This window comes from Micromonospora sp. NPDC051141, from assembly GCF_044455765.1.
Lineage (GTDB): Bacteria > Actinomycetota > Actinomycetes > Mycobacteriales > Micromonosporaceae > Micromonospora.
Genome location: NZ_JBITFD010000017.1, coordinates 115,343 through 173,013 on the forward strand (window position 1 = coordinate 115,343; position 57,671 = coordinate 173,013).

Sequence of the window (57,671 nt, forward strand, 5' to 3'; positions counted from 1 at the left end):
GGGCACAGTTCGTGCAGGAGCACTTCCACACCACCGGCCTACCGGTCGGACACGGCTTCACGCAGGGCAGCGACCTGACGTACTACGAGATTCCAGCCCTCGCCGACGACCGACTGCGGTTCCTGTGCCTGGACACCAGCCGGACGCAGTGGCCCGGCCCGGACGGCGCCATCGACGGCGACCAGTGGCAGTGGCTCGTCTCGAAGCTGGAGTCCTACAGCTCGCGCAATCTGAAGTTGTGGCTCCCCTTCCAGCCCATCGACGGTCCCGGGCAGCGGATCACGGTGCAGACGCGCCCGAACGTGGACGACAAGCTGATCGTCGTCTACTGCCACCACACGCTGGACACCATCTCCAACGACTTCGACTATCCGACCGGCACGCCGTTCATGAACGGCGACCAGCTGCGAAGTCTGCTCCTGTGTTACCCGAACGTCATCCTGATGGTGGACGGGCACACGCACACGAACCGCATCCTCGCCCACCCCCGGCCGCCGGCGGCTCGCCCGGACAGCAGTTGGCGAGGTGGCTTCTGGGAGGTGACCACCGCCTCCCACATCGACTGGCCCATCCAGAGCCGCCTCATCGAGGTCGCCGAACAGGCCGACACCATCTCGATCTTCACCACGATGATCGACATCGACGCGCCGCTGCAGAACGGTGGCGATCTCAGCAGCCCGGCCGGTCTGGCCTCGCTGGGCCGGGAGCTGGCCGCCAACGACCCGCAGGCCAAGCTGGAAGACGGCAAGCTCGCCCGGGAGGGCACGCCCGCGGACCGCAACGCCGAGCTGCTGGTGAAGGCACCGTTCCCGATGACTCCCGCCTACGGATCCCCACTGGCGGCCGCGCCCAACACCTCCGGCGTGCTGGAACTGGTCGCGGTCAACCGGCGGGACGAGGTCGTGCGCGCCACCCAGACCCCCGGCGGGTGGTCCCCGTGGGCTCAGTTCGACGGGGCGCTCCGCTCGGTCACCGCCGTGCAGACAGCCGCGCTCACCACCCAGATCTTCGGCATCAACCGAGGCGGGGAGCTGTTCAGCCGCGCCCAGCGCACGACCGGCGGCTGGAACGGCTGGGTGAAGATCGACAGCGTGCCGCTGACCTCGGTCGCCGCAGGCTGCAACGGCGACGGTCGACTCGAACTGATCGCCACCGACGCCGACGGCCAGATCTGGCAGACCACCCACACGAGTCCCACCGACACCACCTGGAGGCCGTGGGCCCGGTTCGACGGCGAACTGCGTCAGGTCACCATGACCCGGCTCAAGGACAAGCGGCTGGCACTGTTCGGCGTCAACGCGGCGGGCAAGGTGTGGCACCGCTGGCAGCAGCCGACCGGCGGGTGGTCGAGCTGGATGGATCTGAGTCTGGGCACCCCGGTGGCCTCGGTCGCCGCCGCCGCCAACGGCGACGGACGTCTCGAACTGTTCGGCGTCGACCGGACGGGCGCCATCCTCCACCGCTACCACACCAGCGCCACCAACCCCACCTGGACGAGCTGGGAGCCCTTCGGCGGGGTGATCGGCACCATGAGTCACCTGGCCGCGACGACCACGACGGCCGGAACGATGGAGGTGTACGCGACGGAACGCACCCGGGCGGAGGGCACCGGCCAACTCGGGACGCTGTGGCGGCGCTACCAGACAAGCTCGGGGTGGTCCGCCTGGACCCGGATGGCTGAGCCGGTGGGGCAGTCGGTCACGGTGCCGAACATCGTCGGGAAGATGCTCATCGACGGGAAGAACGCCCTGCTGAGCGTGGGCCTGCTGTTGGGCGCGCAGGCGCCGTCGTCGGTGCCGGACCGGTACGACAGCGGTCGGGTGCTGTCCCAGAACCCGAGGGCCGGCGAGCAGGTCCTGGGCGGCACGGCGGTGAGCGTCGTCTACGGCGAGTACGCGGGCGGAAGCCGCTAGACCTCACGCACGTCCTGCCGCGGGCCGCTCCCCCTTCGGGGAAGCGGCCCGCGGTGCGTGGAACCGAGATGAGGGCGGTGGGGTCCTCCCGGCCCCACCGCCCTCGGATCCTCAGCTGCTACAGGCCGCTGCCGGAGTTGTAGAACCTCACCTCGACGTCGTCCTCACTCACGAGGTCGTTGTCGAGCACCAGCACGGCGACGTCCGATTCGGCTCCGCTGTCCCACTCGTAGCGGCCCAGCGTCAGACCTTCGATCTCGTCGTCGTCGGACGGGTCGAAGTCGACCACGCGACGTCCGCCGTACGCGCCGTTGGCCAGGTCGTAGGCGCTGATGTCGAAGGTCGCGTTCGACGTCAGGTACAGGTGGCCGCCGGCGGAGATGTGGCCGCCCTGCACCTCCTTGATCTCCCGAGACAGCGGGATCGACCGCAGCCAGCGGTATCCGTGGGCCGGGTCGTACACGTTGACCCGGTCGACGACCTTGATGGGCTGGTCGCTGCGCCCGAACGCCGAGCTGTAGAGCAGACCGTCCCGTGGATTGATCGCGACCCAGGGAATCGAGGTGCCCTGCGGCCGGTAGCCGTCCGCGCCGAGCGGGCCGATGAAGTCCGTACGCATCGTCTCCGGATCGACCACCCACACGTTCGCCGGTTCCACGGCCACCACGATCCGACGTCGCACCGGATCCCAGACCGGCGGACCCAGGTGGTTACCGCCGTTGGCGGGCAGCGCCAGGTAGCCGACGACCCGATCGTCACCCTGCGGGAAACCCGGCCCGAACTTGTAGAGCCGACGGTGATCGGAGTCGTTGCTGCCGACGTACCAGTTCACACCGTCCGTGGTCAGGCCCTGCGCCTCCTCGGTCCAGTCCTCGTTGCTGAAGTCCACCGTGGTCGTCGCGCGCCAGTTCGACGGGTTCGACATCGGCGGCACCGGCGGCGCCGGCGGCAGGTCGCCCTCCAGGGCAGCCCACGCCGACCAACCGCCGGCATCGCTCTGCCATCGGTGCCAGACGTCGCCCTGGGCATTGACCCCGATCAGCTCGATGCGACCGTCGTCGCGGCGATCGGCGGCCACCGACTGCAGGCTCCCGTCGAGCGTCGCCCACGCCGACCAGTTGTTCGCCCCGGCGGTCGTCTGCCTGCGCTGCCACAACTCGTCGCGGCTGTTGGTGCCGACCAGCACCAGCGAGCCGGCGCGGTCGCGCGCGACCGCCAGCGACGCCAGCGTGCCGTCGAGTGAGGCCCAGGCCGACCAGCCGGCGGCCTGCTGCCAGCGGTGCCAGATCTGGCCCTCGGCGTTCAGCCCGAACAGCTCCAGGCGGCCGTCCGCGTTGGCCTCCACCGCCACGGACCGCAGCCCACCGTCCAACCGGGCCCAGGGCGACCACGTCGTCGACCCGGCCGCGGTCTGCCACCGGTGCCACACCTGGTCGTTGGTGTCGGTGCCGAACAACTCCAGGCGGCCGTCGGCGTTGCGACCCAGGGCCAGCGAGCGGTACGTGCCGTCGAGCCCGGACCACCCCGACCAGCCGTTGCCCGCCTGCCGCCGGTGCCAGACCCGGCCCTCGGCGTTGACACCGAACAGCTCGACGCTGCCGTCCTGGTTCGCCTCCGCCGCCATCGAACGCAGCGTGCCGTCCAGCGACGACCACGCGGTCCACGCCTGCGCGTCCGAGGCGGACTGCGTGCGCACGCTGAGGCGGTCGGTGCCGTCCCTCCCGAACAACGTCAGCCGGCCGCTCGCGTCCCGGGCCACGGCCAGCGTGCCGTGCCCGAGAACCCGGTCGGTAGCGGCGTGCGTGGCAGCCGGCACCATGGTCACCGCAGCGGCCAGGACGGTTACCGCGCCCAGGACCAGCGACCCGAGGCGACACGACTCTCGGATGGACTTCCTCACCCTGTCTCCCTTTCTAGAAACGCATGGAGAGCTGACCCGGAGCCACCCCGGCGGTCCCGGCGCGACTCCGGGCCAGCCCGGAACGTGGTCAGCCCACGGTGGGGTGCACGGTTCCGTTCGCCGTCACGTCGCAACGGCCGTCACCGTTGCGGTCACCGAATGCCGTCACCCTGTCGGCCGTGATGGTGGACTGGCGCAGGTGGTGCCAGCCGAGGGTCGCGGACTGGTACCACCAGTTCGCGCCGGACGCCAGGAAGGTGTCGTTGGTGCCGTCGCCGTCGAAGTCGCAGACATTGGACCTGGTGCCGGTCGTCGCGCTGAACCCGAAGGTGTTGGCCGAAGCGTGCAGTCCGGTTTCGTTCTGCACCATCGCCGCGTCGTCGAGCGCGTTGCCGAACTCCTGCCGGTGCGTGAAGACGTTGTTCGACACGTACATGCCGATGCTCGGCGTACCGCGCAGCTTGATGCCGGTGCCCGCGCTGTAGAGGATCGTGTTGTACCTGATGTCCATGAACTCACCGGCGAGTCCGCAGTTGAAGCTACTCAGGCCGCACGAGTCCCGGGCGTGCATGTCGATCATGTGGGTGTGGTAGACGTCGGTGTTCCAGCCGCCGTTGGGCAGGACCAGGTTGTTGTACATGCGGTAGCCGCTGCCCTCGCGGCCGTCGCCGGCCACCGCGTGCCGGTTCCAGTCGAACACGTTGCGTTCGATGAGGGCGAAGCCGCCGTTGCGCACCGCGACGCCGTACCCGCCCCCGTGACCGCCACCGAAAATGTCGCCGGTCTGGTGCTGGTTGTGGTGCATGTAGTTGTCCACCACACGGACCATGCTGACGGGGTCGTCGTCCTTGCCGAGCCGCCCCTGGCCGTCGTCGACCAGGACGGTCGAGCCGCGCCAGCCGTACAACTCGCTGTGGTCGATCTGCACGTTGCGGCTGGAGAAGATCCGAATGGCGTCGCTGTCCTCCTCCTCGGTCTCCGCGGGCTCCTCACCCTGCCCGCCGTCGAGGCGGATGCCGCTGATGCGGACGTTGTCGGAGGTCACCTGGGCCGGGTCGTGCCCCAGTTGGAACAGCACCCGGGGGAAGGACGTGGTGAACAGGCGGGGACCGCGCGGGTGCACCGAGGTGTCGCCGAGGATCTGCACGCCGGCCGCGATACGGATGAACTCGCGGCCGCTGAGGTCCAGGTTCACGTCGCCGACGATCTTGATGATCGCGTGGGGAACGGTCACCGCGTTCGCGAACAGCTCGGCCTGGGTGTCGTGGGTGATCCAGTACAGCGGGGCGAGGTCACCCGCGAGCGTGGTGAAGTCCGACCAACCGTCCTGCTGCTGCACGCGCACGAGGCTCTCGCCCGCGCCGTTCATGACGACGTGCGCGATCCGCCCGTTCGCGTCCGCCTCCGCCGCCATGGCGCGCGCCTGGCCGGGCACCGAATCCCAGCCCGTCCATCCGGCGCCGCCCCTGTCGATCTGCCGGCGGTGCCACATCTGCTCGGCCGCGTTGGCCCCGAACAGCTCCAGGCGGCCGTCCGCCGCCTTCGCCACGGCCAGCGACGTCAGCGTGCCGTCGAGCTTGGCCCACGCCGACCAACCGGCGGGGCGGGTCTGCGCGCGGTGGAAGATCTCCCCCGCGTCGTTCAGGGCGAACAGCTCGACCCGGCCGTCCTCGTTGGTCTCCGCTGCGACGGTCCGCATCAGGCCGTCGTTGAACAGCGCCCACGGTCCGAACGTGTGCGACCCGGCGGTCGTCTCGGCCCGATGCCAGACCTGGCCCAGGTTGTTGGTGCCGAAGAGTTCCATCCGGTTGTCCTGGTTGCGGGCCACGGCCAGGGACGTCAGCTCGCCCTCGATCGAGGTCCAGGGCGACCAGCCGCCCGCGGGAAGCTGCCATCGGTGCCAGATCAGGCCCTGGTCGTTGATGCCGAACAACTCGACGTGGTTGGCACCGTTGCTCTGGGCAGCGACCGAGCGCAGTGACCCGTCGAGTTGGCTCCAGCCGCTCCAGGCCGAATTGGGCCCGGACTGCCAGCGGTGCCACACCCGGTCGGCGCCGTCCGTGGCGAACAACTCCATGGCGCCCAACGCGTTCCTGGTCAGCGCCGGCGTACCGAGGTCGAAGCTGATCGGCTCGGCGAGGGCCGGCGGGGCGGGCGCGGCGACCACCGACACGGCGGTCGCCACCACCATCACCGCAGCCGCGGCCCAGCCCGTACACCGTCTTGCCGACCGTGCCGAGCCACGGACCCTTGCCCGCAGACTTGTCATCGTTGCCTCCTTGAGCCCGGCGGGCGTCCACGCGCCGCCGGCTGTTGTGCCTGTCTCAGGGACGGCGTGACGAGGCCCTCGGAACACTGTTCCGAGGGCCTCGTCACGGTTGTCCTCGCTCACCCACCCGACGTTCCATCGCGTTCCTTGGCGGCGGGTGCCCAGACGGGCGTCGGGCGTCGCCCGCCGAGGAAGGTCAGGCGGTCGGGCCCGACCTAGGGTCTGATCTTGAGACCGTTGTCCAGCGCGGCCCAGCCACTCCAACCGGAGGCGGTCTGGTGGTTACTGGACACCTTGCCCGCGGCGTCCACCGCGAACAGCTCCACCCGGCCGTCGGCGTTGGACCCGGCCGCGACGCCGTAGTAGGTCCCGTTCAGCTGGCTCCAGGACGACCAGCCGTTGCCATCGGCGCGCTGCGCCCTGGTCCACAGCATCCCCTGCGCATTGGTGCCGAAGATCTCCAACCGCTGCTGCGCGTTGCGAGCCACCGCGACGGTCTTCAGTGTGCCGTCGAGCCGGTCCCAGTTCGACCAGCCGCTGGGAAGCATCTGCCAGCGGTGCCAGACTTCGCCCGCCGCGTTGAGCGCGAAGACCTCCACGCGGCCGTCGCCGTTCGCCTCGGCGGCCACGAAGCGAGCGGTCATCCCCAGGGTCGACCAGTTGGACCAGTCGCTGGTCGTGTTCCTGGTGTTCTGCCAGCGGTGGCTGACCTGGCTGTCCTGGTTCGTCGCGAACAGCTCGAGGCGACCCGCGCCGTTGCGCGCCACGGCGACGGACGTGAACGGACCACCCAGCGACGCCCAGGCCGACCATCCGCTCGTGGTCTGCCAGCGGTGCCAGAGGGTGCCCTCCTTGTTCACGCCGAACAGTTCGAGCCGCCCGTCGTCGTTCTTCTCCACGGCCATGGACCTGAGCTGCCCGTCGAGCTGGGACCAGGCGTTCCAGGTCGCCGATCCGGGCTGCTGCTGCGCGCGGCAGTGCACCGAGTCGTGGATCGAGGCGCCGCACAGCCGGACGAGGCCGTCGCCGCCGGCCGCCGCCGCGATCGAGGATCCGTTGGCCGGGCCGGGGCCCCGCAGCGAGGCCAACACCGCACGCGAGGTCGGGTAGCTGCTCACCTCGACGGCGCGGTCCCGTGCCTTGCTGTAGTCGAACGCCGGAAGCGGATCGCCGCGTCGCAACTGCGTGGTGACGACGTCGTAGCCGTCGTGGTTGAAGGCGGTGCAGCGCAGTTGCACCTCCACCGGCTGCGGATTCGGGTCGACGGGCCGGTCGCCCCACAGCGGCGTCGCCCCGCACGTCGGTTCCAGCCGCTCCATGTTGCGCTGGTTCGCCGCGACGAGTTCGTCCTTGAGCAGGTTGGTGCTGAAGCCGGCGTTCGCCCGGGCGAACAGGGCGATCGGTCCGACCGTGTTCACCGCGAATCCCATGACATCGACAGCGGCCCGGTTGTCCACCACGTTGATGTACGCCCTGGCCTTGGCCACACAGTCGGTCGCCTGGACAGCGAACGCCTGGGCGTTGTCGGGGCTGAGCGCCTCGAGGTCGGCGAACGTGATCACCGCGTTGCGGGTGCAGGTCTCCACGTCGGCCGCCGCGATCTCACCGATCTCGTCGAGCACCTCGGCCACCTGCTCGCCGACCTGGGCGATCGATGCCTGCAGCTCGTTGACCGCCTGTTCGAGCGTCATCTCGTTGCCCAGCAGGGTCTTGTAGACGTCGTACGCGGTCTTCGCGTAGCCGGCGTACTTGCCGTACTCCTCAAGCTTGTCCAGGGTGTCCGCCCGGGCGGGCTGAGCCACCGTGAGCGCCACCATCGTGGCGACCACCGCCGTGGTGACGCGACGTGCGCCTCTTCGCACTTCCGACGATTTCACGTGTACCTTTCCGAGGTTTCTGCATGGGTGATGCCGGTGACGGACGTCCGTCACGCGGTGTTCGGTCGTGGACGACGCGTTCCACGGCGTTCCTCTGCTGCCGGGACCTCGGCTGGCAGCCGGGCCAGTTTCCGCACGCATGCGACGTAGGTCGCCTGCGACGACTGCACCTGGGGTCGCAGGATCGACACGGCCCAGGTGAGCAGGGGACGCACGCCGTCGAGGTCGCCCACCGCCTCACGACAGAGGGCAAGGTTGTAGAGGGTGGGAGCGAGGTCAGGATGGTCTTCACCCAGGCAGGTCACCTTGATGCTCAGCGACTCCTGCAGAGTGTTGCTCGCCGCTGCGGCGTCGCCCTCGCGGAACATCAGGGACCCCAGGTTGTGCAGCGTGACGGCAACCTCGTGATGCGCGGGACCGTACTCGCGGCGGTGGTGTTCGAGGCAGCTTTCGAGCAGCCGTCTCGCCTCGTTCCACGAGCCGCGATCGATGAGGATCGCCGCCAGTGCCGCGTCGTCCGCGGCCAACGCCCGCCTGTCGACCTGCGTCTGGCCGGTCCGGACGGCGATGCCCAGCCGCGCCAGCCGCTCGGCGCGTCCCAGGTCCCCTCTGGCGTACGCCACTCCGGCCTGATTGTGCAGCACCGCGGCGAGGTCACCCGTCCTCGTCGGCGGCCTGGACAGGAGTGCGAGCGACCGGTCGTAGAGGTGCTCCGCCTCGTCCAGACGACCGAGATACTTGAAGAGCATGCCCAGCTCGTTGAGCAGCACCACAAGCAGGTCGCGGTCACCGGAGCCGGCCTCGAGCGCCTCGATCGCGGCGGACGCCGTCGAGGCCGCCGAGGCGTAGTCGCCCTCGGCCGCCTGGCGACGCACGGCGCGCAGCGCGTTGTCTGCCTTCTGATCCACGGCTGTTTCCTCGGCAGGCCGCGTATGACGACGTGCCGGCGGACCAGGTCCACCGGCACGTCGACGTGCACGGCGCTTGGGCCGCTAGGCCTGTCCGGGTGGCCCGGCCGGGTGCGGGCCGACGTAAAGCCCACCGGCGGCGGTCGGCGCGGCTTCGGTGGTGTCGCCGGCCGATACGGCCACCGCGCCGATCGCCAGGGCCAGGGCGGCGACGCCGGTCAGCACCGCCAGGTACATCCTCGTCATGACTTCATCTCTCCTCTGCTGTCGAAATCGGTTACAGCAGGACCTGGTTGTGGTTCTGACCGCAGGCCCAATCCGGGCACGAGTCTCGGAGGGCCTGCGTCCCCGCCTCGACGGGAGAGGTGTCACCCACATAGGCCGCGACTGCGCTCGCTCCGAGCAGCGCCGCGAGAATCAGGAGGCGGGGGAACCGCCTCACCCTGTCTTCGGCGGAGTGCGGTGGCGTCTTCACTAACGGCTCCTTCCAGGCACGTTGCGTCTCGCGGGTATGCCGTGCCGGTCCGTTCCAGCTGGTTCCCCACCGGCGTCCGGTCCGTCGGTGCGCGGATGCGCGACTGCGCTACGGCCTGGTCCCGGTCATCCCGGGCGGCGATCGCCGAGCTGCGTCACAGCAGCGCGCAGCGGAGCGGACGCCCCGTGGGTCAGCGGCTCCCCGTGCCCGAAGCAGGCGATCTCGACATCCAGGTCGGCCTGCCGCCTCATGGACTCGGCCGCCTGCTCCGGATCGACGTTGAACACCCCGAGGATCACCGTCCCGTCGGGTAGTCGCGCGATCGTGTCGCCGGTGAACAGGACCCTTGACCGGGGCAGATGGAAGGAGACGCTGCCCGCGGTGTGTCCGGGCACCGCCACCGCGACAGCCGGCTCACCACCGAGATCGATGACGTCACCGTCGTGCAGCCGGTGGTCAACCACCACCGGGGCGGCGGGTTGCGGGGGCTTCCCGCCGTGGACCTCGTCCCAGAGGCGCTGTTCCCAGTCGGTCAGCAGCGGCGGCCGGACCTGCTCATGACCCTCGAGCACCGGGGTGTCCGCCTGGTGGGCGTAGACCGTCACGTCGGTCCACGTCGTGATCTCCGCCGCCGAGCCGGCGTGGTCGACGTGATGATGCGTCAGGAGCAGGCGCCGCACGTCGGCCGGTCGGTGACCGAGGCTCTCGATCCCCGCCGCGATGGCGGGTGCCGACCCCGGAACCCCGGAGTCGATCAGTGTCAGCCCGTCCGCACCACGCCACAGGTACGCGTGACCCACGGGAAAGCGGAACATGTAGAGATTCGGAAGCAGTTGCATGACGTCCACAACCGGCGACGATATCTGTACGGACCTTTACCGACAAATGCGAGTATCCCTTCTCGGATTACCGCGAACGAAAGCATCGATCGGCGAGAGCCGAACCCGTCGGACGGAACGGCGTGGAACAGGATGGAACGCGGCAAGGACAGGGTTCGTGTCGATCATTGCGATCGGGATGATGCGTCGGCCCCCGTTGTGGGCGGGTGCCCGACGACAATCCGTGGACTGCGGCCGTCCCCGCGATACGCGAAATTGCCCAGCTCCCCGTCTTGCCATTAGCGAAAGCGCATGTACCATCTGGTACATGAATTATGGAGAAACGATCATCACCACGGCGAAGACCGCAGCCGCCTGGGCGGCGGTGGCGGACGTGACGGGCTGGCCCGAATGGACGGCCTCCATGACGGAGGTGGTGCCGCTCGACCGGCCGACACTGGGCCTGGGCAGCCGGTTCCGCATCCGCCAACCCGGCTTCCCCACGACCGTGTGGCGGGTCCACGACCTGCAACCGGGTGTGTCGTTCGCCTGGGAGACGCACGCGCCAGGGGTGCACACCTTCGCCTATCACCGGGTGGAGGCCCAGCCCGACGGAACGACCCGGATCAGCATCGGCATCGAGCAGAGCGGGGCCCTCGCCTGGCTGGTCGGCGTGCTGACCGCGTCGCGGACGCGACGGTACCTGCGGATGGAGGCGGCCGCGCTGAAGGCGGCTGCGGAGTCAGGGACCATCCCGTCGCCCGCCCCGACCGACGAGGCCGCCGGGGACACCATGACCGAAGGGGCACGCCGCACCGGTGGCCGGTGATGCCCGGGAGTCGCTGCTCGACCGCTGCGTCAATCTTCTGAAAAAGGGCGGGTTCAGCCAGCTCAGCCTCCGCGAGATCGCTTCCGGCGCGGGCACGAGCCATCGCATGCTGCTCTATCACTTCGGCAGCCGGGAGGGCCTGCTCACCGAAGTCGTCCGACGCGTCGAAGCGGAGCAGCGCGCCGCGCTGGCGGCCCTCGCCGCGGAGCTTGACGACCCGGTCGAGGTGAGCCGCCGCTTTTGGCGGCGCCTGGCCGACCCGGCCCTGGCGCCGGCGGAGCGGCTGTTCTTCGAGATCTATGCGCACGCCCTGTTCGAGAAATCCTGGACCGACCCATTCCGCGCCTCGGTCATCGCCGCCTGGGCGGGCCCCGTCGAGGAGTTGTTCACCCACTTCGGCTGGGCCGGCCCGGAGGCCAGGCGGCGGGCCCGGTTGAGTCTCGCCGCGACACGTGGCCTGTTGTTGGATCTGCTGATCACCGGCGACCGGGACGTCCTGGACGCCGCCGCCGAACTGTTCGCCGAGCTCATCACGGCACGGCCGCCGAACGGGGCGTGAGCCCGCAGGTTCCGGTGAGCGTCCGCTCACGCCCGAGCCGGTTACGGCGCCCCGAGCCGCGGCACTCCGACCGGTGCTTCCTCCCCATCTCGTTGCCGATGGATGACCCGCCGAATCGTGCCCTCAGCGGCTGCCCGCGTACAGGTCCTGCCATCGCCACAGCCTGACCCGCGAGATGGGCATCCGCCGGGGCGGACGCCCATCCACCGCAGTTGCCTGACCATCCTGGCGATCCGGGGCAGCCAGAGCCCTAGCCGAACGACGATGCGGCCAGGCCGTACACAGGAAGCCGCATGGCACGGACGGCCGTGGTCAGCCCTCCCACTCCTCGAATTGTCCCCAGCCCCAGTCGACGCCGTACTGCATCTGACCGACCAGGTAGGCACCCCTCGTCAGGTTGAGGATCCGCTGACCACACTCGTGCGGCACGATCCGCCACTCATACACAGGCGTGGCCGACCACACCAGATTGATGCCCCACTCGCGCACGCCGTACTTCAGGTAACCTCCCCCCGGCATGTAGATCGCAGCATTCGTCTCCGGGGTGACCCAGCCGTCACCAGGCAGGCCCTGGCCGAGCACGGTTACCCGCGACTGCGGCCACTCGGTCGAGATGATGTTGATTCCCTTGGGCTGGCTGCCGTACTTGTAGGCGTTGTCGCCGGGCCCCTCGCTTATTCTCATGGGCCCGTAGCCCCCACTCCAGGTGGGAAGGCCGTGCCAGTACTTGCCATCTGCCGCTTCGCAATAACCGGGGCCGTAGCTGCCGGCCGCCCTCGCAGGCACGGCGGGCAGTGCGGCGGCCACGGCAACCACCGCCACGGCCCCCCACCGCTTCAGCGCCATCATCACGCTTCTACTCCTATAGTTCCGTCACCATCCGACGATCTGCCGGTGAACAAACACACCACTCCTAGTACCGGACGGGCCCGGGACCCCACCGCAGCATCGGCCCCTCGCCGGTGTCCGGGCCCATCGCCAGGTACGCATCAATGGACGCATCAGGCGTGCCGATGTTGTGAACCAGTTGATCGCCGGACGATCCGGCCGGCTCGATCAGCCACTCGTACACGGGGGTGCTGGACCAGACCAGCCCGATGCCCCACTCCCGGGCGCCGTGCTTCAGATATCCGCCGCCGGGAAAGTACAGGGCGACCCTGGTCGTCGGCGTGATCGGCGCATCACGGGGAAGCCCCTCGCCGTACACATAGATCTGCGACCTCGGCCAGTCGGTCCACCCGATGTTGATCCCATATCTACGGGTCTCATAGTGCAGCGAGTCGTCGTTCTTGTATGCCTGTCGGGCAAGGTTTCTCATCGGCCCGTAGCCCTGGCTCCAGGTGGGAAGGCCGCGCCAGTGGTAGTCCAGGTCCGAGGCCGTCCAGGCCGGCCCGACCACTGGCGCTTCGGCTGCCGTGGCTGCCGGCTGCGTCACCGCGAGCAGGGCCACTGCAACGGCCGCGGCCAAGCCCAGTCGCATTCTTCTCATAAGATCCTTCCAAGGTTTCGTCACCCTGCTCCGAGGACGTTCCAGGCCGTTCCGTGACGCGCCCGGTGGTCCTCATCGACACCGCTGTGCCGGCTCGAGAATCGGCCGCCGTCGACCCCCCACTCGATGTCGTCCTGCCGATCAGACGGACACCCGGCCGGAGGTTTCCTCACCCGCTGCCGAGTGCCTCGGTGGGAGGCATGCGGGCTGCCCGAACCGCTGGGTAGATGCCGGCGACCGCACCGATGGTGATCGTCGAGCCGATGCCCGCGACGATCGCCCACCCGGGTGTGACGGGAGGCCACTGCTGGAGGGAGGCGTAGGTGGTGGTTCGGGTCCCGGCTCCAAGTTGGCCGACGTCTCCTGGCACACCTGACCACCACCCCCGACCCCTTCGACCACATCCATCGCTAGTCACGGTGGCGACGCCGACACCAGTACCCCGCACCAGAACAGAGCCCTGCCAGCGAAGACTTCAACTTCACGGGGTGCGGTTGGAGTACCAGCACGTGATCTGGTCGCGTCCAGCCAGGGCGGGTGGCCCTGATGGTCGCTCGGTGCTCCGGCGGCGCGTCCGTCGGGCTCACGGGCGGCGGTGTTTTAGCCACCGCAGAAGTTCATTGAGGGGCGGTGGTGACGCGAAGAGGCTGGTGACACACGGTCGATGGCCTCGGGGCGGCGGGTGGTCCGGCTCTCCGGCACCAGGCGTCCGGCCCTCGGCAAGGCGTGTTTCCGAAGTCGGTACTGCGAAGGGAACGAGGGAGCGTCGATGGTTCACAGATGTGTGGCAGGTATCCAACGGTGGCGGAGGACCGGTGCCGTCGGGTTGGTGGCGGTTGTGCTGAGCATGACGATGGTCAACGGGACTGCGCAGGCGGCGTCGACCGCGCCGGCCGGGGACTTGAGGCAACGCGCAGCGGCGGTGCTGTCGGGTGGTGACCCGACAGTTGCGAAGACCCTCGAAAGCACCATGGACTGCTGGGTGGACGTGACGATCCGATCCTCGGGCAACGGTCGGTACGTCAAGGCGGATTTCGGCGTGGTGGGTGCCAAGGGTCTGCTGCGAGCGGCCACCGCGCAGTCCGCGATCGGCGAGTGGGAGAAGTTCGGCGTCTGCCGCGACGGGTCCGACTGGCGGACGGTCATGTTCTCCCAGTACGACGGCTTGCCCTATGTCAGCACGGAACTCGGCGGGGACTACACGGGCGTCCGTCGCGGCCTGCTGCGGGCCCGGAACTACAACTACTCCCCCGGGCCGTGGGAGAACTTCTCGACCATCGCACCGCCCGCCAACAATGGTCCGCTGGGAGCGGGGAACTCGACCTGGTTCTACTCCTGGGCGGCCGGACTGTACGTCTCGGCGCAACTGGACTACCCGGACTGGTCGCTGCGCGCACGTCTCGGCTCGGTCGGGCCGTGGGAGTCGTTCACCTGGTCCGGGACCCCGATCTGACGCGCTCGCACTGAAGCCCTCGACGCAGGTCGGGGGCCTCAGCTGCGCGCATCCCCACCACAGCGCGCCGCCACGTTCGGTCAGGTCGCGTTGAGCAGTTCGACCCCGAGGCTGGTGAGAGCGTGCCGGACGGTGTTGCGATGGCGGTGGCTAACCACCAGTCCCGCCTCACGCAGGACTGTCGCGTGCTGACTGGCCCCGCCGGGCGTGATGCCGAGTCGTCGGGCGAGGCCCGTGGTCGTACAGCCGTCGGCGATCACGCGTAGTGCGGCGGCTCGCGTCGTGCCGAGCAGTCGGGCGAGGGCGACGTCACCGGCCTGTTCGGCAGGCTGCCATAGCCGCATGCTGGTGGATGCGTCGAGATCGACCGGGTAGATCAGCAGAGCGGGGTCGTCGTTCCACGGCGTGTAGAGGCCGAGATCGTCCGCGTCGGTGAACAGCGACGGGGCCAGCAGCACACCGCGGCCTCGCAGGTGAATCTCGGTGATAGCGGAAGTGCGGTCGCCAGGCGTCCACGTCCGAGGGGAAGTGGAAACTTCAAGGACCGGCGGGCTCCAGCGCAGAGTCGGGGCCAGACCGGCCAGCATCGCGTCCAGCCCTTGGGCGACCATGACCGCGGTCCGCGCCGCGCGTTCGTTGTCGAGCAACCTGCGGATTCTCGACCAGTACGGTGCGATGGCCAGCGCGTGGTAGTCGGCCAGAGCGCCTGTCAGTCGGGGGCGGGCTGTGCGGTCGCCGTGCGCGAAGCCAGTAATCCAGGGCGAACGGGCCGAGGCGGCAGTAGGTGCGAGGGCGAACTCGCGATCCAACGGTCCGGCCGGAGCTTGGCAGAGCCGATCAATCCCTTCGGCGTAGCTGTCAGCCGCGCCTACGAGGGTGAACAAGTCGACCAGTGGGGCCGAAGGCGGGGCGAGGAAGCGGGCGGCGTCCCGGAGATCAGGCGGCAGTAGCCGAGCGCCCGAGGCCGCCCGGGTACGCCAAGGCATGAACAGAATCTCGCTTCCCGGCTGCTGCAGCTTCCGAAGGCTGAGCTGCAGCTCGGCCAATGGACCGAGAGTGACCATCCGCACCCTCGCGACATCGGCGACTGTGAAATGGATACGCATCACCCCCTCATTTGTACAGGGCCGAGCGAAGTCCGTCGGGCCAGCCGAGGACGGAAGCGCACCGACTCGGTGTTGAGGTCAATCTCGGCACGAGGAGGTTGCCGACCTCGGACAGGCGGGCGCCGGTGTTGCAGTACAACCGGATCAGCGTCTCGTCGCGGAGGTTGGCGAAGCTCTTGCCCTTACACGCATCGAGAAGTCTGCCGGTGTCCTCGTCACGCACCACCGGGATCAGTTTCCGGGGCGTCTTCGGCTGCCGCACCCGCTCCATCGGCGAGCGGTCGATGGCCTGTTCGTCGACCAACAGCCACTTGAAGAACTGCTGCAGTCCCTTGTGCTTGTTCAACGCAGTTGACGCAGACCGGGTCTCGGTCATCCACGCCTGGAACGCCTCCACGTGCGCCCGCGACACCGCGCACAGATCCTCGGCCGCATCCCTCGGCATCCGGGTCCGGCGAGTGCTCCCCCAGGTAGCGGCCGAATTGGGCGGCAGCGAGCACAGCTCTTGAAGATCCAGTAGCGGCATGACAACCTGCCCGAGTCAAGGAGTCCGACAGCGGCGTGCTAGACCAGGCATTCATGCCGAGCAATAAAAGAGGGCTCCCGCAGGTCGCTGACCTGTGGAAACCCTCTCGCTGTCGGGACGGCCGGATTCGAACCGACGACCCCTTGACCCCCAGTAGTCCGGTGGCCCAGCGGCATGCTCACGCACGTTTGTCCAGGTCGCTGAAAGCATAAACCAGCCGAGTAAAGGAGTCGCCGCGCCAGCGGCGCCCCCCGCTGCCGTGTCGACCGCAGCGCCCCCAGCCCCAGCACTACGAACAGGACGAACTCGCCGACGAAGACTCCAGCGGCCAGCCCTTCAGGTTAGGCAGGAGCGTCTCGGCCTGCGTGAGATCAGCACGTCCGCAGCAGCCCAGGTGGGCGACAGGGCCGGGAGCTCGCGAACGAACCGGCCACGGCCGCGAGCAGGGACGCGGACGTGGTGCTGGAACTGCCCTACAGCCGATCGCCTGACTGGAGGCCGCCGCCGGCCGGCTGGAGACCGCGAACCGCGGGTATGCCGACGCGGTGGAGGCCCGCAACCGCGCCGCCGCGGCGTTGACGAAGCACGCCGGCTGGTCGAACCGGCAGGCGGCGCAGCTGGCCAGCTGGGCAGTGCGGGACATCTACCCGCACCAGGCGTCGGCACGCCGGGCGGAAGCCGATCCGGAGCTGGCGAGGTGCGGCGCCCAGCGGCGCTGTGCGCGACGCTGCCTCGGGCGCGGGACGCGACGATCCGGGAGCTGTCGGCCGGGATGGGGCCGCGTGTCGGTTGATCGACACGAACCGATGCTCACCTCGGGTTGCGTGTTGTTGGTGCCATTCCGATCGGTTGACGGTCACCCTACCCCGACTGTAGGGGTTCCTGGACCCCTCGAGCCGCCATTGGGAACCCGCCTGGTACACCGTCGAGGGCTGACCCGAGGCTTGGGTCAGCCCTCGGCCCCGGAACGGCGTGTGGATTCGACTCGGTACAGCAACGGCAGCCGCCGACAATCACGCGGCCGGCACCACTGCCTTCGCCCACGTCAACAGATCTCATAGGACGACGTCATCGACGCGATGGTCGTCAACTACTGCGGGATACCTGACCTCATGGTGAGCCCGGCGGCAGTCTTGCTGCCGGGCTCACCATTCTGCCGATCTAATCGGTCACTGTCCTCGGACGGTCTTCCACGCAGCTGCGAATACCGGTTCGAGCTCCAACTTTCCGTCGCTAGACCGTTCTTCGACGACGTCGAGGAATCGCAACATGGCCACCGACCGGGCACCTCCGCAGTGGGTCACCTCGAACAGCGCGGCCAAATCCTCGTGTGTCATCGGTTCGTTGAACCCGAGCATCTCGTTGAACGCGGTGACCAGGGTCGCGTTATCGGCGATGCCGACCTCCTCGATGAGCTTCACCGCGAGCTCACCACTGGCCAGTTTCGCGCTGATGGTCTCACATACCCGACGTGCGCTGCGACCGGACGCGGGGTGTTGGACGGCCTCGTCGAGCAGGATCCTCCAGCCTCCGGTCGCCTCCATCAGCATCCTCTGGCTGGCGTCGTCGCTGAAGGAGGCGACCTTGTCGGTTTCGGACGCCACCCAAGAACGAAGACCGGCCGGCGACAGGCGACGCATCACGATGATCTGGTCGGTGAACTCGCTGAGGTCTGGCGCGCCCGGCTGGGCGAACAGGTCGCTGGTACTCGCATCGACTACGGCAACCACGGACCGGGTGACGCCGGCGTTCGGCAACATCTCCTGTCCGTTCACCAGCGACCCGACCGCATTTTCCAGCCGGGTACCGGACAGTTTCGACAACACCACCCGGTGCTTGTCTCCGGCCGTGCCGCCGACCAGTTCCTTCCTGTACGACGACGGACCTGACGCGACGTGAAGGGTGAAGCGGGCCCCGGTCCGGGACGCCTCCTCCTTCAGCAGTGTCTCCACTCGGTCGATGCCGGTAGCCGGGGTGCCCACGACGACCAGCAGCCGGTTGCCCCGTTCGATCAGTGTGGCGAGCTGTCTCTCCGTCAGCGGTGAGATCGACCCATCTTTGAGAGTGCGGCGTGCCTGCTCGGCCGACAGGTGGGTGACCGACTCGCTCCAGTCCTGCTCGCACAGTTCGTCTTCGATTGTCTCCTTGGTTCCCAAGAGCCGCAGCACGTTGCTCGACCGCAGCCGCCACTGTCCACCCTTCTCCGCAAGAACGCCCAGCCCACTCATCTCCGACAGCAGCGAGCGGAACTCATCCGGGCGTAGCCGCGAGAAGCCTTGCGGCCACCAGTCCTGGCATTCGTCGCGCAGAATGTTCGTGTCGATCGCGTGGTCGGCGCCGTTGGCGAGCGCGTCGAGCGCGACGACAAGGGCGATCAACTTGTACCGCGAGTCGAGGTTGAGGGTGAGCTGAACCGTCTCGCGGACCTTCTGCTTCACCGCGTCGGAGCCGAAGACCCGCTCAAGGTCCTCGTCCCGGATCAGGTAGTTCGGGCCCTCAGCACCACGGCGGCTCAGGGACTCGCGCACCAGGGCCTCACCGACGAGTTGCAGCAGCTTTGGCTGGTAGTTGCAGTAGGCCAGCACCCGGTGCACGAGTTCGTCGGACTCGAACGTAATCCCGAGGGTCTCCATCGGGGTGAACATCAGCCGGTACGCCGGGTCCGGCGCCAAAGGCCCGATCGCGATCGGGTCACCGAAGTGCGCGCCAGCAAGAGGCTGGTTGGGCAGATGCGCGAACCGTTGCACCTGATGCAGACCGGCGAACACTGGCTTGAACCGCCGGTTGGTCGTGTTCATCAGGTCCCGCAGCCGGGTCGTGTGCCGAAACCCTGCCTTGGCGTCGGCGTCGAAGAACCCGTCGCACTCGTCGAGCAGTAATAGCAGCCGACGGTTCGGGTTTGCGTCTAACCACGTGTTCACGGCGGTCTCGACGAACTGGGCGCTGTCGCGGGGTCGACGTCGCGGCGGAACGATGTCGCGCTGGTTGAGCTTGTCGGCAAGCATGCTCCACAGGTCGTCGACCTGGTCGGTTGAGCCGAACCCTCCCGGTAGCGACAGGTACACCGCGACCCGTTCGGGCACGAGTTCGAACTGTCGTGCAGCGGCCAGCAACAGCGCGGACTTACCCAGCTGCCGTCCGCCGTAGATGAGGCTGGAGCCGAACGGTTCGATCACCCGCTGCAGTTCGTTGGTCCGGCCGAAGAACATCTCCTGAGGAACGTTGCCGATCGCGTGCGGGTGGTACGGGTTCGTCGCCGCGAACGGCAGCAGGATCCGTTCTGTAGTCGGGAACTGGCCGCCGCCGGTCGTCGCCAGGTAGGCGATCGCCGCGTCGTCGAGGACCACGACAGGCCGATCGGCTCGCTCGGCGCACGCCTTCGCCAGCATGTTTCGCTGGTCGAGCGTCATCGTGCCGAACAAAGCGACCAGGATCGGGTCCGTGCTCGGGTCCTGCGCAATCCAGGTCAGCAGCGTCTGGGCGTCCTGGACACCCCAGCACATCATCATCTTCAACCGGTCATCGGTTAGCGTGCCGAACGCGGGCACCACAGCCCGCGGCATCCGTTTGAACCCGGTCAGCTCAATCCACTTGCGGTTCGGCGCGATCGTCAGCTTGTACGGCTGACGCTCGCCGGTGAACTCTATGCCGGCCAGCCGCAGCGCCGACGCGAACACCGACTTCATCCGCATGGTCCGCTGGTGGCGGTTCGTCTTCATCTCCAGCCAGTGCTTCAGTCCGTCGTGAGCGGCGGTGCGAGCAGCGTCGGACAGGCGGCTGAAGTCGAGACCGCTGGCGGTGGTGCCGTCCTGCGCGGCCCGGACGAGTTCCGCGTCAACGCCACCGCGGAACGTTTCCGCGACGGTCATGAACGCCGCTAGGTGCCCGGACGCCGCTGCAGTCGGGGGCGCCTCACCGGTGAGGGCGCTGAGGAGGTACTCCTCGGCGGTGGCAAGGTCGCCGGTGTCTATGCAGGCAGTGATCGTCTCCGCCGCGGTGTCGGCTACCCGGCCGGCTGCCGCATTCAGTTCCTGCTGGGCACGCGTCCTCAGCGCCTGCTTCGCCCGTTCGGCGTAGGTGGGCAGGTCGTCGGCGATCCCGTCGAGTTGACGGCGGACGGCACCGAGGTCCCGCCGGTCGACCCGTGCGGCCTCCAGTTGCGCGATCACCTGTGCATACTCGGTGGAGCCGAGCTGGCCCAGCCGTGCAGCCTTGTCCACGCGTGCCGACACCACCGCCCGCCATGTCTTTAGCTCTGTGCGGGACCGGGTGATGCTCTGCTCGAGCCGAGCGGACATCGCCTCGGCCTGCCCCTCGTCGGTGTCGGGGACTGCGTCGACGATGGTCCGCGCGGCGACATAATCCTCGTTGGCGAGGCGACCGTCGAAAGCCACAGTCCAACTGGTAGTGGCGGCGGTCGCGATGTGCTCGATGGTGATCTGGTCGAGAGGGTGGAGCTTGTCATCCATCCGCAACGAAGGGCTGCGCAGCAATTCCCGGTTGAGGACCGTGGCCGGGTCAGGTTCGGTGCCGGTGAGACTGCTGCCGTCGAGCAGCTGGACGCTTCGGGTGAGGCTTGCCAGGCAGGCGTCCGCGGCGGCGGCCAGCACCACGTTCGCGTTGGTGTTCGCCAGAATCTGTAGCTCTTCGTGCGCGGCGGCGAACTCGCGGTGGGCCGCCGCGCGCAGCTCGGCCAGCACGGTCGGTACCGGTGTGTTGGACTGGTCCGGGTCCGGGTCCGCCCGGACGGCGTCGACCCAGTTGCCGACCGCATCAAGGGACTCCATCGCGTGGTCGAGCAGCCGGCGCCGGGCAGGGCCTTCCAGTGGCCGTCCACTAGTGCCGCGCAACTTGGCGTCTTCTCGTCCGAGTTCCTGTGCAAGCTGGTCTCGTTTGAGGAGCTTGCGTAGGGTTTCGGCGACGGCATCAACCTCGGGTCGGCGATCGTTAGCGGCGATGTCGAGCAGCGATCCGATCAGGCCGAACGACGACCACCAGCTTTCGACGACCTGGTTGGCTCGGGCGAACCGGATCGTGCGTGGCTTGGCCCGTTCCCGGGCGGCCTGCGCGGCGGCGGTCGCGATGTCGTTGTCAGCACCCGCGATCGGGGCGAGCGCCTTCAGTAGGGCGCTGTTGGACAGCAGTCCTTGTGCGGATGCGACGCCGATCGCGCTGGCGAGCTTGCTAGTAGCGGGCAGCTCGTGCAGGTTCGCGACCACGTCTTTGACGATTTCGCCGGCGGACGGGTCGGCGATGACCAGCGCGGCACGGACCGCCCCGGCCAGTAGTGCCAGTTGCGCCGGACGGTTGCCGTCGAGGTGGTGCACGCGCAGGTCTCCGATGGCAGTGCGCAGCGCCACCGCCGTCGGGCCGGTCTCGCTGCGGACCGCCTCGGCGAAAGTGAGGACTCGCAGCGCCTGCGCGTGGGAGCCCAGTCCGGCTGCGGACGCCGCGTGGTAGGCCAGGCAGTACTGGCGATGGCGCAGCAGCGACGCGATCAGCTCGCCGGCGGCCCGATCCTGCCCCCCGGTGACCTGCTGAGTGGGGTGACCGTCGGCGACGTCCGTGTGGGCGACAGCGCCAGCTCTGGATCCGTCATCGGCGGTATCGAGGTCGTCAACGTAGTCGACGAGGTCATCGGATTCCGGCGAGGCGTTGGTGCTGCCGCTGACGACTCCCCGCACGCACGTACTGGCCGGGTCAGCGGTGGTGTGCGGGCCGGCGGTTTCGACTCCGTCGGCGTCACGCGGGTCCGACTGGCCGGTCTCAGACGTGTGGTCGCCGGCCGTCTGCTGGTCGTCCCCCACGCGCGGCGCCGCGTCCTGGGCGGCGGACGCCACGGTCGCCTGAGCCAGCGCGGTTCCGTCGTGTCCCGCAGTTGGTGTGGGCCCGTCGTCGGGTGCGTAGTCCGGTGCGGGTTCGGCCGTGCCAGAACCGCGGGCGTCGGGAGCCTCTCGGGCGTCGAGCGAAAAGGGTTCCGGATCGGCGTCGCTGGCTTCGACGAGTTCAGGAGCGTCGGCCACCACAGTGAGTTGCTGCATGAGGGCGATCGCCACGACCGGCGTCAGCGCTGACGGGAGATGTTGGTGGGCGATCGTGTAGTACTGCATCGCTGCGGTGGAGTCGCCGTCAGCGGCCGCGTCGATGAGCCGCAGCAGGGCCGTCAGTGCAGTCACATGATTGCGGCTGATGTCATCCCGCCAGGTCGTCTGTGTCAGATCACGCGCCAACTCGCGGACCTCTGCGATGACAACGCGGGACGTCTCGGGTCCCTTGAGCGTCGCCAGACGTCGCAGCTGGTCACGTGTCTCTTGATCTTCCTGTGCCGCCTCGGCCGCTGCCTTCAAAGTCCGGATGAGCGCCCCGCAGTCCGCCGCCATGGTCGGATCGGCGCTGACGTCGAACAGCACACCCTCGGCGGAAACGGGATACGGTGCGTATTCGGTGTCCGCCCGTTCGATGAGCTGCTGCGCGCGTTCGACGGCGCGGTACAACGCGGGGATGGGTTCAATGATGCTGGCGTTCGGTAGCCAGCCGGCGGCTATGCAGTGGTTGAGCTGGTGCACAGCTCCGCGGGTTATATCCAACGCCAGCGCGAGTTCGTCGGCGGCCGTGATGAGTGTTTCCGCGTCCGGCGGCCCGTCGTGGGAGGATTGATCCGCAGTTGCCTCGCCCGCCGCCGCGGGTACCGGGTCCGCTCCCGTTCGAGTACCCGCAGAGTCATCATCCTGGCGCATTTGCGGGATGACGGGGTGTTCTACGCCGTTGGTCGTGGTCGCGTCCACCCCCGGTGTTGCCCAGTCTGGATCCTGGTCGTCGTCCTGGTCGAGCCACATCGCCTCCAATCGCGCACAGGCGTCCACAACGCCGTCAACCACATCGGTCGGCCAGCTCGGCAGCGCCAACCCACCAGTGAGAGCGCATCGGAGGGCAGCGACCGCTTCCGGCGCGTCGTACCAGTGTGTGACAACCATCAGTCGGACAGCGTTTGTCTGTGCGGGGTCTTCCGTCAAAGCCCTTCGCAGGGCCTCGTTGTCGAGGTTGTCCAACCAACGCATCAGGTGGGCCCACAGTCCCCGCACCACGGAGGTGGTGATGTAGCGGGCGTCGCGCAGCCGTTGATCAGTTGGGCAACTACGCAGACGCGACAACCCCATCGCTGCCGCGGCTGGCGCAAGACGCCGCGCCGATGGAACCCGGTGTCTGCGCAGAAAGTTCGTACGACCGGGGTTGGGTTGACGCCACACCACGTCGGTGAACTCTTCCGGGGTGAGAACCTCGAGCGCGTTGTCAACAGGGTCGCCGAGGCGCTCCAGCTGTCCGGCCAGGTCAGCCTTCGCGGCGTGCAGCTCTCGCGCCAGCGGATCAGTCTCGCTGGCTGCCCGCCTCCTGAACTCCTCTGCGTCGCCGACAAGTGGCTGATGATGAGGGTGGTGGTGCCGCGGGCGTCTAAGACGGCTGGTCATCTGGGGGTGGATCTCCTATTCGACAGTCGACGTAGGGAACGGACGGGGCCGGGTCGACCGGTAGCTACGGATTTCGGACGAGCAGACTGGCAAGGACGAGGGTGATGCATGCCCATGTCGTGTCATATCAGACTTAACCAGGATGACCCGGGTTCACTCCCTCGGGTGTGGCCTCGGACGAACGTGTAGCCGTTTGGAAGTCGGGTGTCGGCTTTCGGGCCTCGCACCTTTCTAACGAACTCGGCGTACGCGGATCGTGCTTCGTCGCTGGCCTGGTATCCGCCGGGCAGAGCGCGTGTGCCTGGCGGAACCCAGTGCTCGTGAACCTTGCCCCGCAAAGCCATGCGGCGCTGCTGATCACGGTACGACTGTGCCTGCCGGCGGGCCGCGTCGTTGGGCCACCATACGAACGTATCCGGGCCGCCGCTGCCTGGCTTGTCGGGACGTCCCTGGTTTGGTTCGCAGGTGAGCTTGCCCGCATCCACCAGTCGATCGCAGGTGTAGATCACCTGCCACATCAGGGCCGGATTGGACAAGTCCGGACCGAACAAGGCGGTAAAGAGTTGCGGGCCGGTCAGGCGACGCGCGCCGAACGATCCGGCGGCACCATGTCGGCGCAGCGTGGTGACGATGAGTGTTCGTAGTGGATCGATGCCCTGGTGGCGGGCCGGCACATTGGGGTTCGCCGCCCTAGGGACTGTTTGCTCCGGTGTCTGCGGACCATCATCTGGGAGGTCGATGCCGAGTGCGGCAACGAGGATCTTGACGTCAGCCGCCCACCGGAAGGCCGCACCGTGGAGCAGCGGCTTGGTGAGCAGTGTCGTGGCCGCTGACAGCCTTCGGGCGCCGCGGGCGACCGCGACGGTGACCTTGATCCCGGGGTAGAACGACAGCGGCCAGGCAAACCCCGACAGCTCGCCGTCTGACCGCTCGACCTGCTGGATTCGCTCATCGTCGTCGAGGTTGTCGCTGTCGTGGTGCAGTTCGATGACGAGGGTACCGTCGGCGAGCAGGTCGTCGACGTGGTCCGGTAGCGGCAGCGTGTCACCGTCAAGGTGGGCCGGTCGTAACGCAACGGTGTAGACGATGAGGCTGTCGTGGAGGTGTTCAACGACAATCGCGTCCTCGACGGCATCGTCGGCCGATCCGTCGGGCAGGTCGATATCGGCAGCGTCCGGGTCCGCGTCGTCCGGTCCGCTTTCCTTCCGTACCTGGTCTCCGCCGGTCGGGGTGTCCTCACCTGTGTCGCGACCCTTACCATCTGCGGCGGTGTCCGTGTCGGCCCCGTCCGGCTGATCGGCTGTCCCGTCGTCCAGCTGCCGGTCAGAGAGGTCCCGATCCGGTGGGGTGTCGCTGGCGAAGCTGCTGCTGGGTAGCGACTCGTGGTAGCCGAGCGCGAGAGGTCGCAGCGGGTCGACGCCACGCACGTCGATCTGGACCGGTTCCGGCTGGGCGAGCCAGACCCCTGCGGCTTGCCACTGGTCGTCGATACGTAAATGAACGCCGTTGACGAGCAAACCGTCGATGGCGGAGGTAGCGACGTCGGCTATGGCGAGATTGACGTGCGCAACCGCCTCGCCAGCGGCAGTGAGTTCGAGCGGGTCAACGTCGACCTGCTCAGGGTCTGTCACCTTTGCCGAGTCGACCCAGCCGGCCAGCAACGGCCACACTCCGGTGAATCGGGGCTCAAGCGTGGCCCGGGTAGCGACGTGAGCGACGTCGTCAAGGTCTGCTCCACCAAGTAGGCCCGGATGGTCACGGCGGCGCTCGTACCGTTCGGCGGGGGTGGCGTACGCGCCCCAGCGACGCAGGTGCGGTGTTTGGTCCAGAAGTTTGTCGATGGTGTCTAGCGCGGTCTGCAGCGCCATTGCGAGAGTGTCGTCGTCGTGTGGGTCGATCAGTAGCCCGCCGAGCGGTCCACCGACCAACAGCGGTTTGCCTGCGGTAAGTAAATGGTGGGCGTACAGGGTGGTGTCATCCAGGTCGGCCACCTGCGGGTTGGGGTAGCAGACCTTCCCCGTCAGGTGGCCGCGGTCGTCGAGGAGCACGCCGCGTTGGCGCAGTCGGCGCAGTTCGATGCGTTCCCGTGGTGTCAGTGGCGCACCGAATGCCTCCGGGTCGAGGATCACGCGTTCCGGCCGGCTGCCCATGGCGTCGAGGGTGGCCGGTGCCCCTGACAGGTGCGCGGGAACCCACCCGTCGGAATGGGTCTCGTCGTGGGCGCCGAACCGGGCGACGACTTCGGCCCACAGCGACTGCTGGCCCCGTTCGATACGTACGAAGGTGCCGACGGGCAGCACGGGCAGGGGCGCGGTGCCGGTGTCCAGCCGGACGAACAGCTCAGGGTCGAGCACCGCGGCCTGGTAGCCCCGGGTCTGCGGGTCAAAACCGAAGTGCAGCGCGTTGAACGCCGTGGCAGTGTGCAGCGGCGCCCGGCGTGCGTATGCCACCTGCTCGAGATAGGTGATGACGGCTGCCCGCACGGCTTCGGGTATGTCGTCGATGCCGTGCAGCAGGTCGTCGGTGAACAAAGGCTCGTCGTGAAACGGCCGCCATGTGGGTGTTGCGGTCACCATCATCGGCGTGCTCCTGCTCCTGCCTACCGGGCCGATACCACGGCGCGGGCGTTGTCATGGTCAACGTGCCGGCGAAGCCGCCACACCCGGCCGAGGTCGGTCAGCACCGCCTCGCCGGCGTTGTCTAGCCGGATGAGCGCGTCGTTGACGTGGGTGAGCTTTATACCGGGATCGACACCGCGCAGCCGGTGATAGAGCAGCTGCGGCCACAGCGGTCGCAGGCGCCCGGACCGGCTGGACAGGTAAGAGTCGTCGCCGCGGAGGACTCTGTGCAGCATTCCGGCGGTCAGCCCTCGGTAGTTGTCCCAGAGCAACGCCCGCACGTACCGGTCAACCGCCGCCTGGTACGGGGCACCGTCGCGGTCGGCGGACGGCCGCGGCCGCGGTGTGTTCAACGCGTTCAGCAGCGCGGGTGTCGAGGTGGTATCGCTGCTGTTCGACCAGCAAGTGGAACAGCGACAGGCTGCGGTGCTGCAGGTACCGTCAGGCACCGGCTGTCCGGCCTGCCCGAAGTACTCGGTGAAGCCGACGTTGGCGCACCGGGTGGGCTCCGCGTACCAGTCCCGCAACGCGGTCAGTTCGGTAGTGAGCCGGGCCCGGTGGGCATTCATCCGGGCGCCGAAGTCCGCTGGCAGTTTGCCTGCTCGGCCGAGCATTCCCACCGAAACCAGTGTCTGATTGTTGCCGGCCTGGGAGACGTCGACGACGCCAAGGTCATGCAGCATAGCCAGCAACGCCCAGGTGCCGGCAGCATCGGTGGCAAGGTTGTCGTATCCGTCCACTGCGCCGGTGAGCTGCTGGTGCAGCTCGGTCAGGCGGTGACGGCCCGGACGGGTGATAGTGAGCTGCTGGATGACAGTCGCGGCGGCCGCAAGACTGTCTGGGCATGAGACCGCGTCGTCGAGCGGGGTCAGCACGACGGTCGCGGGGAAGTCTCCGCCGTCGTCGATCGTTCCGGCGGCGGCGAGCGCGGCGAGCGCCCGGATGACCGCGGTCCTGTACATCGCCGCCGTCGCCGGCTTGCGGGCGTCGTCGAGTGACATCCACCCAGCGGTGACCTCCTCGCCGATGACAGTGTCAGCGACCAAGTCCGGGTCGAGCACTCCCCTACCCCGGGCCGCAGATAGGACGGCGCTGCCGATACGTCGCATCGTCGGATCCGGCAGGCCTTGGGCGATCATCCATGCAACGGTCCGGAAGCCCCGTCCCGTGCCGAGGGCGAGCCCGTACGACGGTGCGCTGATCTCGGCCGGGTCCCGTCCGGCCTGGTCGCGGCCGGCGCGGCCAAGCTGCTGATACAGCCCGGCGAGGTCGGTGGGTGGGGAGACAACGAAAACGCAGCGGATGTCGCCACGGTTGACGCCGAGCCCAAATGCGCTGGTCGCCACGATCACCAGCGGGACGAACCCTTCCTCGCCCTTTTTCGGCGCGTCGCGGAACTCGGTGAGGACTGCGGCTTTCTCTGCCTCCGACAACCGGCCGTGGAACCGGCGCACCCGCCGGGTTTCTCCATCGCCGACGAACTCGCGCACATGCGCATAGAGCGCGTCGACTTCCCGGACGGTGAGGCAGTAGAAAATCGCGTGGTCGTCGCAGGCGGACGTGACCGCCTCGGCCAGACCGGCGACGGTGTTCGGGCCGGCGGCCCGGAACGTCCGCCGGTAGATCGCAAGCTCCGGGCGCAGCGGGTCTGCGGTGACAGTGGCCAGCGGCTCACCGACGCTCGGCTCGTCGGGCAGGCCGAACAGTCCGCTGCGCAGCCCGGCCCGTACCCCCCGGTTGGCGGTAGCGGTGACCGCAGTGATCCGTACCCCGTGCTGTTGCCGGAGTTGGGTGAGCAGACCGGCGGCGCGGCGAAAGCTGGGGCGGAAGTCGTCGCCCCACTGCACGAACGTATGTGCTTCGTCGACGGCGATCCGGCGCAGTTGGCCGTTCGCCGCACCGATTCGCAACAGCTGCTGGAACCGCCGATTGCCCAGACGTTCGGGGGAGATGTAGATGAGCTTAATGCCGTGGTCGTGGGTGCCGGTGAGCTGCTCGGCGACCTCGGTCTTGCCGCGGCGACTGTTGGACTCCGCCATCGGCCCGACGAGTGCCCGGACCGCGCCGCCGACGCTCGCATTCAGCTCGAGGGCCTGGTCGGCCATCAGCGCGACCAACGGCGACACGACGACGGTGACGCCGGCCAGCGCGAGCGCGGGGAGCTGGAATGTGTAGGACTTGCCGAACCCGGTCGGTAGGAGCGCGAGCACGTCGGCGTTGTCGGCGACGGCGCGGATCACCTGCTCTTGTTGGGGTCGCAGCTGCAGCGGAGCGTCGGAGAACCGCAGGTAGCCGGCGATCTGGGCGCACCGCTCGACCAACAGGTCGCCTAGCTTGCCGTTGGCGCGGGCTACCGCCTCGGTGTCGTCGTCGATGCGGGCGGCGAGGATCTTGCGGGTGGCGGGAAGCAGGGTGTGTTCGGCAAGCGCGTCCGGGGTACACAACTCGTCGGCGCGTTCAGGTGTGATTCGACCGGAGTCGGCGAGGAACCGCCAGACGCGTTCCCAGCCCTCGGCCATGCTCATCAGGTTCCCGCCGGCCTTCTCGCCGGTGTCGGGGTCGGCCATCAGCAGGCCGGGGTCGAGAGACTCCAGGAATACTCGACGGTAGCTTCGCCGCAGCGCGGTCTGCCCTGCGAGTTTGCGGTCGCTGATGATGATGACACCGCGGTGGTGGGCCGACCGGATCAGCCGGCCGACCGCCTGCCGCAGGTCCATCGCTGCTAGGGGCAGGTAGTACGACTCAGTCGCGACCCGGTCCGGGTCCGGATGGCCGGCGTCCGTGGCACGGCGGGCGACGGCGGCACGGCGGGCGGCGACGATCGGGTCGGCAAACGGCGCGAACGGCAGCTTGTTGATCCACACCAGCGATAGCCGGTCGGCGGGGAAGTCGACGCCCTGCCACATACCGCGGGTCGCCACACAGAACCCGCCGGTCTCGGTGAACGCCCGCGCCGCCCGGGCGTTACCGAGCAGCGGGGCGACCGTGACCGGAACGCCCGGCGCGCCTGCCGGCAGTTCGGCCAGCAACCTCTCCGCTATCGCGGACGCCGCTCGGGTCGACGTGGTCAGCACCAGCCCACCGCCGGTGAACCCGTCGGCCGCCGGCGCGTCGTCTCTGGTGGCGGCCACCGGGCGGATGGCCTCGCGGGCGTAGCCAGTGAGCTGATGGGCGACGGTGCGGACGGCGCCGTCGGTCTGTTCGGCCCAGCTGGGGAAGTCCGTCAGGCACACCAGCCGGGCCTGGGCGGCGAGGTCGAACGGGCCGGACAGGTAATGGGCGTCCACGTCGAAGCCGAGCCCGAGCCGGCTACGGATGTAGTCCCACCTGCCGGACACTTGCAGCGTCGCCGAGACGAAGAAGATTCGGGCGAACCGGGACCGGGCCAGCGCCCACTGCTGGTCGCGGGCCAGTTCGATCGGCGCGGACGTCGTCGAGAACGCGTACCGGCGGGCGGAGACGCTGAGGCCGTCGATCTCCAGTTCGGTGGCGAACACGACGCGGTTCGACCCTACCGGCGCCGCGGCCGGCCCGCTGTTGTCCGGTCCGAGGTCCGGCCGGGTGATGGCGCTGCCGTCCTCCCCGAGCTGCTCTTCGAGCGGGTCGGCCGGGGCCACCGTCTCCCCCGCATCGGCGTCACCTGTGGTGTCTTCGGCGCTGGCCGGATCCCCGGCAGCTCTGTCGGGTCGGGGCGGGTCGAGGATGTCACGGGCGTCGGCGACGATCCGGTCGGCGGCCTCGCCCACGGTTCCCACCCGGGCGGCCAGCGATGCGGCCCGTTCCCGTTCCCACCACGACGCAGCCTGCATCTGAGCCGATCCGAGGTGGCCAGACATCTGCCGATAGACGATACCGGCGACGACGGCGAGGCTTTCGAGCCTGGCAAGCAGCTGTCGGGCCGGCGCGCTACCACCGAGCCCACCGAAAGGGCTGGCCACGGTCGCCGCCCGGGTACCCGGTTCGCCGCCGGCGGCGTCGAACACCGCCTGCGCGGCCCGCGGCATCGCCTCCGTGTCGAGCATCCGTTCCAGTTCGGTGATCTGCTTGCCGAGCACCTGCGGCGCGCCGCGCTGCGTGGTGTACCAATGGCGCAGTTCGGCGACGAGGTTCTCCACCGCCCGATAGTCGACCTCGGCGCTCGCCGCTCCGGTCGCAGCGTTTTCGAGTGAATGTGCCTCGTCGACGACGAGAAGAGTGTCATCGACGAACGCGTCCGGGTTGCTCAGCAGCAGCGCGTGATTGGCGATCACCAACCGGTGCCCCGCGAGTGCCTCGACGACGGTGTCGGTCATGCGCGCGAGCGGAGATCCGGAGCCGGCGCCGTAGTCGTCGGATTCCTGGCTGACGCTTGCCAGCCACAATCCCACCAACGGCCCGGTCGTCGCATCGAAGTATTCGGCGAGGAAGACCGGGACGTCGGCAGTGTCGACGCTTCGCGCGACCCACGCCTGCTGCGCCGACGTGGCTGTGGTGAGCCGTCGGACCAGGTACACCAGCAACTCGCGATAGCCGGGATGGGCCGCAAACCGGCTTCGACCACCCGTGCGGTCGGCTTCTGCCGCAGCCGTCACCGCGTCGGCCAGCGCGGCGACGAGGGCCCGCAGCGACAGCCGGTTACGTTTTCCTTTCACCAGGTCAGCGATGTCATCGAGTCCAGGTACGGCCGACGCGAGCCGGGTGATGTCGGCGGCGAGCTGGGTCTGCAGCTGCTTGGTGAAGGTTGCCAGGACCACCTGTCGCCGCGGGTCGCTGGCCAGCCATTCGAGGGCTGTGGCGAGAATGGCGTAGCTCTTGCCGGTGCCGGTCGGCGCCTCACACAACGCGTCCCGGCCGGCTGCGACCTGACAGGCCAGCAGCTGGGCCATCTGCTGCTGCGCCGGTCGGCGCTCGACAGCGCCAGACGCGGCGACTTGAGCGAGTGCGTGCGGGTCCACGTGCGCTGTTTGGTCGAACAGGTGCGCCGGTATCGACAGGTTCGGTGGCATGGTACGGCCACGCCGGACTGGTTCGCGCAGGTCCCCACTGCCGAGCACGTCCGCGAGAACCTTGGCGACCGCTCCGTCATCAGCGGCCGGCCGTCCGGTTGGTGCGGCCAGTAGCGACGTGAGCAGGTCCCAGCCGGGCGACCCTGCGCTGACGGCAAGCAGCAGATCCCGCAGCGGGGCATCCCAGCTGTCGACGACGGCCGCGGCGCGATGAAGTAGCCGGGCGGTCAGGTCCGCGTCGTCTGCGGCGTCGTGCCAGTTCAGCCCAGACCGGTCGACGCTGACGTCGTCGGCGAGCTCCGCAAGACGGTACGACCGAGCGGTCGGCCAGACGGCGTGGGCAAGGTACAGCGCATCGACGCGGCGCAGCCCGCCGATCGGTGGTTGCTGGGCAGCCGTGGCCACTTCGTCGAGCATCGGAAAGTCGGCGCCAGTGCCGCTGTAAGCCACAATGATGTCCGCCTCCGCCAGGTAGTTCCGCAGGTCGTGCAGCGCCTGCTCGACAGGTACCGCGCGGGTGGCGTATTGGCCCCGCACGGAAGCCGACCGCAGCTGCTCTTCCCAGTCGGCGTCCGGCAATTTGACCCACGCTGTGAGCCGTGGTCCCGCCTCGACCCATGTGGCGTCAGACGACAGCCGGACCGCGCCGATCTGGTAGATACGCCGGTCACCGGCGGGACGTTCGGCGGTGGGGCGTACCACCGCCTCGACGTCGACTACTACGGCGCGAGGAACCTTCGTCGGCGCCGTCGATTGGGGGTGCCCAGAGCTTGGCGAGGCTGCCGCTTCTGCGTTCTGGAGGCTCCCAAACTCGTCGCGGATGAGTCCGGCGCTGATCGCAGCAACGAGGATTCTCTGCAGCCGTCCCCGGGTCAAGCCTGGCCAGCGCCGCTGCGCGGCAGCCAGCACTTCATCTCCGCCGCAGGGCCCAATGTCCGAGATAAGCCTGGCGAGCTGCTGCTCGCGGCTACCTGCTCCGTCCGTTGTGCTGTCCTTCCCGCGTGTACGCCCCTGCTGAGCGCGAAGGGCCGAACCGTGATCTGGCTACCGTTGACGACGGCCTATCCTTGAGCCCGTGTGACTGCAAATGGGGTCGACCGGCTCCGGGGTGGCCTAGCTAGCCGCCGGTGAACGCGAACCAGTCGATCGACGCGGATACCCCTTTCGGCAGCGCACTGACCATCAGAGGTCAGCCGACAGGTACATGGCCCTCAAGTCAGGGCGACGCACGCAGCCCGCAGGCGGCGCCGGCCAGTTCGGCGGAGCATTGAAACAGTACTTCACTGCTCATTCCCCATGCGTCACCATGAACCGCCGACGATAGCCGCGCAACCACATCTCGACATCGATCATTCGGGCAGCAAAATCCCGCCGACAGGACCCGCCGAGATGCCCATCCGCTCGGCGAAGTCGAAGCCTGGCGGAGTCGGGGTCTGCTGCACCGATAGGTGACAGTTTCAGTCACGCGGGCCTGACTGGCCGGTGGGGTCATGGTGGTCTCGTACTCGATGGGGGTCAACCGGAACAGGGATCATTGGCGTCGGCGGCGGTGGTAGGTCCGTTCGACCCAGGTCACGATCGCGGTCCTGAGCTGTTGGCGGGTGGTCCAGGTTCGGCGGTCGAGGACGTTGTTCTGCAGCAGGCCAAAGAAGGATTCCATCGCGGCGTTGTCGCCGGCGGCGCCGACTCTGCCCATCGATCCGGTCAGGTGATGGTGGTACAGGGCGTGGACGAATTTTCGGCTGCGGAATTGGGATCCGCAGCCGGTGTGCAACACGCAGCCGACCACCCGGCCGCGTCGGGCTACGGCGTCGTGCAACGCGTTGACGGCAAGGCGGGACTTCATCCGTGAGTCGATGGAGTAGCCGACGATCCGGTTCGACCACACGTCCTTGATCGCGCACAGGTAGAGCTTGCCCTCGCCGGTGCGGTGTTCGGCGATGTCGGCCAGCCACAGGCGGTTCGGACCGTCGGCGGTGAAATCCTGCTATACGAGATCGTCGTGAACCGATGGACCGGCCTTGCCACCCTTGCCGCGCTTCTTGCGCTTGCTGAAGGCGCTCCACCAGCCGTTGTCCGAGCAAATCCTCCACCCGGTGCGCTCCGCCATCGGCTCTCCGGCGGCGCGGGCCTCATCGATCAGGAACCGGTACCCGAACTCCGGGTCATCGCGGTGGGCGTCGGCCAGGGCGTTTGGGCGGTAAGCGCGACGAGTTCGGCGTCGCGGACGGGCCGGGCGAGCCACCGGTAGTAGGGCTGACGAGCGATGTTCAGTACCCGGCAGTCACCGCGACGGGGATCCCGTCGTCGGCCAGCTCGCTCACGAGCGCGTAGAGCCTTTTCCCGGCAGATGGGCCTGCGACAAAGTACGCTGCGGCCCGGCGCAGGACCTCGTTCTCCTGCTCCAACGACCGGATCCTTGCGGGCCTCGCGCAGTTCGGCTGACTCGCCGCTGGTCGTGCCGGGCTTCGCGCCGCTTTCGATGTCGGCCTGGCGCAGCCACTTGAACAACGTCATCGGGTGGACCCCGAAGTCCTTCGCGATCTGCTCGACCGTCACGCTCGGGTCACGGTCACGAGCGACACGCACGACGTCATCACGGAACTCTCGGGGGGTAGGGCTTGGGCACAGCAACATCCTTCCAGCTCGCCGTCAGGGCAAGCCATCTCAGATGTCACCTATCGGTGCAGCAGAGACCCGACGGCACCTGACCCAAGCTATCGTGACGCTGCGCGGCGCGCGGTCCGCGGCATGAGAGCGAGTCGTTCAGGGCTCACCGCTCTGTCGCAAACCTGATGAGTGCAAAGTAAGAAAATTGCTTGTCGCTCTCCCGGGAGACGTAGTAGATCTTGTTCCGGTAGTCCCCTTCTTGGAGGTGTCGTGTCGGGATCCGCAGCGCGTCTGCCCCAGATGGCCGTCTACTATCCGTACATTCACTTCCGCGACATCCGGTGGTTAAAGGTGGCGGCGTTGTACTGGCCGCGTATGGTGCGGGTCGTCCATCCGGATTACCCGACCCGTAACTCCGCCCTGGTCCAAGCGCTGCAGGATGAACTTGGGTTTGTAGTCGATCACTCGCCGACTCCGGCGGCGCAGGCGGTGGTCGGACCGTTCTCCCAGTTCGTCGACACCCTTCCCGCCAAGCGACATGAGGCCTGGCGGATACCCTCGCAGCTTGCCACCCCGGATCCGAGCGAGTTCTCCGCGCCTCAACCGCTCCCGTTGCCCGGCACCGAGTCTGGCTGCATCCCCGAGCTGGAGCACTACGGACCGGCGCAGTGGGCGCATCCGCAACGAATTGTCGAACGGATCCAGTCTGGAGCCCTGGCCGGCGTGCACTCCAGTGAGGTGCTGCCCCACCTAGCCGAGGACCTGATACATGCGGGCCTAGCAGTACCGGCTCGCGGTGACTGGTACGCCATGCACCCGGAGCTGGCCTGGATCTACAAGTGTCGACTGATCGAGGAACTAGCCCGGCGAAACAACCTCGCCACCACCACTGACCAACTGGCCGCCCACGCCATCGTCTCCGGTCCGCTCACCTTCACACCAGCCGATGACGCCAACCCAGCGGGCACCGACCAGCCGGGCATCTCCGAGACGTTCGGCATGCTGTGCGTTACCGCAGTCACGCCGAGCGACCTCGACCACGTCCCGATAGAAAAGATCATCGAGGTTCGACGTCGCTTCGGCGGACAGTTCGATCGGTGGCGCGAATACATCGACACGGTCGGATCTGATTTGGCCGATCAATTGCGGGATGTCGAGTCGCCAACCATCCTCGCCGCGTACCTGTCCGACGCGGTGTCCCGCTACGCCAAGGCACCCGTGGACGAACTCCGCCGGGGACTCACGGACGTCGGGATCGAGACGGCCAACCTCGCGATAAACAATAAGTTCGAACTGCCCGCCGGGCTGGCGGCCACCGGCATGCTCGCCCAGCCCCAGCTAGCCCTCGCCAGCGGCGTTGCGCTCGGTGCACTAAGCCTGCGCCGGGCCACCCGAGCAAAGGCGAAGGCGGCTTGGGCCGCCCCAGCCGCCTATCTACTCAGCGTCCAGGAAACGTTAACCCCGAAAACGTGGCTGTCCAGGGTAATCACCGCAGCAAGACGAGCCGCCGGGCTATGGCATTGACCAGCGACAGACGCTGCAACCTGACCGCCGCACCGCCGGCCCGACGGACCTGCGAGTGCACCATGGGCGTATCCCATCACAGGACGAGACCGCCGACAGCTGGACGGCAGGCACGTCACCGTTGAGCAGGCCGGGCACTCGACACGCGGCGTCGTTTTCTAGTGCCGTGACCACGAACGTTCACGGTGTCGAGCCGACGGTAGCCTCGGCGCGGTGACGGAGGACGACTTCATGATCAGGCTTAGCCGGGACGAGGCGTTGGTGCTCTCAGACTGGCTTCACCGGATGATGGGCACTGCCGATTTCGACGAGTTGGTCGATCGCGATCGTGCGGTGTGGTCCCCGCTGTATCGCATCTCCGGGACGTTGGAGACCTCGCTGGCGGAGGTATTCAGGCCGGACTATCCCGTCCGATTGCAGGATGCGAGGAATCGGCTACTGGATGCGCTTGGCGAGGTGGGGCGACCAGCCGGCGAGGCCTGATGCTCGGGCAGCACGCGGTGCCGTAACCGCCAACGTTTCGCAGTGTTGGGATCAGGCTGCGCGAGTGGTGGTTGGCCCCAGCGTCGTTGTCGTTCGCTGCGGATGCGGGCGCGTTCGCGGCGTTGGACGGCCAGGATGTCGGGGTGGCGGGCGTTGGCGTTGCGCCAGCGCAGGTAGGCCTGCAGTTTCCGGGTCAACGCCGGGTGGTTGGGGTGGTCGGAGCCGGCGATGACGAAGGTGCGCAGCGGCCCGAACTGGGCCTCGATCGGGTTGGCCCAGGAGGCGTAGGTCGGGGTGAAGCACAGCTCGACCTTGTTGCGGGCCGCCCACCTGCGGATCTTGAGGCCTTTGTGCGCGGACAGGTTGTCCAGGATGACGTAGATCGGCGCCCCTTCCGGACGCGCGGCTCGGATCGACTTCAAGGCGGCGAGGGTGTTCGCGGCGCTCTTGCGGCGGCGCACGACGCCCCAGAGTTGGTCGTCGCCCACCGAGTAGCAGCCGTGGAACTGCCGGACCCCGTGCAGCTTGTGGTAGTTCGCGGGCAGCCGATGCGGATGCCCCGCCGGCGCCCACCCGGCCCCTGACTGCGGACGGATCACCAGGGGACCGAACTCGTCGAACGCGAACACCCGCTGCGGGAACTGGCTGCTCACGTACTAGATCCGGGCGATTTTGGCATCGCGCTGCGGGTCGGTGGACTCCTTCCACGTCTTGGTCCGCTGGAAGCTGATCTGGTGCCGGTGCAGGAACTGCCGCAGCCGTTCCCGCCCGATACGGATCCGGCGGGTGGCGTGAAGGCGCAGGTGGTCGGCGAGCTTGCGGATACTCCAGCGGGTGAACGGCCGCCCCAGCTTCTCGGGGCGGGTGTTGGCCGTCTCGACGATGAACTGCTCCTCGTCAGGACTGATCTGGCGGGGACGGCCACCCGCCCACTGAGGGTCCAGGCTGGCCATCCCCATCTCGTTGAACCGGCGGATGACCTGCCGGATCGTGTCCTCGTCGGCCTGAACCAGGCGGGCGATCGCCGGCACCGTGTTCCCGCCGGCCGAGGCGAGCACGACCATCGCCCGCCGTAGTCGGATCGTCGAGCCGGTTCCCCGGCGGGTGATTCTCAGCAGCTGCTGACCTTCCTGATCACTCAACCGCCGAACGCGTACAAGATCTGCCACCGCCACAGCCTGACCGGCACAACGCCGCCCGGCCGACAGGCCGCGCGGCGTGTCCACCAACACCGTAAACGTTCGTGGTCACGGCACTAGCACACCAAGCCCGCCGTGCAGCCAATGCCGTCGGCGTCGTGTAGCGCCTCCGCAACCGCCTCCAGATCGAAGTTGATCTGGAGGCGGTTGCGCAGGGACGAGCAACGCGTCATCGGTGTCCCAGCCCGCTACGCCTCGGCAAGAGGGCAGAGAACCTTATCCGCCAAGGGCGAGAGCCGCCGGAGCGACCCCACATCAGCCCATTGGTGTCTGTGTACTCCACCACGATCCGAACCGGCTCCGCTTTCTCGATCGAAGAAGCAAGAACCCATCGTCGTCGCTCTGTCTTGTCCAGGATAGCGACGCTCTGGTAGTCCAGCTCCTCGCCGTCCTCCACAACCCGCAGAACTAGGTTCCCAGCCGGGTCGATAAGCCGAATTCTCAAGTTGAAGACCGGCGCGTCGCTGTGGTTAGTAACCTCCCACTCGTAGCCCAGAATGTCCCCCACGGGGCTGCCGTAGCACTCGTACCCCGGAAGGGTCCAACCACTCGGCCCACGATTAGCCGTGCCTGGGCCGCCTCGTTGTCCTGCCGCTCCTCACGGCGTACGCGGATCTCGTGACGGAGCAGCAGACCCGTGAAGATCACAGCAATCGTGGACATCACCAGGCCGGCAAGGCTTCCCCACGCCTGCATCCAGTCGGTGATCTTCGGGTCCTCAGCAAGCACCGCGCCAGGGTAGACAACGGCGTCCAACCCCAGCCAACGTCCTCAGGTGCCAGGCATGCTCGTGATGCAGCACAGCCACTGCGGACGTGATCGGTTCCGCGTCGTGCCGGCAGCTGCGGGCCAATGGCGCCAAGATTGACTCGGTCGTTTGTGCCATCGATCGCGAGCAAGGTGGACGGGAGAATCTGGCGGTCGAAGCGCTGCGGTTACGCGCCGCCCTCACCCGCCGCGACCTCGAGTCTTCCCTGCCCGCGTGACAGCTGCAGGGCGGAACCGGCAATATCGGCGGGTGAAAACGGCACGCCGCATCATCGTCGCGCTCGACTTCGACAACGTTGACGACGCCGAGGCGATCGTCGACCGGTTGGGTAACACCGGCCAGGCATACAAGGTGGGCATGGAGTTGCTGACCGTTGCTGGCCCGACGCTGGCAAGAAGGCTGGTCGGCGAGGGCAAGGATGTTTTCCTGGATCTCAAGCTTCTCGAGATCCCGACGTCTGTTGCGGGTGCCGTCCGCGCAGCCGGCCGGCTCGGCGCCACCATGGTCACCGTGCACGCGATGGGTGGTCCCAAAATCATGGAGGCCGCAGTACACGCAGCCGCTGGCTTCCCGCAACTGCGCGTCATCGCGCTGACGGGTCGTCACTAGTCTCACCAACACCGACCTTGCCGCTATCGGGCTGAGCGCCACGATCGAGGAATAGGTCCTCCGGCTGGCCCGACTGGCCCAGCGCGCCGGTTGTCACGGAGTAGTTGCCTCGCCGCAGGACGCGGCGTTGCTGCGCGCGGAACTCGGTCCGGACATGCTGATCCTCACCCGGGGGGTGATGCTGAAGGCCGAGTCGGCCACCGGGGACCGTAACCGAGCATGCCCGACCGGCGCAACCAGCGGCCGCGATCCACGCGGGCGAAACCCACATCGTCATCGGTCGGTCCCTGACCCGGGCGCCAGCCCCGGCAGCCGTTCTCGCCCACCTCGAAGAAGAACTGGGCAAGCTCCGCGCGCACAGCTGAAAGCGGCCGAAGTCAGAAGCCGCTGCAGCTCAAGCGACAGCGATGCCGCTCATCTCGGCTACCGGATCCGGATGCCGGCGCGAACCCGCTTCGGCTACCGTCCGTGAAGCGCTCCGCCGGCGACCGGCGCGGCGAAGGAAGAACCCGCTCCGAACGCATACGCGAGTCTGCCAGTTAACCACGGCGAGCTTCGTCCGTGCTCACCTTGCTCGGCCTCCACGGCAGCAGGGCCTCCGAGCATGTGCGTCCGCCGGATGTCGAGATCCTCGAACGCGTCGGACTCGACGACCAAGCCAGCGGCTGGTGGCGCTGCGCCGCCCATGCCCGGAGAACCCGATTACGGCCGAGCCACCCGACGCACGAATGCTCGCTCCCGCTGATCTTTTCGCCTACTCCTTGTCGTCGATGAGATTGTTGAGCTTGTCGAAGACCCAGATCGCGATCACGGCGGCCGCCGCGTGACCGCCCGCGCCGGCCTCGTGGTGGAAATGTGTGGCGACCGCCTCCGCGACGCTGCCCACCGCCGAGGCGACCGAGAGCGAAGCGGTGGTGATGAACGCGAGGCGGGTGGTGACGGGTCTGCGCCGCATGGCTCCTCCTGACTATGGATGACGGCTCTCTGCCGCCCGAAGTCCACTGTCCGGCCCGTTTCCGCGCCGGGGACAGACTCCGTCGATCAAGGACTATCGAAACCGAAACAAGACATGGTTCGATGAGATTCGGTCATGGACGGACAGATACGGACGGGCGGGCTGGAGTCATGACGCTGAGGAAGCCAGATCTGCCAGCCGGGGCGCACCGCGACCTCTCGCTGGCCCTGCACGAGCTGCATCGCAAGGCCGGCTGGCCGTCCGTACGCGATCTCGAGCGAGCCATCAATGTCGACCTCGTCCGGCGCACTCGCATCTACGACGCCTTCACCTCGCCACGGCTCCCGGCATGGGGCGTGCTCAGCGTCCTGGTGCCGGAACTCGCCAGCCGGGTGCCCCGGATGGACGCCGACGAGCAGGTCAATCGCTTCCATCGGTTATGGGACACCGCTGCGCAGGCCGAGGACGCCGGCACGCGGACCTGGTCGGTCGTGCTCACCGACGCCGGCAGCCGGAGGATCCCGCTGGTCGATCTGATTCGCTCGGTCACCGGCGCCGGCCTGGCCGAGGTGACCGAGATGCTCGCCCACTGCCCCGCGACGCTGGCCGCCGGCCTCACCCAGGTGGGCGCCGAGCGCCTCGTCTCCCGTATCGAGGCGCTTGGCGCTCTCGCCGAGCTCAAGGAAGGCGAGCGGTGACCGACTTCGACAAGCAGGTGAGCCAGGCGTTGCGGGCGAGCGGCTGGACCGTCGAGCACACCGGGACCGACGGCGAGATGCTGGCCACCGAACGCCGGCTCGACGACGACCGGCGGATGGTGGTCATCTGCCGTGACGACTCTGAGCCGGTGACGGCGGCCGGCCTCCGGTCGAGGCTGGCGACCCCGCTCGACCTGCTTGAACGCCGCGAGATCGACTCGGTATACGTGATCACGGCGGTAGACGCAGCCGACGACCTCAAGGAGTATGCGACTGGCATCCGTCACCTCAAGGTGCTTCGGCTCGACGAACTGCTCGCCGCCGCCCTCGACTTCGGCGAATACCTCCAAGACCTGCTCGACACGTTCGCCACCTCGCCGGACGGACTGCCGGACTATTACGTCCCGCCGCGCACCCGACTCGATGAGGACCTCGAGACAGTAGTGCGGCGGTGGATCCGCGGAACACGGGAGCCGAACGAGCCGGTCGGGCCAGAACCGGATCAGCCCATCGCGGTGCTCGGCGCATACGGGATGGGCAAGAGCTCTTTCTCCAGTCACCTCGCGGCCGTTCTCGCACAGGCCGCCAAGGACGATCCGCACGCCCGCATCCCCATCCTGATCCGCCTCGGCGACCTGGCCGGAGAGCAGACCCTAGAAGGCCTGCTGGGCAAGCAGTTCACTGCCAACTACCAGGTACCGGGCTACTCGTTCGCGGCCTTCCAGAGGCTCAACCAGGCTGGGCGCTTCGTCATCATCCTCGACGGCTTCGACGAGATGAAGCAGCTTCTGTCATGGAACGACTTCGAGTACAACCTGGGTCAGCTCTACCGGCTGCACGACGGGGACTCACGGCTGATCGTGCTCGGCCGGCCCACCGCGTTCGAGACCGACGAGGAACAGGAGATGGCGTTGCACTCCGGCGGCGGGCGCGCCGACGCCGGCTGGCCCAACTGCTTCGAGGTCGAGCTCTCGCCGTTCAACAACGACGAGATCCGCGCGTTCCTCGGCCGCTATGTACGGTACCGCCGCCCGGACCTAGCCGACCCTGACGCCGAGGTGGCGGCACTGTGGGAGAAGGTTGGCTCGCGGCACCTGCGGGACTTGGCCCGGCGCCCGGTCCAGCTGCGGATGCTGGCCGAGATCCTTCCCGAGTACGCCGGCGAGATCAGCGAGCTCGACCTAGCCCGCATCTACGACATCTTCATCGGGCACCTCATCGACACCGTAATCCAGCGCGAGGACGACAAGAACACCCGAGCCGCGTTCGACTCGACCGAACGGCGCGCCTTCCTCACCGCGCTCGCGTTCTGGCTGTGGAAGGAGCAGAAGGCCACCTTCGTCGCGAGCGAGACCGTCCCGCTGGAACTGGTCGAGCCATACGCGAAGGGTCGTGATTTGCTCGCAGTCCGCCGGGACCTGTTCGCTGGGTCACCGCTCGATCGCCGCATCGGTGAGCGATTCGGGTTCCCGCACCGGTCTTTCCAGGAGTTCCTGGTGGCCGAGACGATCTGGAGCCGGCTGCGTACTGGCACCCTGACCCTAGTCGAAGCCGACCCGCTGGTCAGCCAGGAGGTTTCGTCCTTCATGAGGTTGCAGCGGGGGCGGCAGGAGACGGCAGCGGCCGCCCGGCTGGTCAAGGCGCTGAAACCGGGCATGACGCTCTGCTGGCGCCTGGTGACTGCGGTGTTCATGTCCGAGGAGGTCATGCTCACCATCCGGGAGCGGTTGGACGCGCGCCTGTCCGTCCGCACCGGCCGGGCCAATCGCCGCAACCAGGCAACGATCACCTCGTGGGAACTGCTCCTGCTTACCACCTGGACGAGGAAGCATCCGCAGAGCGACGCTGGCGTCACCATCCAGGAGGTCCTAAAGCTGGCCCAGGCCGAGGGCTTCACACTCACGGCCCTCTTCTGCGTCCTGCGGCTGGGCGGCACCCCGCGACGGGTCGAGGAGGCGTTCCAGAAGCTGGTGGCGATGCTGGTCGGCGGGGACACTCCGGAGGCGTTGAGGTGGGCGCTCGTCACCGGCGGGCAGGCCCGACCCAGCGGCGACTACATATACCTCAGCCGGTTGAACGGTTCCTGGAGCTTCGGCCGCCGCACCGGTGAGGCCCGCGTGGAAACCGGGCGAAACGGCCAGCCGATCCTGGTTGGCGGCAACGAGCTGCGGGTCCGCTGGCTGGCGGTAGCCGGCATCCATCTCGCGCTGCGACTCGACATCGGCCGCGGCCGGACGGCGAACGCCCGGGCCATACTGCGCTCGCTCCGGCCGGTGTTCGGCATGTGGCTCCCGACTGCTGGGTTCATCTCCGACTGGCTGGCACCCAACGGTGACCTCGCCGCTGACGTGCAGTTGAACGAGGACTTCGAGATAACTTCGGCGGTCCGCGACCAGATCCTGGACGTTCTCGAGCCGGTCAGGACGGCGTGCGCGGCGCTCGGTCTCGACGTCGCGTTGATGGAACGCGGTACGGATTCACCCGAGCTGCTGGATTGAATCGGGCTGGCCGAGCCGGGCTGGCTGTTTCAGGCGGTGCAGCGGGGCAGGCTGGCCAAATAGGCAGCCCGCCCCCCCTGCCCAACGAGGGGATCGAGAGCGACCAGGCCGATCGCCCTGGTCGTGATCTCGGTGCCCTGGGCGATGACCACGACGTTCAGCGAGTCGCAGATGGCCAGGATCGAGCGGCAGAGCGTGGCGGCCCGATTGGTTGACGCGTGTCCACACCGATCGCGGTGTTGCGAGACATCCTCAACCGCCGTGCGATGGCCTGAATCGCCACCCCCTCCGGCCGAAGCAGCCGCCGGGATCTCCGCCCAGCCCTCCAGGCTGATCACTCCTCGATGCTTCAGGAGGAGGTGGTCTCAATCAGCCGGGGCGGATCCACGTGGTCAGTTTCAGGCGGAGCCGACACAAGCACGGGGGACAGGTTAATTTCATTTGAGCGGTTGCCGAGAGTAGGTGACATGAAGTCGCAACGTGTGAACCTCACATCCGGCGGGTTGACCTCCGACCTGCGCCCACTACGTAATCCCCTGGGCAATCCGTCCTCCCGCCGGCCCCTGCCAACCAAGGAGAAGGCAGCTCGAAACCGCTTGCACGCAGACCTGACGAACCTCATCGCAGCGATGGGCGCCGGTAGAGAGTCGACGGCGTGGGAGCTGTTGCGCGAAGCCCGCGCTCTGGTTGCCAGACTCCCACGAGACTCGTGTGAGGTGGAGCGCCGCAAGATCAAGGCAGCGATCCTCGTCCTCCGCTCCCCCGTATGGCGCAAGAAGGCTGCTGCCATACGGCACGGCAAGAGGTGACAGAGCTACATGGCCGTGCGTCATCCCTGACATCTACGGCGCTCTCAGAGGCCCCACCGCTCCTTCAGCTTGACGCGCGCCCGTAGCAGTCCGTCCACACCAGCAGCGACCGCTAACCACTGCGCCACCGAACGCACGCGGCGGCCGACGCGCTGCTCAGCCCTTGACCCCGACAAGGTCGTTGCCTCTACCTGCGCACGCCTCAGGCAGCCAATCTGTGAGCGGGAAGCTCGCATCCCGTTTGGCCGAAAATCGTCCACCGTTAAGAGGTCCAGCGACGGCCATAACGAGGCCAGTGCAGTACGCCTGCCAGGCAATTCACAGCGGAGGCAACCAAGACCGGCTCGCTAAACCACCCGAGTTAAGGGTTCCAGCAGCGCCTGACGCGCCGCCGCATCGAGCCAAAACAATAAGCTGAGGGCTTCCGCAAGTCGTTGACCTGCGGAAACCCTCTCGCTGTCGGGACGGCCGGATTCGAACCGACGACCCCTTGACCCCCAGTCAAGTGCGCTACCAAGCTGCGCCACGTCCCGATGCCCCCACGCGTCGTTCCCCGCGGCAGCCGGTACAGCTTAGCGCAAGATCTTCGCACCGTACGCACAGGCCCCTCCGCGACGCACGCGGCCGGCGCCACTCCCCCTAAAGCATCCTAGGAAAGAAGCCGCCGGGGCGGGCCCCGGCGGCTTCTTCAGGAAACCGCTCAGCCGTGCGCCTTGCCGCGACCGCCCGGGCCCAGCTTCTTGCGCGGGCGCACCGAGATGTCGATCGGGCTGCCCTCGAAGCCGAACTCCTCACGCAGCTTGCGCTCCACGAACCGCTGGTAGCCGGCGTCCAGCGGGCCGGTGGTGAACAGCACGAACCGCGGCGGCGCCACCCCGGCCTGGGTGGCGAACAGGATGCGCGGGGCGCGCCCGCCGCGTACCGGGTGCGGGGTGGCCTGCACCAGCGCGGTGAGCCACTGGTTGAGCTGCGCGGTGGGGATCCGCGTCTCCCAGCTCGCGAGCGCCTTACGCAACGCCGGAGCGAGCTTGTCCACCGCCCGGCCGGTCTGCGCGGACAGGTTCAGCCGGATCGCCCACGGGATCCGTCGCAGCTCCCGGTCGATCTCCTTGTCCAGGTAGTAGCGGCGGTCCGCGTCGACCAGGTCCCACTTGTTGAACGCGATGACCAGGGCCCGGCCGGCCTCCACCACCATGGTGAGGATCCGCTGGTCCTGCTCGCTGATCACCTCGCTGGAGTCCAGCAGCACCACCGCCACCTCGGCCGCCTCGATCGCCGAGGCGGTACGCAGGCTGGCGTAGTATTCCGTGCCGCTGGCCTTGCCGACCCGCTTGCGCAGGCCGGCGGTGTCCACCAGCTGCCAGGTCTCGCCGCCGATCTCGACCAGGCTGTCCACCGGGTCGACGGTGGTGCCGGCGACCGAGTCGACCACCGCCCGCTCCTCGCCGGAGAACCGGTTGAGCAGGCTGGACTTGCCGACGTTGGGTCGGCCGACCAGCGCCACCCGACGCGGCCCGCGTGGCCGGTTCTCCACGATCGGCGGCGCCTCGGGCAGCGCGGCCATGATGGCGTCGAGCAGGTCGCCGGAGCCGCGGCCGTGCAGCGCCGACACCGGGTACGGCTCACCGAGGCCGAGCGACCAGAGCGCGGTCGCCTCCATCTCGATGGTGGTGTTGTCGGCCTTGTTGCCCACCAGGATCACCGGCTTGGCGCTGCGCCGCAGCATCTTCACCGCGGCCTCGTCCACGTCGGTCGAGCCGACCATGGCGTCCACCACGAACAGCACCACGTCGGCGGTGGCCACGGCCGCCTCGGCCTGGGCGGCGATGGCGGCGGCCCGGTCCTTCGCGTCGGGCTCCCAGCCGCCGGTGTCCACCACGGTGAACGCCCGGCCGTTCCACTGCGCGTCGTAGGGCACCCGGTCCCGGGTCACGCCGGGGATGTCCTCGACGACCGCCTGGCGGCGGCCGATGATGCGGTTCACCAGCGTGGACTTGCCCACGTTGGGGCGGCCGACCACGGCCACCACGGGCTGCGGGCCGGTCGGCTCGTCGGCCTCGGCCTCCGGCTCACGCAGCTCCACCCAGCCACCGAAGTCGTCGGTCATGCCGAGCCACCCTTCGATCGCGCCAGCGACGCCCGCAGTGCCGCGCTCACGCGACACCCCGCTCGGTGAGCAGGTCACGCAGGCGGGCGACGACCTCGTCGATGCCCAGCTCGGTGGTGTCCAGCACCACGGCGTCGGGAGCCTGCTGGAGCGGGTTGACCGTGCGGGTCGAGTCGAGCCGGTCCCGGCGGGCCAGGTCGGCGGCGGTCGCCGAGACGTCGGCGGCGTCCTCGGCGCTGCGCCGCTGGGCGCGCGCCGACTCGGAGGCGGTCAGGTAGACCTTCAGGTCGGCGTCGGGCGTCACCACCGAGCCGATGTCCCGGCCCTCCACCACGATCCGACCCGCCTCGGCGACCAGCCGCCGCTGCCGGTCCACCAGCAGTTCCCGGACCGCGCCCACGGCGGCCACCGCGGAGACCGCGCCGGTCACCTCCGGGCCGCGGATGTCGGTGGACACGTCGGTGCCGTCGACGGTGACCGCGTACCCCCGGGGGTCGGTGCCGATGCGCAGGTCGGCCTCGCCGGCGACCTTGGCCACCGACTCGGTGTCGGTCAGCTCGACGCCGGAGCGCAGGACCGCCCAGGTCAGCGCCCGGTACATGGCGCCGGTGTCGAGGTAGCGGGCGCCGAGGCTCACCGCCAGTCGCCGCGACACGGTGGACTTGCCCGAACCGGACGGCCCGTCCACCGCGACCACGCAACGCCCGGCCGGTACCTTTTCCTCCACCGTTGTCCTCCTCAGCCCGTACCTCGCAGGTCGTCACGGAGCGACGCCGTTGAGCGGATGGTTTCTCGTCGTCAATCATGCCCGCGCCGCGCGGGCGACCGTCGGGGGCGCGTGCGCGCCGGCCCGCGGACCGCGTCGAAGCCTACCGGTCGCCCTACCCCGGTCGTCTCCGGTCAGTCACCCACGGCCTTGAACAGGGCGGCGACCTCCGCGTTGGTCAGCCGCCGCAGCCGCCCGGTGCGCAGGTCGCCGAGCTTGATCGGACCGATCGAGGTACGGATCAGCCGGGACACCGGATGTCCCACCTCGGCCATCAGGCGTCGGACGATGTGCTTGCGCCCCTCGTGCAGGGTCAGCTCCACCTGGGCGGTTTTGCCAAGCGTGTCGACCACCTTGAACCCGTCGACCTTCACCGGCCCGTCCTCCAGCTCGACGCCGCCGGTCAGCCGCTTGCCCAGGTTGCGCGGGATCGGCCCGGCCACCTCGGCGAGGTAGGTCTTGAGCACCTCGTACGACGGGTGCATGAGCTTGTGGGCGAGGGTGCCGTCGTTGGTGAGCAGCAGCAGGCCCTCACTGTCGGCGTCCAGTCGCCCGACGTGGTAGACCCGCTGCTCCAGCCGCGCGCCGATGAAGTCGGCGAGCTCGGTGCGGCCCTTCTCGTCAGCCATGGTGGTGACCACCCCGCGCGGCTTGTTCATCGCCACGTACACCAGGCGGACGTCGGCCTGGAGCCGCTCGCCGTCGACGTGGATCACGTCGCGTGCCGGGTCGGCCTTGTCACCGAGCTGCGCGACCCGGCCGTTCACCGTGACCCGCCGCCGGAAGATCAGGTCCTCGCAGGCCCGCCGCGAGCCCACCCCCGCGGCGGCGAGCACCTTCTGGAGGCGCTCGGCGCTCTCGTACACGGGGGCGTCGGACTTCGGGGCACGGTCATCGCGTCGCATCGGCAAGCTCTTCTACGTCGTCGGGCAGGAACGGGGCCAGGGGCGGCAGGTCGTCCACCGAGTTGAGCCCCAGCTTCTCCAGGAACATGGTGGTGGTCCGGTAGAGGAACGCACCGCTGTCCGCTTCGGTGCCGCACTCCTCGACCAGGCCGCGACCCACCAGGGTACGGAGCACCCCGTCGCAGTTGACACCCCGGATGGCCGAGATGCGCGACCGGGTCACCGGCTGGCGGTAGGCGACCACGGCGAGTGTCTCCAGCGCGGCCTGGGTCAGCCGGACCGACTGCCCGTCCAGCACGAACCGCTCGACGTAGGTGGCGTATTCCGGCCGGGTGTAGAGACGCCAACCACCCGCGGCGCGGCGCAGCTCGAACCCGTGCCCGGCCGAGGTGTAGCCGGCGGCGATCTCGTCGAGCATCGCGCCGACCCGTTCCGGGGCCTGCTCCAGCACCTCGGCCAGCACCAGCTCGCTGACCGGCTGGTCCACCACCAGCAGGATCGCCTCCAGCGCGCCGCGCAGCTCCGCGTCGTCCAGCACCGGCGCCGGTTCCGGCGCCGCCCGCCGCCGTGAACGCTTCGGAGGTACGCCGGAAGCGCCCTCGTCGTCGCCGGGCGAGGTCTCCCCCGAGATCTTGACACGGTCCCGCCCCTCCGGGGGCGCCCCGGTACCAAGATCTCGGTGCGGCTCGCCCGCGGACGAGATCGTGGAAGAACTCGGCCCCTCGGGGGGCCCGTTGCTTCCACGATCTGGGGAGGGATCGAGATCGTGGGCAGCGTCCGGTGCCCGCTCCGTGTCCACGATCTCGGGCTCGGGTCGATCGGCGCGTCCCGAGGGCTCGTCCGTGGGGTCGGGCCTGGGCGGAATGCGCTCCCACGGGGGGATCCAGGCGGCGGCCTGGTCGGCCAGGGAGTCGCCGCGCTCCTCGTCGCTCATCAGATCACTCCTGCGTCGGTGCGGTCGTGTCCGCCGCCTCGCGGCGCGAGCCGGCGTCAGCGGGGCGGACGGTGACGTCGGGGGGAGCCGCGTCAGCGAGTGCGTCGTCGGGCACGCCGGGGGCGGACGCGGCATCCGGTCCGGGGGCGGCGGCCTGGGCGGTGGGCGGCTCCGGGGTGCCGGCGTACTCGTCGACGGTCAGCTCGGCGTCGCCCTCGGCCGGGCCGGTCCAGCGGACCGTCAGCTCCTCCAGCGCCTGCTCCTGAACGAACGCGACGAGGCCCTGCCGGTACAGCTCCAGCAGCGCCAGGAACCGGGCCACCACCTCCAGCGTGATCTCGCAGTCGGCGCAGAGCTGCGAGAAGGTGGCGACACCGGCCCGGCGCAGCCGCTCGGCGATGATGCCGGCGTGCTCCCGGACGCTGACCCGGACCATGTGCACGTGCGCGATGGACACCTCGGGCACCGGCTTCGGGCTCATCGCCCTGACCGCGATCCGGAGCAGCCGCTGCGGGCCGATGCCGAGCACCAGGTCGGGCAGCGCCTCGGCGTACCGGGGTTCCAGGGTGACCGCCCGGGGGTAGCGCCGACCGCCGACCGCCTCCAACCCGGCGATGTGCGCCGCCGCCTCCTTGTACGCCTTGTACTGCAACAGTCGGGCGAAGAGCAGGTCCCGGGCCTCCAGCAGCGCCAGGTCCGCCTCGTCCTCCACCTCGGCCGAGGGCAGCAGCCGGGCCGCCTTCAAATCGAGCAGGGTGGCGGCGACCAGCAGGAACTCGCTTGTCTCGTCCAGGTCCCACCGGTCGCCCATGGCCCGCAGGTACGCGATGAACTCGTCGGTGACCTTGTGCAGCGCGACCTCGGTGACGTCCAGCTTGTGCTTGCTGATCAGCTGGAGCAGCAGGTCGAACGGGCCGGTGAAGTTGTCCAGCCGGACCGTGAAACCGCTGGTCTCGGCGGGCCCGGTGTCGACCTCGACGGGGTCGCCGGCGCCGTGCGGCGGGTCGAGGGGCGGCGCGGTCACCGGGAAACCGTAGTCGACGCGGTGGGCGGGTGGCGGGCGCCCTACCGGTCCGTCTCGGCGGCGATCACCTCTCGGGCGAGCTGCCGGTAGTTGCGCGCGCCGGAGGAGGCCGGGTCGAGCGTGGTGATCGGCGCGCCGGCCACCGTCGACTCGGGGAACTTCACCGTCTTGGTGATGACGGTCTGGTAGACCTTGTCGCCGAACGCCTCGACCACCCGTTGCAGCACCTGACGGCAGTGGGTGGTGCGGCTGTCGTACATGGTGGCGAGGATGCCTTCGAGTTCGAGGTCGAAGTTGAGCCGCTCGCGCACCTTGTCGATGGTGTCCAGCAGCAGCGCGACGCCGCGCAGGCTGAAGAACTCGCACTCCAGCGGGATGAGCACGCCGTGCGCCACGGTCAACGCGTTGATCGCCAGCAGGCCCAGCGAGGGCTGGCAGTCGATCAGGATGAAGTCGTACTCCTTGCGGATCGTGCGCAGCACCCGGGCCAGGGCCATCTCCCGGGCGACCTCGTTGACCAACTGGATCTCGGCGGCGGAGAGGTCGATGTTGGCCGGGAGCAGGTGCAGCCCGGCCACGTCGGTCTTGATCAGGACGTCCTCGGCGGTGACGTCGTCCTGCATGAGCAGGTTGTAGACCGACAGGTCGAGATTGTGCGGGTTGACGCCCAGGCCGACGGAGAGGGCGCCCTGCGGGTCGAAGTCGACGAGCAGCACCTTGCGGCCGTACTCGGCGAGCGCGGCGCCCAGGTTGATGGTGGTCGTGGTCTTGCCGACGCCACCCTTCTGGTTGGCCATCGCGATGATCCGCGCCGGGCCGTGCCGGTCGGTCGGCATCGGTTCCGGGATCGGCTTGCGCATCGTGTACGCGGCCGGGTCGGCGGGGCCGAGGTCGGCGCCGAGCGTCGCCTGCTGCTCACGGAGCTCCGACGTCCAGGTCTCGGCACGGTCACCGTTTCCTGCCATGTCCTCGTTGCCCCCTCCCGACGACCAACCCGGCGTCGGAGCCGTCCGACGTCCCTCGCGGCGCCGCTGCGCACCCCCGGTCCGTCGCACCTGGAGGCCCGCGCCGATGCCGACTGTACGCCACGGGCGAGCAGCACGTTCGGCAGCGGGTCGGCGTGTCGGCCGGCCATCAGGGGAGCGCGCGCGGATGCGCGGTGGCGTACACCTCGCGCAGTCGGTCCACGGTGACCAACGTGTACACCTGGGTGGTGGTCACCGACGCGTGGCCGAGCAGTTCCTGCACCACGCGCACGTCCGCGCCGCCGTCGAGCAGGTGGGTGGCGTACGAGTGGCGCAGCGTGTGCGGGGAGACCGCGTCCGGCCCGTCGACCGGCAGGCCGGCCCGCTCGGCGGCGGCGCGCAGCACACCCCAGGCGCCCTGCCGGGTGAGCGGCCCGCCCCGGGCGTTGACGAACAGCGCCGGGGTGCCCCGCCCGGCGGCGAGCAGCGCCGGTCGGCCCCGGGTCAGCCAGGCGCGCACCGCGTCGGCGGCGTACCCGCCGACCGGCACGAGGCGGGCCTTGCCGCCCTTGCCGCGCAGCAGCACGGCGCCGGCGGCCAGGTCGAGGTCGTCGACGACCGCGCCGACCGCCTCGGAGACGCGCGCGCCGGTGCCGTACAGGAATTCCAGCAGCGCCCGGTCGCGCAGCGCGCGGGGCGCGTCGTCGCCGGTGGCGGTCGCCGGGCCGGCCGCGTCGATCAGCCGGAGCACGGCATCGAGCGGCAGCGCCCGGGGCAGCCGGCGCGGCGGGGTGGGCGGGCGGACGTCGCGGCCGGGGTCGACGCCGGCCAGGCCCTCGCGCAGCGCGAAGCGGTGCAGGCCGCGTACCGCGCTGGCGGCGCGGGCGGTGGACGAGACGGCGAGTGGCGGGTGGTCGTCGTCGCCGGCCCGCAGCCGGGCCAGGTGGGACTCGACCTCGCCCGGGCCGGCGGCGGCCAGGTCGGTCACCCCGGCGGCGGCCAGCGTGTCGAGGTAGCGGTCCAGGTCCCGGCGGTACGAGGCGAGTGTGTTCCCGGACAGGCCGCGCTCGACGGTGAGGTGGTCCAGGTAGCTCCGGACCGCGCGGCGCAGGGCCGGCGCGGGGGTCGCGCCGGCCCGGTGCGCCTCGGGGTCGGTCAGCTCAGCACCTCGGCCAGCGGCAGCACGTCCATGCCGTGCGCCTCGGCGACCGGGCCGTAGACGACCCGGCCGTCGTGGGTGTTCAGGCCCAGCGCCAGCGCCGGGTCGCCGCGCAGCGCCGTGCGCCAGCCCTGGTTGGCCAGTTCGAGCGCGTACGGCAGGGTGACGTTGGTCAGCGCGTAGGTGCTGGTGTTCGGCACCGCGCCGGGCATGTTCGCCACGCAGTAGAAGATCGAGTCGTGCACCTTGTAGACCGGGTCGGCGTGCGTGGTGGGACGCGAGTCCTCGAAGCAGCCACCCTGGTCGATGGCGATGTCGACGAGCACGCTGCCCGGCTTCATCCGGGAGACCAGCTCGTTGGAGATCAGCTTCGGGGCCTTCGCGCCGGGCACCAGCACCGCGCCGATGACCAGGTCCGCGTCGAGCACGGCCCGCTCGATCTCGTACGCGTTGGAGGCCACGGTCTGGAGGTGACCCCGGTAGATGGCGTCGGCGGAGCGCAGCCGGGCCACGTTCTTGTCCAGCAGCAGCACCTCGGACTGGAGGCCCAGCGCGATGGCGGCGGCGTTGAGGCCGGACACGCCGGCGCCGATGACCACGGTCTTGGCCGCGTACACGCCGGAGACGCCGCCGGGCAGCACGCCCCGGCCGCCGCCGGTGCGCATCATGTAGAACGCGCCGACCTGCGGGGCGAGCCGGCCGGCCACCTCGGACATCGGGGCGAGCAGCGGCAGCGACCGGTCCGGCAGCTCGACCGTCTCGTACGCGATGCCGGTGACCCTGCGGTCGACGAGCGCGTCGGTGCACTCGCGGGAGGCGGCCAGGTGCAGGTAGGTGAAGAGCACCTGCCCCTCGCGCATGCGGGGGTACTCCTCGGCGATCGGCTCCTTGACCTTGAGCACCAGCTCGGCGGTGTCCCAGACCTCGTCGGCGGTGGCCAGGATCTTCGCGCCGGCGGCGGCGAACTCCTCGTCGGTGATGCTGGAGCCGACCCCGGCGCCCGCCTCGACGAAGACCTCGTGACCGTGGCGGGTGAACTCGTTGACGCCCGCCGGCGTGATCGCCACCCGGTACTCGTGGTTCTTGACCTCGCGGGGGATTCCGACCTTCACGATGCAGACACCTTCCTCCGGGGCGCGGCTCACCCCCGACAGCGCGGCGCCGCGACGGCTCCGTTGCCGACGCGGTCAGGTCCCGCCGGCGGCAGTCTAGGCGCGCGGACGGCGCGGGAACGCCGACACTGTGACATCCGGTGCCCGGTGGTGCTGACGGAGTGTCAGGCATGGACCGGGCTGGCCGGTGGAGACGCCATCAGCCGACAGGACAGACTTCGGTAAATATCTTCCCACCGGTGGGGTGCCGGCGCGCGCGGAACGCGAGTGGATCACTATGGTGTCCGCTCATGACCACTCCTTACCAGCAGCACCCGTACGGCGTCTCGGACAAGAGCAAGGTCGTCGCGGGCATCCTCCAGATCCTCCTCGGCGGCTTCGGCATCGGCCGGTTCTACATGGGCGACACCAAGACCGGCGTCATCCAGCTCGTGGTCACACTCGTGACCTGTGGCTTCGGCGCGATCTGGGGCCTCGTCGACGGCATCCTGATCCTGGTCAACGGCGGCGTCGACGGCCAGGGCCGCCCGCTGCGCGACTGAGCGCGGACACACGGAAGGGGCCGCGCGGCAGACGCCGCGCGGCCCCTTCGTCGTCGGTCCCGATCAGCGTGGCAGCGGCGCCTCCGGGCGACGCAGCTCGGTGAAGCCGGTCTCCCGGGCCCGGGCGGCGGCGAGCAGCCCGGCCACGCAGGCCGCGTTGGTGATCTCCCCGGCCAGCACCATCCGGACCGCCTCGTCGAGGTCGACCCGGACGACCTGGAGGTCGGCCTCCTCCTCGCGGCGGTCGTGCCGCTGGGCCGCCGGCACGTCGGCGAGGTCGCGGGCCAGGAAGACGCGCACCACCTCGTCCGAGAAACCGGGCGAGCTGTGCAGGTCGACGAGCACGTCGACGCGCCCCGCGGTCAGGTCGGCCTCCTCGGCCAGTTCCCGCGCCGCCGCGGCGGCCAGGTCCTCCCCGCTGACGTCCATCAGCCCGGCGGGCAGCTCCCACAGGTGCCGGCCGACCGGGTGCCGGTACTGGCGGATCAGCACCACCTGACCGGCGTCGTCGAGCGCCACCACCGCCACCGCGCCCACGTGCCGGACGTAGTCGCGGGCCGCGGTGCCGCCGCCGGGCATGGTCACGTCATCGCTGACCACCGAGAAGATCCGGCCGGACCAGACGTCCCGGCGCGCGGTCACCTCGTACCGGTGCTCGACGCCGCTCACTTCGCCGCCGCCTTCGTGCCGCCGTTGCGGCCGGCCTTCTTCGCCGCGGCGGCGTCCGCCGGCCCGTCCAGGTCGACCGGAAGCTGGTCGGACTCGGAGTACGCGACCGCGGCGTCCACGAACGCCGCGAACAGCGGGTGCGGTCGGGTCGGGCGGCTCTTCAGCTCCGGGTGCGCCTGGGTGGCCACGAAGAACGGGTGCAGGTTCCGGTCCAGCTCGACGAACTCGACCAGCCGGCCGTCCGGCGAGGTGCCGGAGATGGTCAGGCCGGCCTTGGTGAGCTGGTCGCGGTAGGCGTTGTTCACCTCGTACCGGTGCCGGTGCCGCTCACTGACCTCGGTGCTGCCGTACGCCTCCGCCACGATCGACCCCTCGGCCAGCGTCGCCGGGTACGCCCCGAGCCGCATGGTGCCGCCCAGGTCGCCGCGGCCGGCCACGATGTCCTCCTGGTCGGCCATGGTGGCGATGACCGGGTGCACCGCCTCCTCGTCGAACTCCAGAGAGTTCGCCCCGTCCAGACCGGCCAGGTGACGGGCCACCTCGATGGTCATGCACTGGAGGCCGAGGCAGAGGCCGAGCAGCGGGACGCCGTTCTCCCGGGCGTACCGGGCGGTGCCCACCTTGCCCTCGATGCCGCGCACCCCGAACCCGCCGGGGATCACGATGCCGTCCACGCCGGCCAGCGCGGCGGCGGCGCCGGCCGGGGTGACACACTCGTCGCTCGGCACCCACTTGAGCTGCACCCGGGCGCGGTGGCCGAACCCGGCCGCCCGGATCGCCTCGCTGACCGACAGGTACGCGTCGGGCAGGTCGACGTACTTGCCGACCAGCGCCACGGTGATCGTGTGGCGCGGCTGGTGCACCCGCTCCAGCAGGTCGTCCCAGCGGGTCCAGTCGACGTCGCGGAACGACAGGCCGAGCCGGCGCACCACGTACGCGTCCAGGCCCTCGCGGTGCAGCACCTTCGGGATGTCGTAGATGCTCGGCGCGTCCGGGGCGGCGGTGACCGCCTCCCGGTCCACGTCGCAGTAGAGCGAGAGCTTCTCCTTGACCTTGTCCGGGATCTCCCGGTCGCAGCGCAGCACCAGCGCGTCGGGCTGGATGCCGATGCTGCGCAGCTGCGCCACCGAGTGCTGGGTCGGTTTGGTCTTCAGCTCGCCCGACGGCGCCAGGTAGGGCACCAGCGACACGTGCAGGTAGAAGCAGTTGTCCCGGCCCAGGTCGTGCCGGATCTGGCGGATCGACTCCAGGAACGGCAGCGACTCGATGTCGCCGACCGTGCCGCCGACCTCGGTGATCACCACGTCCGGCACCTGGCCGTCGGCGTCCGGGTCGGCCATGCCGAGGATCCGGGCCTTGATCTCGTTGGTGATGTGCGGGATGACCTGGACCGTGTCGCCCAGGTATTCGCCGCGCCGTTCCTTGGCGATCACCGCCGAGTAGATCTGCCCGGTGGTGACGTTCGCCTTGCCGGAGAGGTCACGGTCGAGGAACCGCTCGTAGTGGCCGACGTCGAGGTCGGTCTCCGCCCCGTCCTCGGTGATGAACACCTCGCCGTGCTGGAACGGGTTCATCGTGCCGGGATCGACGTTCAGGTACGGGTCGAGCTTCTGCATCACCACGCGCAGCCCGCGCGCGGTCAGCAGGTTGCCGAGGCTGGAGGCGGTGAGGCCCTTGCCCAGCGAGGAGGCGACTCCCCCGGTGACGAAAATGTGCCTGGTCGTCCGTGCTGAAGGGGCCAAGGCCTGCTCCCGTGTCGTCCGTAGCGGTCGTGCGAACCGCCGTGCCGATCAGACAAGTGATCACGCGATCCACGGGATTCCACGGTAACACCATCCGGACCGTGAGCCGGCGTCGCACCCGCTGTCGGCGCACGTGGGGCCCCGTCGCCCATGATCAACTCCGGTGCGCGGGGGTGGCTGCGCCCGGCGCCGTGGCCGCCGCGGTCGCCCCCGGACCCGCCGGGCCCGCGCCACCGGGACCGGACCCGTCCGACGACGCCCCGCCGCCCTCTCCCCCGGGCCGGCCGCTGTCCGGCAGTGTGCGGTCGGTGGAGTGGTCGAGCACCCGCAGCGCGGCCAACGCCGCCATCGGCACCACCAGCGCGCCGGCCGCGCCGGCCACGTCCAGCGCGGAGCCGCCCAGCACGCCGCCCAGCCCGGCGGCCACGCCGGTGCCGGCCATCGCCGCCCGGATCGCCGGGTAGATGCCGAACAGCCGCATCAGCCCGCCCCACGGCTGGAGCAGCGCCAGCCAGACCAGCGCGGCCCCGGCCAGGGCGAGCACGGTCAGCGGGCTGTTCACCAACGTCTGGAAGTTCGAGGTGCTGGACCGATGCACGGTCAGGCCGCCGGTGCCGTCCCCGAGCGCCGCCAGGAAACGACCCAGGCTGCCCCGCTCGGCCGCCGGCCGGCCCAGGTCGACCAGCGCGAAGCCGATGGTGACGGCCAGCCCGGCCATGGTGGCCCAGGCGAGGCGGCTGACGGTCAGCCAGCCCCCGCCGCAGATCGCCGCGGCCACGCTCACTCCGGCGGTGAGCGCGATCGCGCCGATCGAGTCCGCGCCCAGATACGGGCTGCCCACGATCACCACCGCGGTGCCGGCCACGGCCACCATCACGGTCGGCCGCCAGGTGCGGCGGACCCGCTGGGCCAGCCAGCCCCCGCAGAGCAGCGACCCGGCGATGAACACGCCCAGGCCGACCGTGCCCAGGCCGGCGTACCGGCCGCCCTCCAGCGCGGAGTACCCCACCACGCCGTTGAGTTGCAGCCGGGACCCGGTCAGCACGTCCACGCCGACCACCAGCGTGGCCAGCCCGGCGACCGCGCCGAGCGGCCCGAGCGTGCGGTCGTGCCCGGGCGCGAACCGGACCAACGCCGTGCCGCCGACGATGAGCAGGGCGGTCACCGAGGCGAACCACCAGCCCGCGTGCGTCCCGCGCCACCAGGGCACCGCGTCGGCCAGCAGCGCCGCCGGCACCGCCAACGCGGCGGCGACCAGCAGCAGCTCCACCACCGCGACCACCCGCCGGGACACCGGCTCCGGCCCGTGCGGCCCGGCAAGCCGGCGGGCCCGCCGCAGCAGCGGCAGCACCGCCACCGCGAGAGCCATCTGGGCGGCGGCGAGCAGCGTGAAGAACCAGCCGGCGACCCGGCGTTGGGCCGCCGCCTCCCGGTCGGCGTCGGCCGGTGCCGTGATCGCCTCCGGCAGGTCGTCCGGCCGGTCGTCGACGGTCACCGCGGGCCGGCCGAGGAACAGCCGCTCCGGCATCGGCCGGCCCAGCGCGGCGAGCGCGGTCGGGGCCAGGTCGACCAGTTGCAGGTAGCCGGCCCGGGCGGTGCTCGGCGACGTCAGCCAGCCGCCGTCCCAGCCGGGACCGTCCGCGACGGCGACGTGCAGCCGCGCCGGCGAGTCGGTGTCGGAGACGCCGGCCACCAGCACCAGCGAGCGCGGCGGCCGGGCGGCGAGCACCCGGGCGAGCCGGGCGTCGGCCTGGCGCGCCTGGGCGGCCCGGACGGCCGGGTCGTCGTCGTCGACAGTGCCCACGTCGACGATGCTCAGCACGCAGGAGCCGAGCAGCTCCGCCGGGTCGTCGGGCAGCGCCGGCTCGTACCTGTCGACCCGGCCGAACGGGCGGGCGGCGGCCACCGCCGCACCCGGCCCGACCGCCACCGAACAGCGCACCGACTCGGCCAGCGCGCCCGGCACCGCGCCCCAGGCGAGCTTCTCCTGGTTGTGGGCGACGACGCCCGGCTGGTCGGGCAGGTTCGCACCGATCCCGTCGGGCTGCTCGACGGTCACCCCGGTGGCCGGGCAGCCGCCGCCGGGACGGCTGCCGTTCCAGGCCGCGAAGTTGCCCGCGCCGAGCGTCAACCAGCCGTCCACCGGGCAGGTGGGGCGGTGCGCGGAACGCACCGAGAGGGAACCGATCGCGCCCTGCTCGGCCATCCGCCACAGCGTCGGCGTGTTCCGCGGATCCACGTCGTCCCAGCGCAGGCCCGCCGCGCCGACCAGCACCACGAAGTCGGCGCTGCGCCGGGGCCCGCCGTCGTCCGGGCGGGCGGCCAGCGCGGTGATGCCCAGGGCCACCACCACCAGGGTCAGCAGCACCGGGGTCAGTCGGCGCAGCATCAGCGGTTCCCC

The 57,671-nt window shown here is 69.3% G+C and carries 38 protein-coding genes, 1 tRNA gene and 2 pseudogenes (2 of these 41 running past the window's edge); 10 read left to right on the plus strand and 31 right to left on the minus strand.

What is annotated here, in order from left to right; all coding sequences use genetic code 11:
- A protein-coding gene (locus tag ACIA6B_RS27560) for a TIGR03767 family metallophosphoesterase (protein WP_396777687.1) crosses the window boundary here: on the plus strand, positions 1-1,913 show its 3' portion. 1,012 nt of this gene lie to the left of the window's left edge; 1,913 of the gene's 2,925 nt are visible here — the last part of the coding sequence; the start codon falls outside the window, past its left edge; its stop codon occupies positions 1,911-1,913.
- A 118-nt stretch (positions 1,914-2,031) separates the two neighbouring features.
- On the opposite strand, the gene ACIA6B_RS27565 is transcribed toward ACIA6B_RS27560, so the two are convergent.
- The 6 genes from ACIA6B_RS27565 to ACIA6B_RS27590 all read right to left on the minus strand — a co-directional run bounded on the left by ACIA6B_RS27565 (position 2,032) and on the right by ACIA6B_RS27590 (position 10,181).
- Positions 2,032-3,813, minus strand: coding sequence for a tectonin domain-containing protein (locus ACIA6B_RS27565; RefSeq protein ID WP_396777689.1), 1,782 nt, complete (start codon positions 3,811-3,813; stop codon positions 2,032-2,034).
- 88 nt (positions 3,814-3,901) lie between these two features.
- A complete protein-coding gene (locus ACIA6B_RS27570; RefSeq protein ID WP_396777690.1) occupies positions 3,902-5,998 on the minus strand; it encodes a tectonin domain-containing protein in 2,097 nt (698 codons plus the stop codon).
- A gap of 299 nt (positions 5,999-6,297) precedes the next feature.
- Positions 6,298-7,944 carry a hypothetical protein gene (locus tag ACIA6B_RS27575; protein ID WP_396777692.1) on the minus strand — a complete coding sequence of 549 codons (1,647 nt, stop codon included), beginning with the start codon at positions 7,942-7,944 and terminating at the stop codon, positions 6,298-6,300.
- A gap of 65 nt (positions 7,945-8,009) precedes the next feature.
- Positions 8,010-8,867, minus strand: a complete 858-nt coding sequence (locus ACIA6B_RS27580) for a tetratricopeptide repeat protein (protein ID WP_396777694.1) — start codon at positions 8,865-8,867, stop codon at positions 8,010-8,012.
- Positions 8,868-8,951: 84 nt separating this feature from the next.
- Positions 8,952-9,113: a hypothetical protein gene (locus ACIA6B_RS27585; protein WP_396777696.1), complete on the minus strand. Its 162-nt coding sequence runs from the start codon at positions 9,111-9,113 to the stop codon at positions 8,952-8,954.
- A 354-nt stretch (positions 9,114-9,467) separates the two neighbouring features.
- The gene (locus ACIA6B_RS27590; protein ID WP_396777698.1) at positions 9,468-10,181 is read right to left on the minus strand and encodes an MBL fold metallo-hydrolase; all 714 of its coding nucleotides are present in this window, start codon (positions 10,179-10,181) and stop codon (positions 9,468-9,470) included.
- 307 nt (positions 10,182-10,488) lie between these two features.
- Here ACIA6B_RS27590 and ACIA6B_RS27595 point away from each other — a divergent pair, with 307 nt between their 5' ends.
- A complete protein-coding gene (locus tag ACIA6B_RS27595; protein WP_396777699.1) occupies positions 10,489-10,989 on the plus strand; it encodes an SRPBCC family protein in 501 nt (166 codons plus the stop codon).
- A complete protein-coding gene (locus ACIA6B_RS27600) occupies positions 10,979-11,548 on the plus strand; it encodes a TetR/AcrR family transcriptional regulator (protein WP_396777701.1) in 570 nt (189 codons plus the stop codon). The genes ACIA6B_RS27595 and ACIA6B_RS27600 overlap by 11 nt, the downstream gene beginning before the upstream one ends.
- A gap of 312 nt (positions 11,549-11,860) precedes the next feature.
- On the opposite strand, the gene ACIA6B_RS27605 is transcribed toward ACIA6B_RS27600, so the two are convergent.
- Together ACIA6B_RS27605 and ACIA6B_RS27610 are read right to left on the minus strand one after the other, a co-directional pair.
- Entirely contained in the window at positions 11,861-12,400 is a 540-nt protein-coding gene (locus ACIA6B_RS27605) for a hypothetical protein (RefSeq protein ID WP_396777703.1), read from the minus strand.
- Between the two features lie 61 nt (positions 12,401-12,461).
- Positions 12,462-13,028, minus strand: a complete 567-nt coding sequence (locus ACIA6B_RS27610) for a hypothetical protein (protein WP_396777705.1) — start codon at positions 13,026-13,028, stop codon at positions 12,462-12,464.
- Positions 13,029-13,866: 838 nt separating this feature from the next.
- Here ACIA6B_RS27610 and ACIA6B_RS27615 point away from each other — a divergent pair.
- Complete coding sequence (locus ACIA6B_RS27615; RefSeq protein WP_396777707.1) at positions 13,867-14,490, plus strand: fascin domain-containing protein; 624 nt, start codon at positions 13,867-13,869, stop codon at positions 14,488-14,490.
- Between the two features lie 80 nt (positions 14,491-14,570).
- On the opposite strand, the gene ACIA6B_RS27620 is transcribed toward ACIA6B_RS27615, so the two are convergent.
- From ACIA6B_RS27620 to ACIA6B_RS27645, 6 genes and pseudogenes are all read right to left on the minus strand, one after another.
- Entirely contained in the window at positions 14,571-15,596 is a 1,026-nt protein-coding gene (locus ACIA6B_RS27620) for a hypothetical protein (RefSeq protein WP_396777709.1), read from the minus strand.
- 7 nt (positions 15,597-15,603) lie between these two features.
- The gene (locus tag ACIA6B_RS27625; protein WP_396777711.1) at positions 15,604-16,122 is read right to left on the minus strand and encodes a tyrosine-type recombinase/integrase; all 519 of its coding nucleotides are present in this window, start codon (positions 16,120-16,122) and stop codon (positions 15,604-15,606) included.
- Between the two features lie 1,169 nt (positions 16,123-17,291).
- Positions 17,292-23,588: a hypothetical protein gene (locus ACIA6B_RS27630; protein WP_396777713.1), complete on the minus strand. Its 6,297-nt coding sequence runs from the start codon at positions 23,586-23,588 to the stop codon at positions 17,292-17,294.
- Between the two features lie 122 nt (positions 23,589-23,710).
- Positions 23,711-26,167 (minus strand): hypothetical protein, encoded by a 2,457-nt coding sequence (locus ACIA6B_RS27635; RefSeq protein WP_396777714.1) that lies wholly within the window; start codon positions 26,165-26,167, stop codon positions 23,711-23,713.
- Positions 26,168-26,187: 20 nt separating this feature from the next.
- The gene (locus ACIA6B_RS27640; protein WP_396777716.1) at positions 26,188-32,100 is read right to left on the minus strand and encodes a DEAD/DEAH box helicase; all 5,913 of its coding nucleotides are present in this window, start codon (positions 32,098-32,100) and stop codon (positions 26,188-26,190) included.
- 625 nt (positions 32,101-32,725) lie between these two features.
- A pseudogene (locus tag ACIA6B_RS27645) lies at positions 32,726-33,828 on the minus strand (IS3 family transposase); the annotation flags it as partial.
- Positions 33,829-34,101: 273 nt separating this feature from the next.
- On the opposite strand from ACIA6B_RS27645, the gene ACIA6B_RS27650 reads away from it, so the two are divergent.
- A complete protein-coding gene (locus ACIA6B_RS27650; RefSeq protein WP_396777718.1) occupies positions 34,102-35,325 on the plus strand; it encodes a DUF6236 family protein in 1,224 nt (407 codons plus the stop codon).
- 551 nt (positions 35,326-35,876) lie between these two features.
- Here the strand turns inward: ACIA6B_RS27650 and ACIA6B_RS27655 are convergent.
- Both ACIA6B_RS27655 and ACIA6B_RS27660 read right to left on the minus strand, forming a co-directional pair.
- Positions 35,877-36,977 (minus strand): annotated as a pseudogene (locus ACIA6B_RS27655) (IS630 family transposase); the annotation flags it as partial.
- Positions 36,978-37,176: 199 nt separating this feature from the next.
- The gene (locus ACIA6B_RS27660; RefSeq protein ID WP_396777720.1) at positions 37,177-37,515 is read right to left on the minus strand and encodes a hypothetical protein; all 339 of its coding nucleotides are present in this window, start codon (positions 37,513-37,515) and stop codon (positions 37,177-37,179) included.
- Between the two features lie 307 nt (positions 37,516-37,822).
- Here ACIA6B_RS27660 and ACIA6B_RS27665 point away from each other — a divergent pair, with 307 nt between their 5' ends.
- Together ACIA6B_RS27665 and ACIA6B_RS27670 are read left to right on the plus strand one after the other, a co-directional pair.
- On the plus strand, positions 37,823-37,993 hold the full coding sequence (locus ACIA6B_RS27665; protein ID WP_396777722.1) for a hypothetical protein: 171 nt from the start codon (positions 37,823-37,825) through the stop codon (positions 37,991-37,993).
- Between the two features lie 32 nt (positions 37,994-38,025).
- Positions 38,026-38,385 carry an orotidine 5'-phosphate decarboxylase / HUMPS family protein gene (locus tag ACIA6B_RS27670; protein WP_396777724.1) on the plus strand — a complete coding sequence of 120 codons (360 nt, stop codon included), beginning with the start codon at positions 38,026-38,028 and terminating at the stop codon, positions 38,383-38,385.
- Positions 38,386-39,139: 754 nt separating this feature from the next.
- On the opposite strand, the gene ACIA6B_RS27675 is transcribed toward ACIA6B_RS27670, so the two are convergent.
- On the minus strand, positions 39,140-39,340 hold the full coding sequence (locus tag ACIA6B_RS27675; RefSeq protein WP_396777725.1) for a hypothetical protein: 201 nt from the start codon (positions 39,338-39,340) through the stop codon (positions 39,140-39,142).
- A 170-nt stretch (positions 39,341-39,510) separates the two neighbouring features.
- On the opposite strand from ACIA6B_RS27675, the gene ACIA6B_RS27680 reads away from it, so the two are divergent.
- On the plus strand, positions 39,511-40,038 hold the full coding sequence (locus ACIA6B_RS27680) for a ribosomal protein L7/L12 (RefSeq protein ID WP_396777727.1): 528 nt from the start codon (positions 39,511-39,513) through the stop codon (positions 40,036-40,038).
- Positions 40,035-42,536, plus strand: coding sequence for an NACHT domain-containing protein (locus ACIA6B_RS27685; RefSeq protein WP_396777729.1), 2,502 nt, complete (start codon positions 40,035-40,037; stop codon positions 42,534-42,536). The genes ACIA6B_RS27680 and ACIA6B_RS27685 overlap by 4 nt, the downstream gene beginning before the upstream one ends.
- Positions 42,537-42,565: 29 nt before the next feature.
- Here ACIA6B_RS27685 and ACIA6B_RS27690 read toward each other — a convergent pair whose 3' ends face one another.
- The 10 genes from ACIA6B_RS27690 to ald all read right to left on the minus strand — a co-directional run bounded on the left by ACIA6B_RS27690 (position 42,566) and on the right by ald (position 52,317).
- Positions 42,566-42,874 carry a hypothetical protein gene (locus ACIA6B_RS27690; protein ID WP_396777730.1) on the minus strand — a complete coding sequence of 103 codons (309 nt, stop codon included), beginning with the start codon at positions 42,872-42,874 and terminating at the stop codon, positions 42,566-42,568.
- A gap of 930 nt (positions 42,875-43,804) precedes the next feature.
- Positions 43,805-43,878, minus strand: a tRNA-Pro gene (locus ACIA6B_RS27695).
- Between the two features lie 167 nt (positions 43,879-44,045).
- Positions 44,046-45,452, minus strand: coding sequence for a ribosome biogenesis GTPase Der (gene der / locus ACIA6B_RS27700; protein WP_396777731.1), 1,407 nt, complete (start codon positions 45,450-45,452; stop codon positions 44,046-44,048).
- 46 nt (positions 45,453-45,498) lie between these two features.
- Positions 45,499-46,179, minus strand: coding sequence for a (d)CMP kinase (gene cmk, locus ACIA6B_RS27705; RefSeq protein ID WP_396777733.1), 681 nt, complete (start codon positions 46,177-46,179; stop codon positions 45,499-45,501).
- 173 nt (positions 46,180-46,352) lie between these two features.
- Positions 46,353-47,123 carry a pseudouridine synthase gene (locus ACIA6B_RS27710; protein ID WP_396777735.1) on the minus strand — a complete coding sequence of 257 codons (771 nt, stop codon included), beginning with the start codon at positions 47,121-47,123 and terminating at the stop codon, positions 46,353-46,355.
- The gene (scpB, locus tag ACIA6B_RS27715; RefSeq protein WP_396777736.1) at positions 47,110-48,057 is read right to left on the minus strand and encodes an SMC-Scp complex subunit ScpB; all 948 of its coding nucleotides are present in this window, start codon (positions 48,055-48,057) and stop codon (positions 47,110-47,112) included. Before scpB ends, ACIA6B_RS27710 begins: the two co-directional genes overlap by 14 nt.
- A 4-nt stretch (positions 48,058-48,061) precedes the next feature.
- A complete protein-coding gene (locus ACIA6B_RS27720; protein ID WP_396777738.1) occupies positions 48,062-49,081 on the minus strand; it encodes a segregation/condensation protein A in 1,020 nt (339 codons plus the stop codon).
- Positions 49,082-49,122: 41 nt separating this feature from the next.
- Complete coding sequence (locus ACIA6B_RS27725; RefSeq protein WP_091657002.1) at positions 49,123-50,046, minus strand: ParA family protein; 924 nt, start codon at positions 50,044-50,046, stop codon at positions 49,123-49,125.
- A 169-nt stretch (positions 50,047-50,215) separates the two neighbouring features.
- On the minus strand, positions 50,216-51,205 hold the full coding sequence (locus ACIA6B_RS27730) for a site-specific tyrosine recombinase XerD (protein ID WP_396777775.1): 990 nt from the start codon (positions 51,203-51,205) through the stop codon (positions 50,216-50,218).
- Positions 51,202-52,317 carry an alanine dehydrogenase gene (gene ald, locus ACIA6B_RS27735; protein ID WP_396777741.1) on the minus strand — a complete coding sequence of 372 codons (1,116 nt, stop codon included), beginning with the start codon at positions 52,315-52,317 and terminating at the stop codon, positions 51,202-51,204. The genes ACIA6B_RS27730 and ald overlap by 4 nt, the downstream gene beginning before the upstream one ends.
- A gap of 170 nt (positions 52,318-52,487) precedes the next feature.
- On the opposite strand from ald, the gene ACIA6B_RS27740 reads away from it, so the two are divergent.
- Positions 52,488-52,859: a TM2 domain-containing protein gene (locus ACIA6B_RS27740; RefSeq protein WP_107160804.1), complete on the plus strand. Its 372-nt coding sequence runs from the start codon at positions 52,488-52,490 to the stop codon at positions 52,857-52,859.
- Between the two features lie 63 nt (positions 52,860-52,922).
- Here ACIA6B_RS27740 and ACIA6B_RS27745 read toward each other — a convergent pair whose 3' ends face one another.
- From ACIA6B_RS27745 to ACIA6B_RS27760, 4 genes are all read right to left on the minus strand, one after another.
- The gene (locus ACIA6B_RS27745) at positions 52,923-53,528 is read right to left on the minus strand and encodes an NUDIX domain-containing protein (protein WP_396777743.1); all 606 of its coding nucleotides are present in this window, start codon (positions 53,526-53,528) and stop codon (positions 52,923-52,925) included.
- Positions 53,525-55,270, minus strand: coding sequence for a CTP synthase (locus ACIA6B_RS27750; RefSeq protein WP_396777744.1), 1,746 nt, complete (start codon positions 55,268-55,270; stop codon positions 53,525-53,527). The genes ACIA6B_RS27745 and ACIA6B_RS27750 overlap by 4 nt, the downstream gene beginning before the upstream one ends.
- A gap of 154 nt (positions 55,271-55,424) precedes the next feature.
- The gene (locus ACIA6B_RS27755) at positions 55,425-57,659 is read right to left on the minus strand and encodes a hypothetical protein (protein WP_396777746.1); all 2,235 of its coding nucleotides are present in this window, start codon (positions 57,657-57,659) and stop codon (positions 55,425-55,427) included.
- Positions 57,659-57,671 carry the final stretch of a glycosyltransferase family 4 protein gene (locus ACIA6B_RS27760; RefSeq protein ID WP_396777748.1) on the minus strand. 1,121 nt of this gene lie beyond the right edge of the window, so only the last 13 of its 1,134 coding nucleotides appear in the window; its start codon lies beyond the right edge, outside the window; its stop codon occupies positions 57,659-57,661. The genes ACIA6B_RS27755 and ACIA6B_RS27760 overlap by 1 nt, the downstream gene beginning before the upstream one ends.

Bases quoted from the DNA above. Each gene is read 5' to 3' on its own strand.
- ACIA6B_RS27630 (WP_396777713.1), bottom strand. From the start codon at position 23,588: ATGACCAGCCGTCTTAGACGCCCGCGGCACCACCACCCTCATCATCAG.
- ACIA6B_RS27680 (WP_396777727.1), top strand. From the start codon at position 39,511: ATGACGCTGAGGAAGCCAGATCTGCCAGCCGGGGCGCACCGCGACCTC.
- ACIA6B_RS27675 (WP_396777725.1), bottom strand. From the start codon at position 39,340: ATGCGGCGCAGACCCGTCACCACCCGCCTCGCGTTCATCACCACCGCT.
- ACIA6B_RS27650 (WP_396777718.1), top strand. From the start codon at position 34,102: ATGGCCGTCTACTATCCGTACATTCACTTCCGCGACATCCGGTGGTTA.
- ACIA6B_RS27755 (WP_396777746.1), bottom strand. From the start codon at position 57,659: ATGCTGCGCCGACTGACCCCGGTGCTGCTGACCCTGGTGGTGGTGGCC.
- ACIA6B_RS27620 (WP_396777709.1), bottom strand. From the start codon at position 15,596: ATGCGTATCCATTTCACAGTCGCCGATGTCGCGAGGGTGCGGATGGTC.
- ACIA6B_RS27585 (WP_396777696.1), bottom strand. From the start codon at position 9,113: ATGACGAGGATGTACCTGGCGGTGCTGACCGGCGTCGCCGCCCTGGCC.
- ACIA6B_RS27725 (WP_091657002.1), bottom strand. From the start codon at position 50,046: ATGGCAGGAAACGGTGACCGTGCCGAGACCTGGACGTCGGAGCTCCGT.
- ACIA6B_RS27625 (WP_396777711.1), bottom strand. From the start codon at position 16,122: ATGCCGCTACTGGATCTTCAAGAGCTGTGCTCGCTGCCGCCCAATTCG.
- ACIA6B_RS27610 (WP_396777705.1), bottom strand. From the start codon at position 13,028: ATGCGACTGGGCTTGGCCGCGGCCGTTGCAGTGGCCCTGCTCGCGGTG.
- ACIA6B_RS27635 (WP_396777714.1), bottom strand. From the start codon at position 26,167: ATGATGGTGACCGCAACACCCACATGGCGGCCGTTTCACGACGAGCCT.
- der (WP_396777731.1), bottom strand. From the start codon at position 45,452: ATGACCGACGACTTCGGTGGCTGGGTGGAGCTGCGTGAGCCGGAGGCC.
- ACIA6B_RS27740 (WP_107160804.1), top strand. From the start codon at position 52,488: ATGGACCGGGCTGGCCGGTGGAGACGCCATCAGCCGACAGGACAGACT.
- ACIA6B_RS27710 (WP_396777735.1), bottom strand. From the start codon at position 47,123: ATGCGACGCGATGACCGTGCCCCGAAGTCCGACGCCCCCGTGTACGAG.
- ACIA6B_RS27595 (WP_396777699.1), top strand. From the start codon at position 10,489: ATGAATTATGGAGAAACGATCATCACCACGGCGAAGACCGCAGCCGCC.
- ACIA6B_RS27590 (WP_396777698.1), bottom strand. From the start codon at position 10,181: ATGCAACTGCTTCCGAATCTCTACATGTTCCGCTTTCCCGTGGGTCAC.
- scpB (WP_396777736.1), bottom strand. From the start codon at position 48,057: ATGAGCGACGAGGAGCGCGGCGACTCCCTGGCCGACCAGGCCGCCGCC.